This window comes from Halomonas sp. McD50-4 (assembly GCF_022348135.1).
Taxonomy (GTDB): Bacteria; Pseudomonadota; Gammaproteobacteria; order Pseudomonadales; family Halomonadaceae; genus Vreelandella; species Vreelandella piezotolerans.
The window spans coordinates 113,829-170,938 of sequence record NZ_JAKRFG010000008.1; the positions used below are offsets into that span (position 1 = coordinate 113,829).

The following is a 57,110-nucleotide window of genomic DNA, read 5'->3' on the forward strand; positions in this document are numbered from 1 at the left end:
CGAGGTGGCAGATGACATCTTTGGACCTCTCTCGCACTACCGTGCATAAAGGGCGCGGTGCTACCTACGACCCGCATAACCGTTTTGCCCCTACCCACAGCGTGGCGGAGGATGACGGCTGGTGGCAGGAAGAGGCCGCCACCTCGCTGGCAACGGAAGTGCGTGAAGAGCCCAGCAAAAGCGCGCTCTCTTGGAACCAGTCGCCCGACCTGCCCTTCGACCGCTCGCTCAACCCTTACCGTGGCTGTGAGCATGGCTGCGTGTACTGCTACGCCCGCCCTTCCCACGCTTATTGGGATTTATCGCCGGGGCTGGATTTCGAGACCAAGCTGATCGCCCGCAGCGGGTTGGTGGAGCATTTAAAAGAGGAGCTTTGCCACCCTCACTACGTTTGCCGTCCCATTAACCTTTCTGGCAATACCGACTGCTACCAGCCGCTGGAAGCCACTTACCAAACCACGCGCCGCCTGCTGGAGTTTCTGCTGGCGTGCCGACACCCGGTCACGCTAGTGACGAAAAGCACGCTGATTTTGCGGGATATCGATCTACTGGCAGAAATGGCGGAGCATCGCTTGGTGCGGGTGTTCGTGAGTTTGACCAGCCTGGACGCTAACCTCAAGCGCACGCTGGAACCCCGTGCGGCATCGCCCCAGGCGCGTTTTAAAGTGATTCGTGAGCTTAATACAGCGGGAATTCCGGTGGGCACGCTGGTATCCCCCATCATTCCTGGCCTGACCGACCATGAGATCGAACGCATTCTGGAAGCCGCGAGCCGTGCCGGAGCACGCACTGCCACTTGGATGCTGCTGCGGCTACCCCACGAGGTCGCGCCGCTATTCGAGGCGTGGCTAGAGGCCCACTACCCCGAGCGCGCCGCTAAGGTAATGAGTTTGATGCGCCAGTGTCGGGGCGGTAAAACCTACGAGGCGGCCTTTGGGAAGCGCTTTCGAGGCGAAGGGGTATTCGCCGATTTGATTGCCCAGCGGTTTCAGCGTGCTAGCCGCCAGTGGAACATGCAGGCCCGCACCGATCAGGGGTTGAATACCCGTAATTTTCGTCCGCCCCGGGCGCAGGGGAATTTATTTGATTAGACTGCTGGAATACCCATCACTAAGAAGACGTTATCTCCATGTCGCTTAGCAAAACGAAATCCAGTTTTTACCGCCGCCTTTACGTGGCTCATTTGATCGAGCAAGGCGTGGCCAGCGTGCCCGCCCTGATGGAAGCCACCGGCATGCCCAGACGCACCGCACAGGACACCATTACATCGCTAGGGGAACTGGATATCGAGTGCGTGTTCGAAAAAAGCGACGGCGAACGCCACAACATTGGCCACTACACCATTAAACAGTGGGGAGCGATTGACCCGCAGTGGGTGACGTCGAATGCGGAGCGTTTGGGTCAGGCGCTGGGATATCGCTAGTCTTGCTAGGCTCTGACCATGCAAGTCGCGCTGCATTTAACGTCACGCTGAACGAGCTTGCCGCCATCGCCAGCACGGCGGCTAAGGGCGGAACCGCCATGATGATCACCAGCCCCAGCGCCAGCGTGTTATAGAGTGCCGAAAATACTAGGTTCTGCATCATGACTCGGCGTGTGCGCTTAGCCAACGAGAGTAAACACACTACACCACTCACCCCTGGCCGAAGCAGCTGCGCGGCGGCACCTTCACGGGCGGCGTCGCTGGCTTGCATGGGGACGACGCCTACCCCGGCTTCGGCAAGGCTCAAGGTATCGTTCACCCCGTCGCCCACATAGAGCGTGGGCGATGGCAGCGCTTTGAGCAGTGCCGCTTTGGCTTCCGGCGAACGCTGGGCGTAGCACGCATTGTTTGCTAACCCTACCTGCTGGCCAAGCCAGCCCACCGGGCCCTGGCGGTCGCCGCTGATCAGCGCCACGATGTACCCTGAGCGCTTTAATTCGGCAAGGCTCGCTGTCGCATCGCTCACCGGCTGGTCGGCACAGTAGAGCGTGGCGAGCCAACCATGGCTATCCGCCACGACTACCTGCGATGCAAAGGCGTTGTCAGGTTGATGAGCGCTATCTGGCAAGGGCGCGCCAAGCTGCTGCTCTATCCATACGGCGCTACCTAACCACCACTGCTCTTCGTTTTGAAACGTGACTTGCTGGCCTTTGCCGGGATGCTCCTCAATATGCAGAACGTTATGAAACACGTTGGACGGCGCCGCTGTTTCAACCGTGCTGGCCCAATCCCGCAATCCGCTGGCTAACGGGTGCTCGCTTTGACTGACGGCGCTGCTTAGCATCGCCCGAAACTGCGTGAGGTCTTCGCTTTGGCGCAGCGCGGCATTCACTACCTGATGCTGTCCAAGGGTGAGCGTGCCGGTTTTATCGAAGGCAATGCCGCGTACGTTGGCCAGCGTTTCAAAAGCAGAAGGGTCGCGCAGAGCAATGCCCTGTTGTAACGCCTGGCTGCTACCGGCGAGGCTTGCCAGCGGGACCGCCAACCCCACCGCGCAGGGACACGCCACTACTAAAACAGACAGCGCACGCACGGCTGCGTCTTCCAAACCAAGGCCCATCAGCAGCCCGAGCGGAAGTGTCAGCACAGCCAGCAGCAGCGCCACGGGGCTTAGCCATGAGGCAAAGCGGTCGGCCAGCTTGTGCAATTCGCCCTTTTTTGCCTGGGCGCGGCGCATTTGCTCGCACAGTTTATCCATCCGCCGCTGGCCGACGGTAGCAGTCACAATCACCTTCAAAGGCGCAGCGTTTAGCCTCGCCGCATAGCGGCAGCCCGCATAGACGCGCTGCCCGGCATGCAGATAACGGGGCACGCTTTCCCCGGTTAGCGTGGCGGTATCCAGCCAGCCGGGCGTGTCCAGCAGGCCATCCAAGGGCACCTGCTCACCAGGGGGTACTTCAATCACGGCTCCTATGGCGACTTCCCCAACGGGCTGCGTGTCGCGCTGCCCGCCTTGGCAAACTACGACATCAGCCTCCGGCAGCCTTAGTGCATCAAAGGCTTTGAGCCCCCGCTGCCTGCACAGGGTTTCGACCAGCCGGCCCACCAGAAGTAGCACGATGAGCATCACTGCGGTATCGAAATAGACCTCGGAAGAGCCGCGTAGGAGCAGCCCTACCGAGACCACCATGGCACCAAGCACCCCCAGGCTTACCAATACATCCATGCCGGGGCGCTGGGCCAATAGCGTGCGCCACCCCGCTCGATAAAACGGCAGACCGGAATAGACCACTACTGGCAGCGAGAAGGCACCGGCCACCCACGCGACGACCAGCTCTATGGCGGCATTAGGCAGCGCGCCCGCATAAATCAATAGCGACGCTAGCATGGTCCACATGCCCAATACCGCGCCCACGATAAGTCGCAACGATAAATAGCGGCTCTCTTTGGCAAGGCGCTGTTGAGCATCGTGCACAGGCTCCAACTCGCTTAGCCGATAGCCTAGCCGCGTCACCACGGGAGCTAACGCCGCCAACTGCGTTGCAGCGGGAGTGCCGTTTACCCATACCGTTGCGGTCGGATAATGAACGCTGGCCTGCACGACGCCTGGAAGGCGAGCTAATGCGCCCTCCACCGCCAGCGCACAGCTGGTGCACCACATACCGTGAAGCGTATAGAGCGGCGCCTCTTGCTTGGTAGCAACGTGTTCGGCCTCGGTTACAGGCAAGGCGGCACACCTATGATCGGCAGCCCCGCAAACGCCACCCCAAAGGCCGAGAACAGGTAGAGCCAACCGGATACCACCGCATGGAAGCGCTGTCGCCCCTGGTGCTGTTTGGCCGTGCGACAGCTCCCCCAGCCCAAGAGCACAAGCCCGGCGGCACAGATTAGGGTAAAACCGCCCAAACCTACGTTGAGGAGCGTTAGCGCTCCCGCCTCGGGCGGAGGGGGGGTGACCGCGCACGCCACGGAAAGGCCGCTATACACGGCCACGAACCAAACGCTCCAAAGCGTTAGCCCCACCGCCAAATGGATAGGATGAGTAAAGTTGAGTCGTTCCATCGCCCTACCCTCCTAACACGCGGGGCAGCACCGCTAGCGCCGCTATTAATAGACCAAAGGTGACCACGTTATAGCGCCACAACAGTGTTACGACGCCAGGCTCAAAAGGCGCATGAGCGCCTACATAGCCATAGCCCACTCGCAGCCCTTGTAGCACGGTCAAGATGACGGCTAAACCGCCGTGGAACAGCGCATAGACAAGGCCGACCAGCATCACTGCGTCATGGGAGGTTTGCGTAGGAGCAAGCTCGGCTTGCCAAAGCGCCCAGCCCGTTAGTCCCACCTGAAGTCCGCCTAACGCAGCGGCTAGATAGAAGCCTGCGCCTAGACCAGCATCACGCTGCTGGCGCAGCCCACGCACGAGTTTTTCCATCACTGCGCTGCCGACTAAAACCGCCACGCCAGCCACCCCCATCAATAGAAGTGAGAGCGGCGGCGTCTCAGGCATGCGCCACTCGGGCGAAACGGTCCAGAGATAAAACCAACCAAACAGATAAGAGAGAAAGAACGAGCCATTGGCAATCAGGAAAATCCCCATCGCCCAGAGGCCGGGGCCATCCATGGTGCGCGAGTGAAGCGGTGGGTCGCCGGGTTTGACGCCTGCATCCGGTGCCGCCTTGGGGTGGGCACCGTTCTCCCAAGACCAGCGCAGCAAAAAGATACCGGCAATGATCACGAATACACCTGCCAGTAGGTACACACGGGTGAGAAGACTAAGGCATACCACCGCCAGGGCCGACGCGGCAAACAGCGGCCACCAGGAGTTGCCAGGCAGATGAATGATTTCCCGCACGCTGCCGGAAATCGGATCGGTGCCCCACATCTCCCGCCTGCCGTGTGAAGCAACCGCCAGCGAGTGCTTACCTTCGGCCATGGTATGCGGTAGGTTGGGGTCATCCCACAGCGGGTGTCGGGTTTCCACGCGGGGTAGACTGACGAAATTATAAGCGCTGGGCGGCATGGTATTCGCCCACTCCAGCGTGTCGGCATTCCAGGGATTATGCTGGGCGGGCTTACCAAACCGGAAGTGTAGCGCGATATCCAGAAGCACCATGGCAATCCCCGCTGAAAGCACGAAACTACTCACCGACGAGAGCAAATTGAAAATTTCCCACCCAGTCCCCGCTTCATAGGTGTAAATCCGTCGGGGCATACCGAGCAGCCCGGTCCAGTGCATGATCAAAAACGTGCCATTAAAGCCTAGGAAGGTCAGCCAGAAGCCCCAACGCCCCAGGTTCTCGGAAGGCATTCGCCCGGAGAAGAGCGGCAACCAGTAGTACAGCCCAGCAATCAGCGGGAAGAACATGCCGCCTACCAGCACGTAGTGCATATGGGCCACCACGAAGTGAGTGTCGTGCACCTGCCAATTGAACGGCACCAGCGCCAGCATGACACCGGTAAGCCCACCACACACGAAGATGACCAAAAAGCCCATCACCCATAGCATGGGCAGCTTCATTTTGGGTTTGCCGAGCCAGAGCGTAGCCAACCAGACAAAGACTTGAATCGCCGTGGGCACGGCCACTAGCATGCTGGCCGCCGAGAAAAACGCCTGGGCCAGTTGAGGTATGCCGATGGTGAACATGTGGTGAACCCACAGCCCAAAACTGATAAAGCCCATGATGGTAATTGCCGCCACTACCCAGCCGTACCCCACGATGGGCCGTCCGGCAAACACGGGAATCAGCGTCGAAATGATCCCGGCAGCAGGCAGAAAGATGATGTACACCTCTGGGTGGCCAAACAGCCAGAAAAGATGCTGCCATAACACTGGATCGCCGCCGCCCGCAATTTGGAAGAACGGCATGCCGACCGCGCGCTCGAGTTCTAACAACACGCTGCCCAAGATCAGCGGTGGGAAGCCCACCACGATCATTAGCGCCATGGCGAGGATGTACCACGCAAACAGCGGCATCTTATGCAGTGCCATGCCCTGGGTGCGGGTGCGTAAGATAGAGACGACCAGTTCCACCCCCGCCGAGAGCGCCGAGATCTCCACGAAGGTAATGCCTAGCAGCCAGAAGTCAGACCCAAGATCCGGTGCAAACTCCTTACTGCTCAGCGGCGTGTACATGAACCAGCCGCTGGACGGTGCCATCTCGATGATCAAACTCGACGTCAGAATGATCCCGCCAAACAGATAGCAGAAGTAACCCAGCGAAGTAAGGCGTGGGCATACGAGATCCCGGGCACCGATCATTTTCGGAATCAGATAAATCGCCAGCCCCTCCAGCATGGGGATCGCAAACAGGAACATCATCACCGTGCCATGCATGGTGGTCACCTGGTTGTAGATCTCCGGTGACATGAAGTTTTGGTCAGGCATCGCCAGCTGGGTGCGCACTAGCATGGCGAGAATGCCGCCAATCAGGAAAAATACCATTCCTGTAATCATAAAACGCAGGCCAAGCGTCGTATGGTTCACGATGGTGAGCGACTTCAAACCCTTTGGGTTGCCCCAAATATCGTGCAGGTCTTCGTGTAACTGCTGCGGGTCCTGCTCTATTGCTTCTTGATTCACGCTTTTCATGGGGTCAAGGTCTCCAGCCAAGCACCCAGGGCATCCAAGGTGTCCGTGTCGATGTCGTTATGGGTAGGCATTTTGTTACCTGGCTTCAACGCTTGGTGGCGTTGCAGCCACTGGCTCACCGCGCCCTCTTCCATAGCCATTGCGCCCGCACCGAGCGTTGTTCGGCTTCCCACATCCGAGAGGTTTGGCCCGACACCGCCTTCACTAACGCCCGCCACGCGATGGCAACTCGCGCAGTGGGTCATAAAGGCGTCTCTAGCATCGTCATGAGTTGAATCTCGCGTTGCCACTTCGCTTAGCGTGGCTTCCTGCCGAGCCGCCAGCCAAGCCTCGAAGTCGTCACGGGGTACGGCTTCAACGTATAAATGCATATGCGCATGGCCTACTCCACAGAGCTCGGCACACTGGGCACCAAACACGGCGGGCTCATCGGCTTCCAGGCGAATTTTATTCACTCTTCCCGGCAGCATGTCGATTTTGCCGCCCAGGCGCGGCACCCAAAATGCATGTATCACATCCGCGCCGCTTACATGAAAATCCACAGGCTCTCCGGCGGGCATGACGAGCTGGTTAGCAGTGACTACCTCGCCCCCTTCGGCACCGGGATAGCGCACCTCCCACCACCACTGATGGCCAATGACTTCGATCACTTCAGGCGGTTCATCGAGCGGCAGCGGCAGCATGCGCTGCCCAGCGGGCACGCCAAACGTCAGCAGCGCCGTAATGCTGGCAATGGGCAAGACGAGGCCACCCCCAATGATCCAACGCCGCGCGATACGGCGCTCTTGGGCGGGTGTGCGCTCGACGTTATGCGGTTTGAAAGCATATAGCCAAACCACGGTGACCCCGACCAATACAACGGTGGCAAACACCAGCATCACCCACCAAATTAACCGAACGTCTCTTGCGGCAGGCCCTGCAGGGTCTAAGATAGAGCTGTCGCCGCTGCAACCCGCAACGCCGAACAGCAAGCCAAGCCCTAGCCAACAGGCCGCTTGACGGGTTCGCGGCGCGGCGCGATACGACATGCTGGTGGACGTGGCGCTATTGCGTTCCCTCATGAGCGTTTTCCCTGACATGCAGTTGATCTATCAAACTGTTTTGATTTGTCTAACCACAGGAAGTGATCATGACACAGACGCCCCAACGCTCGATCAAAAGCCGCGCATCGCTGGCGGGCCATCCGCTTCATCCAGTGATGATTCACTTCCCAGTGGCGGCGCTGATGGCGTTGGTTGCCTGCGACTTGGCCTACTGGTACACCCAGGATACGTTCTGGCTGCGCGGCGGGCTTTGGCTGGCGGGCGTTGGCGCGTTTGGCGGCTGGGTTGCCTCGGTCGCGGGCATCATCGACTTGGTCACCGTCGCTCGCATCCGCCGACTGATTACCGGTTGGAGTCATGCCATCGTGGCCGTGGTGATGCTCTCTTTGGCATCCCTGAACTGGCTGCTGCGCTTCAACGAACCCAGCGCGGTGCTGCCCTGGGGCTTGGCGATATCGCTGGTCACGGCAAGCCTGATTGCACTGGCCGGATGGCTGGGCGGCCAACTGGTGTATGAACACGCGGTAGGCGTGGAAGTAGAATCGTAGCCGCTCGAAGCCAGCTATCATCTCTGGGGTTGCCATTGAGTTAGCTCCATTCCAGCGGTTTTGAGAGCACAAACCCAAGGACGCCAAAGATGCCCAACACCGCCAGCAACAGCGCGCAAAGACTGGCCATCTTGACGCCCTTGAAAATGCCCATTTCCAAACGCAAGATGAGCCAGCCAAAGCAACCATGGGCGACCACCATCACCACCACGGCGCCCAGCTTGAGAATCAACCAGCCGCCCAGCAAGCCGTGTAAAAGAAACAACAGCGTGCCAGAGGCGATGGCAGCGAGCGCAGCAGGCGTGGCAATGGAATTATAAAAAAACCGCGGCATAGGCGGCGTGCCTTGGGCAAACCCAGCATCTTTACGCAGCTGAAGCGCTTGTAATAACAGCGCTGGCAGATAGAGAAGTGAGCCGCACCAAATAACCAGCGCGGCAATGTGCAGCAGTTTTAGCCATGGCATCGGGGCTTCCTTGCGTGACGAGGGCAGTGTCTGTAGTGACTTACTAACCCTAGTCAACCGATGCCACTCTGGCTAGGCAAAATGCCTAATTTTCAGCCGACCGAAATTTCGTAACCCGTGAATTTACGTAGATTAATCACTCCCGTATCAAGCATGAGGTACTGCCCTTTGATGCCCTGGAGTATGCCTTCGACCAGGGGCCGTTTATCAAAGTTATGCGATACGACTTTGCGCGGAAACGTCGCAACGGGATACTCAAACTGCAAAGGCGCTTCATCTAAGGTACGGATGGCGTCCTCGCCGTGTACACGGCGTAGCTGGTCCAACCCATCACCCAGGGTGCCCAGCAAGCGGTCGCGTTCGGCGCGGAGATCGAGTGGTTCGACCTCACCTTTGAGCATCGCACGCCAGTTGGTGCGGTCGGCCACCTCCTCTTTGAATAGCATTTCGACAAACCCGGACTGCTGGCGGGTATTCACTTCGAGAATCGGCAGCGCCTGAATAGCGCCTTGATCCAACCAGCGGGTGGGCATTTGGGTTTTGCGGGTAATTCCCACCTTCAGTCCGGACGAGTTGGCAAGATAGACGATATGAGGCTGAAAACAGTGCGTCTCGCCCCACTCCGGCTCACGGCAGGTGCCTTGGTAATAGTGGCAGGTCTCTGGCTTCATGATGCAGGTATCGCACTGCGCCAGTCGCTTGAAACAAGGGTAGCAGAAACCTTGGGCAAAACTTTTCTTGGTTGCTCGCCCACAGTGAGTGCAGGCAATGGCACCACTCCAAGAGAGGCGCAGCGGCGTACCAATACGCTCGTTCAACGCCACCCGATGCTCACCTGCGCGCAGGTGGTAAACCACCGGTTCGTCTTGGCGGCTAGGCAGCGCCGCCGCCATTTTCTGCAGACATCCTTTAACCGGAGAAATATCTGGAATCAACAGATCAGTCACGCGTGGCATCCCGGCCCAGGCCCGCCATTTCGGGACTCACACCGGCACCCGTCGCACCTGCACCGCAGGTGCGCCGTTCCAAGTACCCTACGCGGCTCTCTTCCGGGACGTTGTTTTCGACTTCGTAACGCATGACGGCTTCCAGACACAGCTCGGTTTGCTCGGCCGTCAGGCGGCGCCCATCGGGCCATTTACGTAGCGAGACTGCCTGTTTCAGACTTTCATAAATCGCTGGCGTCATTTGGTTGATCATTTTATCGAAGGTCATATCGCTCACGGTCAGCACCTCACGTCTTGGCTGCGTTCAAATTGGTGGCATCAAGCTTTGCGTCGTTGAGAAGAATAATACCAGCCTGAGGCGAGCCCCACGAGCAGACCACCCAGGTGAGCTTCGTTGGCCACGTTGCCAAAGCCGACGGTACTGGCGATATCGGTCATGGTGAACACCATCCAACCCAGCATGAAGACCACCAGCATTTGCGGCACGAAAAAGCCACTGTTTGGGACACGGCGGGACATGAGCCACACATGGCCCAATAGCGCATAGACCACGCCGGACATACCGCCAAACAGCACCGTTCCGGTGACGTATTGCGCCAAGTTGGCACCGATACCGGCGACGAGAAGCAGGAGCAGCATCGTTTTACTGCCTTGCAGCAGCTCGATTTGCCGTCCGAAGTACCACACCCACATCAGATTGAATATCAGGTGCATCCAACCAAAATGCAGGAATGCGGGGGAGAGCAGACGCCATACCTGCCCTCCCAGCACGGTGTCCGCTAACGAACCGTACACCAACTGGCCACCGGAAATACCCACTGGCACGATGGTCAGGGCCACCACCAGTAGATCGCCCAGCACGCCACTCAAGGCGAATATCAGAAGGCTAACGCCGATCATGAGTGCCGTGATGGGTACTTGGCGCAGAACAACCGCCCAATGTTGGGTATTGCGGGGTCGACGGGGACGCTCCTGCTCCCGAATGAGCGGTTCGCCGCGCTCCCATCGCTCGACCACGGCCCGCAGCTCGTCATGCTGGCGAGGGTCGGCGACCCACAATAGCTGGCCCTCCGCTTCGTCGGTGATGCGATGACCAATGCGGTAGTGCCACAACGCTTTGCGCAGTGCTTGTGTATCTGCGCCCGAGGGTAAGAGCATGACGGGATGCATGGCATCTCCCTAGTATCCAAGTGGTCTTGCAGCTTGCGGCCCGTTGCCAACGGAGAAGCAAAAAAATCCGGCGGAGGGGGCCGCCGGATAAAAGCAAGGGATCATTCAAGGGAACACTTACTCTGATATCCGGCAAGAGGGTTAGTTCAGCCGTTTTGCAAAAATTATGTAACCTTATGTAACCATTCTGCTTGATACTCAATCAAAATCGATTTCCCAAGGCTTGGGAAGCGCCCGCTCCTCTCTAGGCACTTGAATCCAAACGAAATGGTCAGCATTCAACTGTGTTTCACCGCTCCAACGATACGCCACTAACCGGCCAAACTTGACGGCGCTATAATCCAAACAAGCGATATTGGAAGCAGGCAGTGCAGGAATACCCTCACACCAGTAATGACCGATGAAGAGCGGCGGCTGATCGGGGCCGTAATAACTAAGCCGCTGCCGTTCGCTTTCGCTGAGTGGCTGCGTCTCTAAATCACCGGGAAGGTTATCAGGCTGAAACACCACATCGCCCCACTGCTGTGGATTGGCTGACCAAAAATGCGCTCGAAAAGTTTGCCGGGTAAAGCCATCGCCTGAATGGATCGCCACCCCTTTCGGTAACCGTATATGGGGACCGCGGGTGAGTCGATCAAGGATGCGATATGCCTGAGAGGACGGGTCAGTGGACTCCACCAAAAACTGGCTATCCATACGCGCTGTAGGCGCGCGCTGCTTGAGCTCATGGATCAGCGCGTCGTCCCAGCAGGCGTGCACGACACGGATTCCATCCAATTCTAAAAAGAGCGGAATGGTTTTGAACCACGCCAGCGTATCCTCCCACTCGTTGGTGTGATCACGGTACTGATTCAGCGTATCTTGAATGATGCGGTTGTGGCGTGGCGTATGCTCGCGAAGCCAACGCTTGCCGCTCCCGGCAGGCGCTGGGTGGGTATAGGCCAACGCGTTGTACTCGTGATTGCCCATCACGATGTGCGCCTCGCCCGCCTCTACCATACGTCGTGCAATCGTGACGGCGAGCCGGATGCGCGGTCCGCGATCGATGAGATCGCCTAAAAAGATCACTTTGCGCCGAGGATGGCGGTAGACACCGCTACGCTGGTGATACCCCAACCTCTCGAGCAGCGTTGCTAGCGTTGCGCCGCAGCCATGGACATCGCCGATTAAATCATAGCCCTCCATATCAATCCCCTAGCCGATGGCTCCAGCCGAGTTTACTGCGCAGCACATCGTAAAAATTGTGCCCAATAGGGTGCACTAACTGAACGCGCTCTGGCTTACGGGTAATGACCAGCACATCGTCAGGTTTGGCCACCGCACGTGTTTGGCCATCGCAGCTAATATGCGGGTAGGTCTGGTTGGTTTCGCCGATGTGAATACGTATTTCGCTGGCCGCATCGATCACGATGGGACGACTGGAGAGGGTATGTGGAAACATGGGCACCAGCGTCACCACATCCAATTTTGGGTGCATGATAGGCCCGCCGCCTGACAGTGCATAAGCAGTTGAGCCGGTCGGCGTGGCGACAATTAGCCCATCGCTACGCTGGCTATAAACGAACTGTCCATCGATGAACAGCTCGAACTCGATCATGCGCACCGCTTTGCCAGGGTGTACGACGACCTCGTTCAAGGCGTCACCGTTGCCTACCGCTACTCCGTTGCGGTAGAGCACTGCATCCAGCAAAAAACGCTCTTCGACTTCGAATGCGCCTGCCAATACCTCGCCGACCCGGTTTTCGAGCTCATCCGGTGAGATGTCGGTGAGAAAACCCAACCGCCCACGATTGACCCCCAGGATCAGCGTCCCGCTGCGGCATAGGGTTCGTGCAGCACCGAGAAGGCTACCATCCCCACCCACGACGATCACTAGGTCACATAATTCCCCCAGCATTCGACGGCTCGCTTCAGGTACGCCGTGATGGGACAGCGCCGTAGCGGTACGGTCTTCGATGAGTACTTTATAGTCATGCTCGGTCAAGTAGCGGACCAAGCGTTGAAGGGAGTCAACGACTTTGTCGCTGCCCAGACGGCCAATCAATCCAATCGTCTTGAACGGCGTCGCTGGATGACGAGGGCTACCAGAGGGGGAGCCTTGCGATGGGGTGGTGGACATGGGCAACTCTCGCTAGCATCAGCCCACATTATGGAGAGGAAGACAGTCACGAGCAAATTACCCGGCGCGATGGCGGCTTGCACGGCGCCGGGAAAAATCAGCGATTTAGCTTAGCTCGCCGCCCACTGGCGGCGCTGCAGCCACCAGTGGTTCAGCCATAGCGAAGCGCCCATGATGGCAGCCCCCAGCAGTAACTTGCCAAGATCGGCATCGCGGTTCCAGATGACGAGATTGACGACCAGACCTGCAGGCACAAGCGCGTTGTTCATGATGGCCAGCGTACCCGCATCCACCTTAGTGGCACCCTGGTTCCAAGCGAAATATCCCACCCCCGACGCGACGAGGCCCAGCCACGCCAGAACGCCCCACTGAAGTGACGTCGAGGGTAGCGCCGCACCGTTGCCGAACAGCAAAAACGCAGGCAACGCCACCAGCATGGCGCCAATGAAGAACCAGCCAAACACGTTGTGCCACGCCAATGTCGGCGGAAGATCGGCTGCAAGACGACGGTAGCCGACTTGGCCAATGGCAAAACATAGGTTCGCGCCCTGCACGACCAAAAAACCTAACCAGAAACCGCTATCAACGCCATCGTAGCGAATGACCCCAGCCCCGATCACCGCGAGCACGGCGGTGACGAGATAGATGGGTGTAAAGCGCTTGAACATCAAATCGTCCAGCAGCGCGATGTAAACCGGCGTAAAAATAGTGAACAAGAGCACTTCTGGCACGGAGAGCAGTAAAAACGAGTGATAAAAGAAGGCATACATCACACCGAGCTGAATCGCGCCCAGTGCCATCAACGCCAGCCGCTGCTTACCGCGCAGCAGGCTTGGTCGTAAAAAAGGCAGAAATACCAGCATGGCCAACGTCACGCGCACCAGCACGGCAAAGTAGCTATCTACCTGCCCAGCGAGGTAAACCCCAATCAACGAGAACGAAAACGCCCACAACGCCGTAACGCCTACTAGGTAGCCCATCTGTAAACCCCAAAGAAGAAGATAGTTGACGACAATTATACGTCATTCACCTCTCCTGCCAATGCGCCAAGAGCGCAAAGCGGATTTATCGTTTACTCAACCAGACCAACGCGTAGATGATGCCTGGTATCCAACCCGCCAACGTCAGTAGAACACTAATGATCACGCGCCGCGCACCTCCGTCGGTCAGCCCGAGGGCCAAGGGTGGTAGCAGTACGGCCAGTGCTCTATAGGCCCACTCGAGCGCTGCCGGCTCGTCAGGCGTTACTTGGCTATGGGCGGCAGGGGCTGGCTGAGCGCTGGCGGTGGCCTTTTCGACCATTGGCGGAGGCGTAAAGTGCTCGACGGCAGCATTGGCCTGCTCAGAGGCCGCTTTCTCACGAGCGAGCGCCTTACGATGTGCCTCTTTGTCTATCTTTTGCTCTAGGGTGTCGGCACCTTCGGCAAGATCGTCATGGAAACGCTCCCAATCCTCCCAATCATGCGGAGTGCCTGATTTGGGGCGCTGCTGACCCGAACCTCGGGCACGCTCCCAGGCTTTCTCTTCCAGCGTATTGGGCTTGTCAGGATCTCGGTCCAAGCCCACGCCTTTGCGATTCAGGTATTCACGAGCGTCCATCACGACTCCTCACAGCATTCGAGGCTGATTTGAAAAAGCAAAGCGTTGAATAGAGACAGTATGGGGGCAGCGCAGAGTGAGTTAAATCACCTACAGTAAGAGAATCGGCCGGGCCTGTCGATCACGATGAGGAGTGCTCTCATGAACAAAAAAATTCCGGATACCGTTAGAGACATCATGTCTCGTGACTGCTACCGCGTCTCAGGAGAGACATCCATCACGACGCTTGCCCAAGGGCTTGCGTTACATCGCCTGCCGGGGGCACCGGTCGTCGATATGTCGGACCGTTTGATCGGCTTCATCTCCGAACAAGATGTCTTGGGCCGCGTACTCGACAGCATTTACCATGACCACGAAGCCCCTCTGGTGAGAGAGCTGATGCGTCAAGACGTGCTGACCACCACCCCCAACAAAAGCGTGACCGACCTCGCGCAAGAGATGCTCGGCGCCAAACCGAAGATTTACCCCGTCGTCGAGCAGCATCGCTTGGTAGGGATCGTCACACGTCGCGACATTCTCATGGCCTTACTCACGATTCGTCGTCATTGAGTGCGACAACACCAAAGCGTTAGAGTCAGCCCAACGTACCTACAAAAAAAACCGCTGCTTGGGATAAGCAGCGGAAGCAAGGGATCGAAAACAATAGCCAGAACAACACGATTAGCGACTGCCATCGCTATGTTGCCTGTACACACTCAGACACTGCTCAGGGAAAAAGTTCGCAAAAGGTTAAAATTTTCGTCTCGGCGGGCGCAGGCGTATACTGGGCAATGACTCTGATGCGGGCGCCACGAGTGACGTCCATTCTGATGCGGCCGGGAGCGTGAGATGGCACTTTATTTACTAGTGTTGGGCGTGTGTGTACTGGTCATAGGCGCCGTGCTGTTGGTGCTGATGAACGCCGGAACCCCCCGCTACCGCACTGAGCCAAAAGACCTGATTACCCTCTTTGACAAGGCGTTGGAAAGCAGCGTGAGTGAGACCGAGTGGAATGCATTGATCGGTTACCCCATTCGCCACGATGAGTATCTCGACAATATTCGTCGCCGCGCGTCCCATTTGATGGATACCCATGGCAGGCGCTGGCAGATTGCTCAAGGCAAACCGCTGCTCAACCAAGAGGGTTATGCAGAGCTGAAAGCACTGCGCGACCATTTGGCGGCACATACAGCGCTTCGTCAGCGCTAACCACGCTGTAGCGACGAGGAGAACCGTATGCCGAGCACCATCCGACAAATACCTCTGGAAACGGCGACGAAGCATCACTCCCACGACTTTCATCAGATCGTCATTACACTGTGTGGCTCGTCGGAGTTTGAGATCGAGGGCTTGGGTGGGCGTGTGAATGCGTTTTCCGGCTGCATAGTACCTGCCAACCATGAACACTACTATTCGGGCAATGGCCACAATCGCCAACTGATTTTGGACCTGCCCGAGGACGCCCCCGCCCTTACCGGCGAACATCGCGAGCTGGTGGCGCTTTTCGATGCGCCGCGTTTTTTCGCGCTGGATAGCCCACTGCGCCACTATCTAACCTTTGTGGAGAGCGAGCTGGCCCGAGGATTTGACAACTCGGCGACCTCGTTTCAACAAGACCGTCTAGCCGCCACGCTGCTGGGCTCGCTAAAAGCGCGATTGGGTGCGTCGGGCGCGACGAACCAGCGCCGGATCAACCTCGATCAAATCGATCGTTTTATCCGTCGTCATTTGGCTGACGAGCTGCGCGTGGCAGATCTAGCCAAGCTTGCCTGCCTGAGCGAAGCGCATTTCTCCGAGCGTTTTCGCGCCCAAACGGGTCTATCGCCTTGGCAGTATGTTCGCAGGCAACGGCTACACGCGGCGCGCCAGCTCATTATGCAGAGCCGCCTGCCGTTGACCGATATTGCCATCCAAACGGGGTTTGCCAATCAAAGCGCCCTCTCCCACGCGTTTCGGCGCAGCTATGGCGCTTCACCACGCCAGTTACGGCAAGGCTTCGCGAATCCGGCGCTCGATACCGTCCACAGCTCAACGAACCACTCAACGGCTCTTCCACCCTCCGGTCCATCGGTAAGTCCGGGCATATTCTCTTCGCGCCGATAGGCATTCGGTTAAACGAACACGACGCCGTTGAACTGAGCCCTCGCCAGTGCCTGCCAACTCTACTAAAGTCGTAAACAGGTACTGCTTGCCGAGAAATTGACACGTTTTGCCATGAAAACGACATACACCTAACGGCGGCTAGCTCTAAATTCGATCGTCAGACTGGGCACCAGCCCTGCCATCACTTTTTTAACGGTAGCCAACCCAGCTATCGTTAAAGTTGCTCGTTTCAGACCTGTCTTACGGGGGCTCCAATGCTCAATGCTAAGAAAATGCGTGACTCTGCCACCTGGCAAACCGACCTCGATACGCTCATGCAGCGTGTCAGCGAACACTACATCGTCGACGAAGATGCTTACGTGGGCGAGCTGATCAAGGTGCTCAACGCCGATCAGGACGATTTCGCGCGCATTGAAGCCAACACGGCAGCGCTGGTACGCGACGTTCGCAACATGGACACCGCTGTCGATACCATCGACGAGCTGTTGCAACAGTACAGCCTGGATACCCACGAAGGGCTCATGCTGATGTGTCTCGCCGAGGCGATGTTGCGTATTCCGGACAAAGCTACCGCCGATGCACTCATCGAAGATAAATTGGGGCCAGCCGATTGGCAGTCCCACGTCGGCAAGAGCGAGTCGTGGATGGTCAACGCCTCGACTTGGGGCCTGCTGATGACCGGCCGGGTATTGAAGCTGGATCATCCTAAAGAGGGCCAGCCCGCCCATTTCATCAATCGCATGGTGAACCGCATGGGCGAGCCGGTCATTCGTCGGGCAATGACCGAAGCCATGAAAATCATGGGTAAACAATTCGTATTGGGCCGCGACATTAATGAAGCGCTAAAGCGCTCTAAGCCGCTGTTCAATAAAGGTTACACCTACTCTTACGACATGCTGGGCGAAGCCGCCCGCACCCGCGCCGACGCCAAGCGCTATTTCGACGATTACGCCCGTGCCATCGAGCAAGTCGGTAAAGCGTGTAAGTCCCTGGGCGACAAGACGCCTGCCCCCTCGGTCTCCATCAAGCTTTCCGCTCTTCACCCGCGCTACGAATTCGGCCGCCGAGAGCAAGTGCTGGCCGAGTTGGTGGATACCGTCATCCAGCTGGTCACCAAAGCACGCGCGCTAGACGTGGCCGTTACCATTGATGCCGAAGAAGTCGATCGGCTGGAACTCTCACTAGAAGTGTTCCGTGCGATTTATCAAAGCGACGCCGTCAAAGGCTGGGGTCACTTTGGCCTAGTGGTACAGGCGTACTCGAAGCGCGCGCTACCGGTGCTGCACTACATCAACCGCTTGGCCGACGAACAGGGCGATGAAATTCCGCTGCGTTTGGTCAAAGGGGCGTACTGGGACAGCGAGATCAAAGAGTCGCAGCAGTTGGGTATCGATGGTTACCCGGTTTACACCCGCAAGGCGTGTACCGACGTAGCGTATTTGGCCTGTGCGCAGTTCTTGCTCTCTGACGACACCCGTGGCCGCATCTTCCCGCAGTTCGCGACGCATAACGCCCACACCGTCACCACCATTTTGGAACTCGCGAACCACGACAAGCGCCCGTTCGAATTCCAGCGTCTGCACGGTATGGGCGAAGCGCTTTATGATGCGGCCCTGGAGCGTGCGCCCAAAGGCACCTACTGCCGTATCTACGCGCCGGTCGGGGCTCATAAAGACCTGCTGCCTTACTTGGTTCGTCGCCTGCTGGAAAACGGTGCCAACTCATCGTTCGTTCACCAGATCGTCGATCCCGACGTGCCGGTAGAGTCGCTGTGCCAGCACCCCATTGACACCCTGCGTCAACAGAAAACGTTCTATAACAAGCGTATTCCGCTGCCGAAAGACATCTATGGACCCGAACGTCGCAACTCACGCGGGGTCAATCTCAATATCCGTAGCCACTACTACCCGCTGGTGGAGAAGATGGGCGGGTTCATGGACAAGCAGTACCCCACCAAGCCGCTGCTAGCCTTCGATGTGGCCGATGACAGCGCCAACACGCATCGCGTAACGTCGCCATTCGATCGTCGCCAAACCGTCGGTAGCGTGCAGTGGACCAGTAAAGAGCAAGCGGCGAAAGCCCTCGATGCCGCCTGGGAAGCCTTCCCACGCTGGGACGCGACGCCCGTCGCCGAGCGCGCGGCGATTGTGCGTCGGCTGGGCGATCTGATGGAAGAGCACATGGCGGAGCTGATGACGCTCTGCTCCCGCGAGGGCGGCAAGCTGCTCACCGATGGCGTCGATGAAATCAAGGAAGCGGTCGATTTCTGCCGCTACTATGCCATGCGTGCCGAGGCGTCGTTTGGCGAGCCGATCGAACTGCCTGGCCCGACCGGTGAGTCCAACCGGTTGACCATGGGTGGTAAAGGCGTGTTTGCAGCCATCAGCCCCTGGAACTTCCCGGTGGCGATCTTCTGCGGACAAATCGTTGCCGCCGCCATTGCAGGCAACACGGTGCTGGCAAAACCCGCCGAGCAAACCTCGATCGTTGCCCACCGCGTCATCGAGCTGTTGTACGAAGCCGGTATGCCCCGCGACGTGGTGCAGCTATTGCCGGGCGACGGCCCGACCGTGGGCAGCGTATTGACGTCTGACCCGCGCATTACCGGCGTGGTCTTCACCGGCGGCACCGACACGGCGCAAATCATCAACCGCGCATTGGCCGCCCGCGAAAATGCGCCGCTACCCACGCTGATCGCCGAAACCGGCGGTATGAACGCGATGATCGTCGACTCGACGGCCCTGCCGGAGCAGGTCGTCGTGGATGTGATTCAATCGGCGTTCCAGAGTGCCGGTCAGCGCTGCTCGGCCCTGCGAGTGCTCTACCTTCAGGAAGACGTCGCTGATCGCGTCATCGAAATTCTTAAGGGTGCGATGAGCGAACTGCGGATCGGCGACCCCCGCGACCTGGGCACCGATGTCGGCCCCGTCATCGATGAAGACGCGCGTAAAGGCTTAATGGCGCACATCGAAAAGCTCAAAGGCGAAAACCGCTTAGTCGCCGAAACGCCTATGGCCGCTGAACACACCCAGCACGGTACGTTCGTGCCGCCAGTGGCTTTTACCATCGATAGCATCGATGCCCTTACCCGCGAGCAGTTTGGCCCCATCCTACATATCGTGCGCTACAAAGCACGCGAGTTGGACAAGGTCATCAACGACATCAACGGCCGTGGATATGGCCTGACGTTTGGGGTACATAGCCGTAATGAATCCTTTGCCGCTGAAATAGCGCAGAAAATTCGAGTAGGCAATGTGTATATCAACCGTAATATCATCGGGGCTGTCGTGGGCGTTCAACCGTTCGGTGGACAGGGGCTATCCGGCACTGGCCCGAAAGCGGGCGGACCGCACTATTTGCAGCGCTTCGTGACCGAAAAAACGATTACTAACAACACCGCCGCCCTAGGTGGCAACGCGTCACTTCTGGCGCTAGGGGATGAGTAACGGCTCGTCCATACAACTAACCTGATCTCCTGAAAAGGAACCGTCTCATGGTTGACAATAATAGAGCAACTGCCTTGACGCGGGGGGCCTTCACGGGCCTCCCGCCGGGCACGGGGAACACGAGATACGCACGTACCCATCAACTCTCTCATGCTTCGACGAGCGAATGCGCGACGCTTGGCAGTAGAAGAGCGACTCAGGATTAACAACAACAAGGCTGCTGATGGCCGCCATGGCCTGGCCAACGCAGCCCCTGTCGACGCTCGCCGTGTACAAAAGGGTCAGCACCCGCAGTCGCTTTTGTACTTATCGTAGCGTCGTCCTCACAAATTGGAGAAGTTTCATGGCTACAGGTGTCTGGATTAGCTTATTTGGTTACTTTGCGCTGATGATCGCCATTGGCGTGTACGCAATGCGCAAATCCACGTCTTCTTCTGAAGACTATATGTTGGGGGGGCGAACTCTTAGCCCACAGGTCGCCGCACTTTCCGCGGGCGCTTCGGACATGAGCGGCTGGCTGCTGTTGGGGTTGCCCGGCGCCATGTTCGTATCGGGCCTCGGTTCCGCCTGGATCGGGATCGGCCTGCTGGTCGGGGCGTTCTTTAACTGGCTGCTGGTGGCGCCGCGCCTGCGTGAGCAGACCATTCACTACGGTAACGCCATCACCATCCCGGCCTTTTTGGCCAATCGCTTCCCGACCCGGGCGCTGTCACTGCGCACGGTATCGGCCATCGTCATCGTGATTTTCTTCGCCGTTTACACGGCGTCGGGCCTCGTCGCTGGCGGCAAGCTGTTCGAAAGCGCATTCACGGGGGTTTATAACTTCGGTGACATGAGCAATTACGCCATGGGCGTGGTCATCACCCTGGGCGTGGTATTGATCTATACCGTCGTGGGCGGCTTTTTGGCGGTGAGCATGACCGACTTCGTGCAGGGCTGCATCATGATGTTGGCGCTGATCATCATGCCAGCCGTAGTACTGTTCGGCGAAGGCGGCGGCGGTTTCTCCCAGGCCTCCGAAACGCTGAATAGCGTTGACCCCACCCTGCTCTCTTGGACGACCGGCTTGACCTTTATCGGCTGGCTGTCAGCGGTTACTTGGGGCCTTGGCTATTTTGGTCAGCCGCATATCATCGTGCGCTTCATGGCCATCCGCTCACAAAAGGATGTGCCCATTGCGCGCAACATTGGCATGGGATGGATGCTGGTATCGCTCATTGGAGCCGTTTCTCTGGGCTTGGCAGGTCGTGCGTTTGCCGTTCGTAATGGGCTGGACGTACAAGACCCAGAAACCATCTTCATTATTCTAGCCAACCTGCTGTTCCATCCGTTGATCACCGGCTTCCTGTATGCGGCGCTGCTGGCGGCCATCATGAGCACCATCTCTAGTCAGCTGCTCGTCTCCTCTTCCTCGCTGACCGAGGATTTCTATCGTCTCTTCCTGCACAAAAATGCCACTGAGCAGCAGTGTGTGGCAGTGGGGCGGGTCTGCGTCGTGCTGGTCGGTATTGTGGCAGCCTTTATTGCCTCTGACGAAAACTCCCAAGTGCTGGGTCTGGTCAGTAACGCCTGGGCGGGCTTTGGTGCAGCCTTTGGCCCGCTGATCATCTTGTCACTGATGTGGCCACGTACTAACGGTGCGGGCGCGGTAGCCGGTATGATCGTCGGCGCAGTAACCGTCATGGTATGGATTGCACTGGGCTGGAACGGCTCCTTCATGGGTGGTCCCGGCGTGTATGAAATCATTCCAGGCTTCATCGCCTCGTTCATCGCCATTCTGGTCGTCAGCAGCGTGACGGCAGACGCCGGTGAGTACAAGCATATCGACCGTCAAGAAGCGTAACCCAAGATAGGATGCAATAAGCTCAGCGGGGCAACCCGCTGAGCTTTTTTGTGCGCGGTACTTTGTGTCGAAAGTTTCGAGCCACAAGAGCACCGCGATTGCTCCAGGTCAAGAACGCCTTCGCCCTGACTCGATACACTGTCCGCATGATTGCTAAGCAACTCACTTCCCTAAAATGAACGGTCAGGAGCGACGCCATGCGCCTTTTATCACTTCCCACCTTACTCGCCACTGGGTTTGCCGCTGCCACCTTGGCCATCAGCAGCCAAGCCATTGCCTACGGTGCCGGCGACTTTTTCACCCGTGTAGGGGTCGCTAAAGTAGCCCCCAAGAGCGACAACGGCTCGCTGGCAGGCGGTGCCTTCGCAGTGGATGTTCAGGATAAAACCGACTTCGCGTTCACCTTGGGCTACCGCTTCCACGATAAGCTGGGCGTCGAGCTGCTGGCCGCACTCCCCTTTGAGCACGACATCCAACTCAACGGCGAGAACCTCGCCTCTACCAAGCACCTGCCGCCGACCTTAACCTTGCAGTACTATCCGTTGGGCGGAAGCGACGCTCGCGTACAACCCTACGTTGGCGCAGGCATCAATTACACACGCTTCTCCGATGAGCAGCTAGCGATTGGCGAACTCGATCTCGACGACTCCTGGGGCGCTGCCGCCCAAGTTGGTTTCGACCTGCTGATCGACGAACATTGGGCATTGAATGCTGCCGCCTGGTACTTGGACATCGATACCGATGCCACCGTCAATGGTGCCGCTGCAGGCACCGTTGCCATTGACCCCATGGTCGTCATGGCAGGATTGAGCTATCGTTTCTGAAGCGACGCAGTCTCCACAAAAAAATGCCCAGGGCGAGCGCCTTGGGCATTTTCGTTGATGAGACACGCTCTTAATTCTCGGTGACGATTTGGTCGACACGCTCCACTGCTTTGACGACGAGCACTTGGTCACTGGCCCTGAGCTTCTCCTGCATCATGTAAGCCGCCACCGCCGGGGCAACGTCGCACTTGGCAGGCATGGCGGCTTTGGCATCGATTAACGCGTTCAGTCGCGCAATGAACACATAACGCACCCATTGAGGCAACGACATGGTATCGATACAGAAAGGCTGCTGGCTGGCAAACGCCGACGCCTCGGGCGTAGGGGTGCGCCATAAATTCGCGGCCTTCATGGCGGCTTCAAGCTCGAGAAGCGCGGTTTGAAGCTGTTGATGGACGCTCATAAACACCTTGGGGTTGAACAATGTTGACATCCATTATCCCAACTCTGTGGGTAAGTTGCTACTCGTACGCCTCTCTCGAAGTCGTTATTCATAGATTCACAGAAAACCTGCAAGAGGCTGTGGATAAACTATGGAAAGGTGTCGCCACCGTTACTCTCACGCGGCTTACACAACGTTGTTCAATTTTTAACCACCTAGACAATAAAGCGCGGATTAATCAGCGCTTGCGGCTGACAGTGGCAAACCAGCAAGGTAGAGTTCAGGCTTGAAAAGCGGAAGGATGTCATGCAGCCAATTCACACCCTTGATGAGTTTTTTACGCGCAGCGGTGCGGAGGTATCGCTTTACCATATGGGGCGCCGGGTCACGTCGTGTCCACGAGACGTATTGCGCGCTTTCGAGAACGCCGAGCACGCATGGCCCGAGCCTTGGCAGGGTCAGGCACGGCTCGCCATCGTCTTCCGTTTGGGAGCCATGGAAGAGCCTGCCATTTGGTTCTTGGCACTGCCACTGGACGAGCAAGGCATGCTCTCGCCTGCCCAGCGTGACGGTTTCATCAACCGTCTGTTGGAAACGCTTGGGCGCAATGCCGCCGCCACCGACCTGGGCGCCGCCGACACGGCAGACGTCGATCATCTGATGAAAGATAATCCACTGGCGTTTACGCCGGACATTACTTTTCAGGCCATGCTCAATGCCCGGGCTACCCATACCCATGGCCTATCTGCCAGCCAGCACCTAGAGGCTGTGGAAGCGTATTTGAGCGGCCAACAGACGATCGACTGGCAAGCTTTGGGGCTACAAGGCATTGCCGATTACGTCGTTCGCTTGGATAACGAGACCGCAGAGGCGCTCGCCGGCCGCATTCCCGGCCTGCCGACAAGTGTGATCCACTCCCTCTGCTACTGCTTGGAGCACCAACCCTTGCCGGATGCGCTCGTCGAAGCTCTGTGCGCGCGTGGCGAGGTGGCAGCCAGCGAGGGAGATTTAGAAACGCTGTGCGCCTGCGTGCGGTCCGTTGGCAGCTCCCGTGCAGCTCTAGCAGGCGAATGGTACAGCCACCTGCTAAACGACCCGGCAGCCTGCGGCCCAGATTTGATGGCCGCCATAGCCGGACGCGGCTGGCCATGGCTAGAAGACGCCGAACGCCTTCCCAGGTTCCTACAGCGCTTGGCGGAAGACGAGCGCAGCCACTTTGCCTCCGTGGTACGCGACATTGCGTTGATTCCTCGTCTACGCTTACCCGTTATGCTTACCCTACGTGACGCGCCTGCGGGTTCCGCTATCCAGGCGCGTTTATCGGCCATGCAGTCTTCGCATAACGGCTAACAACAAACGTCATCACTATGTCTTGTTTTTCTTATATCGTCAGGAGTGCACTGTGAAGGAATTACCCTATCAGGCCAAAGCGGTCATCGGCCGCCGCGAAATGGTGACGTTACCTGAGTTAGGGCTTCACCTCTGCTGCAAAGCCGATACCGGTGCGCGCACGTCGGCACTGCACGCTGAAGAGATCGAAACCCACGAAGATGCCGACGGGCAGCTATGGGTGAGTTTTTTGACCCATAGCGGCGGACCAGAAACCCCAGCACACCGCTACCGTTTACACCTACACGACCGTCGACGCGTCACCAGCTCAAACGGCCATAGCGAGTGGCGCTATGTGATTAGAACCCCTATGCAACTGGGCGAACTGAACTTTCCGGTTGAACTCACCCTGACCGACCGTAGCAATATGCGCCACGCGATGTTGCTGGGCAGGCGTGCCATGCGCCGCCTGCTCGTCGCCCCCGGTGCCGCTTTTTTGCACGGCGAGCCTTGAACACTTTTAAACGGCAACTTTTTTAAACCGGAGCCTTGCATGCATATTGCCCTGCTTTCGCGTAATCGCAACCTCTACTCTACCCGCCGACTGGTGGAAGCCGCCGAACAGCGCGGCCACACTGCCCGGGTTGTGGATACCCTGCGCTGCTATATGAGCATCGCCTCGCACCACCCCTCTATTCACTATAAAGGCGCGGAAATCGAGCCGTTCGATGCGGTCATCCCTCGTATTGGCGCGTCGGTGACTTTTTACGGCTGTGCGGTGCTACGTCAGTTCGAAATGATGGGCACCTACGTCCTCAACGACTCGGTCGCGATTACTCGCTCCCGTGACAAGCTGCGTTCGCTACAGCTGCTCTCCCGTAAAGGCTTGGGCCTACCCATTACTGGTTTTGCTCACTCCCCTGACGACATTCCCGACCTGATCACCATGGTGAAGGGTGCCCCCCTGGTCATCAAGCTACTGGAAGGCACTCAAGGCATTGGTGTGGTATTGGCAGAAACCAACCAAGCCGCAGAGTCCGTGATTCAAGCCTTCATGGGCATGAAAGCCAATATCATGGTGCAGGAGTACATCAAGGAAGCACGCGGCGCCGATATTCGCTGTTTCGTCATTGGTGATAAGGTCGTCGCTTCGATGAAGCGACAAGCGGCAGAGGGCGAATTCCGCTCTAACCTACACCGCGGCGGCACCGCTAGCGTGATTCGCATTACCCCAGAAGAGCGTTCCACCGCAATTCGTGCAGCCAAGGCGATGGGACTGCGCGTCGCGGGCGTGGATTTGCTTCGCTCGAACCACGGCCCGGTGATCATGGAAGTCAACTCGTCTCCCGGACTACAGGGCATCGAGAGCGCCACCGGCAAGGATATTGCCGGCATGATCATCGAGCATATCGAAAAGAATGCAGTGCCTGCTCGCAAAGCACCACCCAAGCCTAAAGGCTAACGGTCAATTGTAAAAATAATCCCCATTAGGGGTGGCAAATCAACGCTGCCACCCCCACAATCTGCGTCACCGAAGGAGGTAGACGCTCATGTTTCTCGACAATCGCCAAGTGGCGATGGACAGCGTGCTGGAAGCGCTGGCCGATAGCATTGATTATTTCCAGGACAATATCGAACGCCTGCGCCCCTCGCTGCGCGATGCACTGAAGCCGCACTATACTGAGCGACTCCAACAAATGCGCACGTTGCAGGAGCTTGCCCGTGCTCACCTGAAAATGCTGCCACGGGATGCGGATGTCGAGCGGGACGATTTTCTGTGGCTGTGGAGCCGTTTGAAGAGTTTCGTGGGCAACGATAGCCAAGTATTGATCAATGAGCTGTTGGAACAAGAGCGTGTACTCATGCAGGCCCTTTCAACGCTATTCACTCACCCTCTGCCCGATCCCATCGAGCCGGTCGTGGACGAGTGCATGCAGGGTTGCCGAAAGCTTATCCGGGAGCTGTATAGCCTGCAAAAACGCAAAGCCCGGCGCTAGTATCGGGCATTAGGGGTTAAGTACTCCTCGGCACTCGGCTCTATCCCCCTTTCATCCTCCTGCGTCTGCAATAACAGTAGAGCAGCATCGCTATTAACGGTCGTTTCGAGTGCCGGTTTGCTGCTTTCAGTCGCACTACTGCTCTGCGGCTGTAGATCGATCGGCTCAGCGGGACCAAGAAAGTAAGGCTCCCTTCCCCAGAGGTATAGGTCTCCCAACGTGGCAATGCGTGCGACCCACTCGCGCATCCTCAGCCGCCACTCGTCTGCTGCGGGTTGCTCCTCTGCGATGCAGCCCGTCACGTCCATGCCTAGCGCTCGACCAATAAAGATGGCCCGAGGCAAATGCCAGCTCTGAGTGACCAATAGCGCCTCATCCAACTGAAACACATCTCGCGCACGCACCATCGTGTCGTAGGTGCTAAAGCCAGCGAAATCCATCGTCAGCTGCTCCGCGGACACCCCTCGGCGATACAGGTCTCGCCACATGGCGCGCGGCTCGTTATACGCCTGGGTGCGATTGTCCCCGGAGATCAGCAGATGCTTCACACGCTGGTCAGCCACAAGGCGCGCTGAGGTTCGCATGCGGGCATGAAAGTGAGGGTTGCGCAGGCCACTGCGCGTCCAGTGAGAGGTGCCAAACACAATCGCTACATCGGTCGGACGACACTGCGCCCAGTGGCCGTCGATATAGCGTGTGGTGCTCGCGAGCACCCACAAATTACCGGCTATAAACAGCAATGTCGCCAGCAGCAACAAGGCTCCTAGCGACATTAGCAAACGCTTCATCCAACGTAATAACAGGCTGTGCATCCAGCTCCCCAACAGGGGTTAGAACATGCCGAGCTCTAGCTTGGCTTCGTCGCTCATCATGTCACGACTCCAGGGCGGGCTGAAGACGATCTCGGTATGCACCTTGTTGATTTGCGGCGCTCCCAGGATTTTGTTGCGCGCATCGGCGGCAATCACGTCCCCCATCCCACAACCTGGCGCGGTCAACGTCATACGGATAGTCACCATACGCTCGCCGCTGATCAAGCGCTCGATTCGGCAGCCATATACCAACCCTAGATCAACGATGTTGACCGGTATTTCGGGATCGAAACAGGTGCGTAACTGATCCCACACGAACTGCTCGATCTCTTCATCGCTAGCGCTCTCAGGGAGCGTCGGCCGTGGGAGCGGCTCTAGCCCCAGCGCGTCCAAATGACGTCCTTCGATCAAGTATAAACGCCCTTCGAACCCGACACTGACCGAGCTGCCTTTGGCTTGCATGACGCTGACGACACTATCTTCCGCCAGCGTCTCCGTTTTGCCAAACGGAATGGCGATAGCGTCGACATCTCGTTGCAGCGGTAGTTGTTGGCCTCGTTCGAGGCTGGCCACTTGCTCGATATCCATAGCAGTCCTTAACGTACCATCCCAATCACGCGGTTGAGCGCTGCCACGAAGATATCCACTTCGTCGAGCGTATTATACGCCGCAAACGAGGCACGACAGGTTGCCTCGACACCAAAATGATGAAGCAGCGGCTGAGCACAGTGGTGTCCAGTGCGAATCGCGACGCCTAACTGGTCGATAAGCAGGCCAATGTCCTGGGCATGCGCACCCTCGACCACAAAGGAGAGAACACCCGCTTTATGGGGCGCGGTTCCCAGGATACGCAGGCCGTCGATCTGGTTGACGGCCTGAGTCGCATGGTCCAGCAATACCGTTTCCCAGGCACTAATCGCGTCGACACCGACGCCTTCCATCCACTCCAAGGCGCGCCCTAGTGCCACGACCTCGGCAATGGCGGGCGTGCCCGCTTCGAATTTATGAGGAATATCGGCAAACGTAGTGTCAACATCGAAAGAGACGGTGCTAATCATCTCACCACCACCCTGCCAAGGCGGCATGGCCTCTAGTAGCGCCTGCTTGCCGTAAAGCACGCCTACGCCCGTAGGGCCGTATACTTTATGACCTGAGAAAGCGTAGAAATCGGCGTCTATCTCCTGAACATCGACCTGCTGATGCGGCGTGGCCTGGGCGCCATCGACCAGGATCAATGCGCCGTGCTGATGCGCCAATGCCGCCATCTCTTTCACCGGGTTGATCGTGCCCAGTGCATTGGAGACATGATTCACGGCCACTAGCTTGGTGCGCTCGCTCAACAGCTCACGGTACGCCTGCATATCGAGCGAACCGCGGGCATCGACCGGAATCACCTTGATGGTGACCCCTCGCTCGGCTGCCAACAGCTGCCAAGGCACGATGTTAGAGTGGTGCTCCAGCATCGAGATCAATACCTCGTCACCCGCGCCGAGTGAGCTGCGCCCCCAGCTCTGCGCGACGAGATTGATGGCCTCGGTAGTACCCCGCGTGAAAATGATTTGGCGAGCATCTTCAGCATTGAGAAACGCTTTGACACGATGACGTGTGGTTTCAAAAGCGGCTGTCGCTTCATCGGCCAGCGTGTGCAGCCCACGGTGAATGTTGGCGTTATAGCGCGAATAGTAGTCGCTAAACACCTCGATCACCTGTTGTGGCGTTTGGCTGGTCGCCGCGTTATCCAAATAGACGAGTGGTTTACCGTGCACTTCACGATTTAAAATCGGAAAGTCGCCACGCAGTGCCTCAACGTCATACGCCTCAGTGCTGCCCGCCATGGGCTTCTCAATCACGCTATGGGGCATCGATGACTCCTTGATTAATCGTTGAGCGCAGCCGCCGCTTCGACCAGTCCGGCCAGGTTGAAACGCTCCGGCAATTTACCCGCCACCGCCAACTCGACGCGCTCAGCGACGGCATCCAGTGCCACTTGCTCCAGCACTTCCCCAGCAAACGCCAGTGTCAGAAGGCCACGGGCGGTGGCTTCGTCGATACCGCGGGTACGCAGTGCGTAGATCGCGTCCTCGTCCAACTGACCGGTAGTGGTACCGTGGGAGCACTTCACGTCGTCGGCATAGATTTCAAGCTCGGGTTTTGCGTCGATTTGCGCGCGATCCGATAGCAGCAGGTTCTGGTTGCTCTGGAAACCTTCGATCTTCTGGCTGTCGCGCTTCACGTAGACCTTACCGTTGAAGACGCCGTGAGCGCGGTCATCCAGAATGCCTTTGTAGTTCTCGTTCGAGAACGTCAGCGGGGCGTTGTGGTTGACCTTGGTGTGGTTGTCCACGTGCTGACGCCCCTGGCCAAAGAACAGGCCGTAGAAGTTCGTCTCAGCGCCCTGCCCATTCAAATCGCTGATCAGGTCGTTACGCACCAGCGCGCCACCCAGATTCAGGTTGTGCGAGGTGTAGCGGCTGTCACGATTCTGCTCTACGTGGATGCTCGCCACATGCAGATCGCCGAGCGGCGCCTCCTGCAGCTTGTAGTGGTTCAAAATCGCCCCACGATCCAGCATCAACTCAGCCACCACGTTGGTGAAGTTGGCGGCATCCGCCTCGCCTACGTAGTGCTCGATCAGTGTCGCTTCGCTACGCCCAGCGGCTTCCACCAGAATACGTGGATGGCTCATCACCGGCGTGCCCGCGCGGGAAAGGAACTGCAGCAAAATGGGCTTTTCGACTACGGTGCCGGGGGCGATACGCACCACGGCGCCCTCTTCCATAAAGGCCGTGTTCAGCGCAGCAAAACTCGAGAAGTCGACACCGGTCAAACGACCCAACGGCCCTCCAACGGCTTCATGGTTATCCGTCAGCGCTTTGGAGAGCGGCATGACCTGAACGCTGTCGGGAAGCGCATCGAGGTCCGATAGCGCTGCCGAAAACACACCGTCCACGAACGTCAGCCGGTAAGCATCCAGTGGCAGCGTGAGGGCAGCCGCCTGGGCCTGAGAGAACTCGGCGTTCTCTGCCAAGGCAAAGTTGCCCTGGGCGATGGCGCGAACATCGGTATATTTCCACTCTTCATCGCGGCGGGTCGGGAAGCCCATTGCTTCGAAGCGAGCCGCGCCCGCCTGACGGCGAGCAGCGATCCAGGTAGGCTCTCCAGCGCGCTGCTGACTGCGCGCCGCTAGCGTGTCCAGAAAGGTTTGGGTATCGCTCATGCCACGGACTCCTCAATGCCTTCGTAACCGTTGGCCTCTAGCTCTTTGGCAAGCTCGGCATCGCCGGTTTTGACGATGCGGCCGTCGACCAGAACGTGGACTTTGTCCGGTACGATATAGTCCAGCAGGCGCTGATAGTGGGTGACCAATAGAATGGCACGCTCTTCGGCACGCAGGCTGTTCACGCCGTCAGCGACGACTTTCATGGCGTCGATGTCGAGGCCAGAGTCGATTTCGTCGAGCATGGCCAGCTTTGGCTGCAGCACCAGCATCTGCAGGATTTCATTGCGCTTTTTCTCACCGCCGGAAAAGCCTTCGTTCACCGCACGCTGCAGAAAGCTGGCGTCCATTTTCATGAAGCCAAGCTTCTCTTTCACCAGCTTCATGAATTCGGGGGCAGGCATTTCACCTTCACCGCGCGCAGCCCGCTGAGCGTTCAGCGCGGACTTCAGCAGGTAGATGTTCTTCACGCCCGGAATTTCGACCGGGTATTGGAAACCCAGCAGCAGACCCGCTTGGGCGCGCTCTTCGATTTCCATCTCCAGTACGTCCTGACCTTCGAACGTAATGCTGCCTTGGGTCACCTCGTAGCCATCTTTACCAGCAATAACTGCTGACAACGTGGATTTACCCGCGCCGTTAGGGCCCATGATGGCGTGAACTTCACCGGCATTGATGGTGAGCGTCAAGCCTTTCAGAATCTCTTTACCTTCGACGGTGACGTGTAAATCATTAACTTGCAACATAGTGATCGCCTTTTAAATGCTTGCGGGTCGCGAGCGCGACGCCCTTAAAATGAGTTGGGTGCCGGTGCGGTCAGCCCACCGCGCCTTCCAGAGTGACATTTAGCAGTGCTTCCGCCTCAACTGCGAATTCCATCGGCAGTTCCTGGAAAACGTCTTTACAGAAACCGTTAACGATCATGCTGACCGCGTCCTCTTCGGAGATACCACGGCTCTGGCAGTAGAAGAGCTGATCTTCACCGATCTTGGAGGTCGTTGCTTCGTGCTCGATGGTCGCCGTGCTGTTACCGATTTCTTGATACGGAAAGGTGTGTGCCCCGCACTTGTCGCCGATCAGCAGTGAATCGCACTGGGTAAAGTTACGCGCACCCTTGGCACGCGGCCCGATCTTGACGAGACCACGGTAGGACTGGTCGCTCTTACCCGCCGAAATGCCTTTGGCGACGATGTAGGAGCGAGTACCCTCACCAATGTGAATCATCTTGGTGCCGGTATCCGCCTGCTGGCGGCCATTGGTAACGGCAACGGAGTAGAACTCGCCGATGCTGTCTTTGCCACGCAGTACGCAAGAAGGATACTTCCAGGTGATCGCCGAGCCGGTTTCGACCTGTGTCCAGCTGATGCGGGAACGCTCACCACGGCAGTCTCCGCGCTTGGTCACGAAGTTATAGATGCCGCCCTTACCCTCTTCGTCACCGGGATACCAGTTCTGTACGGTGGAGTACTTGATGTAGGCATCGTCCAATGCAACCAGTTCGACCACGGCAGCGTGCAACTGGTTTTCATCGCGCATGGGTGCGGTGCAGCCTTCCAGGTAGGAGACCTCGGCACGATCCTCGCAGATGATCAGCGTGCGCTCGAACTGGCCCGTATTGGCCGCGTTGATACGGAAGTAGGTAGACAGCTCCATCGGGCACTTCACGCCTTTTGGCACGAACACGAACGAGCCATCAGTGAACACGGCGGAGTTTAGCGCAGCAAAATAGTTATCAGCCACGGGCACTACCGTACCCAGGTACTGCTTGATCAAATCCGGGTAGTCACGAATCGCTTCGGAAATGGAGCAGAAAATCACGCCCGCTTCCGCCAGCTCTTTTTTGAAGGTCGTCGCAACCGAGACGGAGTCGAAGACCGCATCGACGGCAACCCCTGCCAGGGCGGCACGCTCGTGCAGCGGAATACCCAGTTTCTCGTAGGTTTCCAGCAGTTTAGGGTCTACCTCGTCGAGGCTTTGGGGACGATCTTCTGGGCGCTTGGGCGCACTGAAATAGGAGATCTCTTGATAATCGATGGGCGGATAGTCGAGGTGCGCCCAGGATGGCTCTTCCATCTTCAACCACTGACGATACGCATCCAGACGCCACTCCAACATCCACTCGGGCTCGCCTTTCTTCTTGGAAATGAAGGCAATGGTGTTTTCATCAAGGCCAGGTGGCAGTGTGTCGCTTTCGATATCGGTTACAAAACCATCTTTGTACTCGCGACGAACCAACTGTTCCATTTCTTCGCTTGCCATGGTGATACCCTCCGGGCAGTTGGGTGGCGAGGTCAGCTCGCCGTCAATAGGGTGATAGACCTAGCGGCTTATGCGGATGCCGCCGATAGGCTAATGCTTTGGATCGGTAACTGTACGGGCAGTTTGATAGGTGTCGTGTCGGCCAAGTGCGCCAACGTCACACTTTCGAGTAACGTGCGAATGGCCAGCGATACTCGCTGCCAGTTGTCGGCCACACCGCAGGTGGCCACCAAGTCGCACTCACCTTCGGCTTGGCTGCACTCGGTCATCGCGACGGGGCCTTCAATGGCACTGATAATGTCAGCCGCCGTGATGTGCGACGCTGGCCGCGCTAGGCGATAACCACCTTGAACCCCACGCTGCGACTCCAAGAGTCCTGCTTTCACCAGCATTTTAAGGGTTTTACTCACGGTGGGATGGGGTAGCTGTACCGCGTCTGCTAAGTCAGCCGCCGCATGCGACGCCTGGGGATGACGGGCAATTTGTGCCATCACCACAGCGGCATAATCTGTCAGCCGAGAAAGCTTGAGCATAGTCACTCCGTTTGCCATCGCGTTGGGCCGAACCGTTGGCCTACCCGCTAATTGGGTACCATTTTAGTCCTGTATAAATTTGATGTGAAGCCCTTCTGCAAAATCCTTATCAAATAGCGCGACTTCTTAGCACGTTCGCGGCTGATAACATCAAAAAAGCCAATCATTATCATTTAGGAAAACTATGACATGGACATAAAAAAGCCTGCTCGCAAGCGGCAGGCTGTCAGAAGGCGGGATTAAGAGGTGACTTTCTTGACGAACATGGACTTCAATTTCATAGGACCAATACCGTCGACTTTACAGTCGATGTCGTGATCGCCGTCCACCAATCGAATGTTTTTGACTTTGGTGCCTACTTTGACGACCGAGGAGCTGCCTTTGACCTTGAGATCTTTGATCACGGTCACCGAGTCACCATCGACGAGCAGGTTGCCGTTTGCATCACGAATGCCATCATCCAAGTCCGCTTCGCTGGCGCTTGGCGCTTTCGACCACTCGTGACCACACTCGGGGCAAACATACTGAAGGCCATCATCGTAGGTAAACTCAGAGGCACAGGTAGGGCAGTTAGGCAGGTCACTCATTAAAGACTCCATCGCAGCAGACAGTCACGCAAACAGTAGCAAGCGACGGAGCCTACACGGCTTGAGCGCAATGCTCCAGCCTAATGCCGGTTTAGCCTCGCTGGTAAGTACCTACCAAGCGATTCATTCCCAGCAGATGGGGTTCCACGGCCTGGAGTAGCTCAGGCAACGTCAGCCCTTCGGGCAGTGACGTCTGCTTGTCCAGCGCCAGTACCCAGAAGTAGTAAAGGTGGCTGCCATGTCCTTCCGGCGGCATAGGCCCGCCATATCCCAATTTACCGAAATCGGTGATACCGGACGTGCCCAGCGCAGTACTTTCTTCCAGCGAAGTGGTCTCACCAGGCAGGTTGTACAGCACCCAGTGAACGAAACCATAACTGCCCTCTTTCACCAGTGGCGCATCTGGGTCATGACAAATCACCGCAAACCCCTTAGTACCTTCCGGCGCCCCCTCCCACGCAAGCGCTGGGGAAACGTCTTCAGCCTCGCCCGTGTGCTTGGCAGGAATCGCTTGGTGATTCGCAAACGCCGAGCTAGTGACGCTCATTGAGGATAGTGCAAAAGCCATCATGCTCTCCTATTCTACGGATGTAATAGCAAGCCATAATGTAGCGAATGATTTAGCGAAACTCTAATCGCGACGAATGGCGTTCCCACCACTGCTGCGCAATTCGCCGATTTGCCGCATTTGCGTTAGGGTCTAATACGGAGGGCAATTGAATGTAGTCACCGTCCGTTTGAAACGTCACAAGCGGATCCTGTGTGGCGAGCTGAAGCGCGTATAGCACCAGCATCAACTCATAAGCGTCATCGGTGTGTAATCTTGAGAACAACAGCGGCACTGCCGGCAGGCCGATGTCGCCTAGTCGCTCGGCGGCGATGTACCAAGGCCTTGAGTTATCGGGGCCTCCATACTGGCTGACGAACCGGCGATCCGCCAAGCGGCTGACGTAATAAGCGGCCTCTTCTTCTGGACTCACCTGCAGTGGCGGCGCCCAATCATCGGCGCGCACCACGGAAGATGGCTGCGCTATCTGCGCGCTAGGCACTGTCGCTACTTGATTGACGGCAGGAGCCGCCGAGCGCTCGTTATCGGCAGGCGGGCGTGATGGGCCGGCACACCCTGCCAATAAGAGTGCCAATGTGCAAAAAGTGGTGATCCCTATCGCTTTGGTCTGCTGGCGCATGACGCAATTCCCTGGTTGATCGTTCAACGCTTGATACCCTATCCAAGATGCCGTGTGAGAGCGTTTGATTGGTTTACCCAAAGGCGACTAGGCTGTGCCATGGAGTGCTTACAGTGTGGCACCTCTTGAACTTACCGCCAATTGCCTGAAGAACGCCGAATGAAACGTCTATTAATCGTGGCCCACTCCCCCTCCATCAATACCCGCGCCTTGAGCGAGGCCGTACAGCGAGGTGCAGAACATGAGGATATCGAGTCAGTGACGTGCATCGTCAAAACGCCTTTCGACGCAGGACCGACGGACATCCTCGATTGTGACGGTATCGTATTGGGCACTACCGAAAACCTAGGCACCATGAGCGGCGCGCTAAAGGACTTTTTCGACCGCAGCTACTACGGCGTACTGGAAGAGAAGCAGGGCCTGCCCTGCGCGCTCTACATCCGCGCGGGCCATGATGGAACGGGTACTCGTCGGGCAGTGGAAAGTATCGTTACGGGACTACGCTGGCGTTGGGTGCAGGACCCTCTGATTTTTCGCGGCGAGTGGCAAGAGGCGTTTATCAGCCAAGCCGAAGAGCTGGGCATGACCCTTGCTGCTGGGTTGGATAACGGATTGTTTTAACATCTTGAAACGAAAAACGGCACCGCTCAGGGTGCCGTTTTCATTACGGGGAAGAGCGCATATTACTTCAAACGCTCGAACACCGTGGCAACCCCTTGTCCCATGCCAATACACATGGTGGCTAGGCCCAGGGTGGTATCGCGCTGCTGCATGACGTTCAGCAGTGTCGTGCAAATGCGCGACCCGGAGCAGCCTAACGGGTGACCCAAGGCGATGGCACCGCCGTGCAGGTTCACTTTTTCGTCCATGACATCCAGGAAGCCTAGGTCTTTCAACACCGGCAGCCCCTGGGCGGCAAATGCCTCGTTCAGCTCGACGGTTTGAATATCCGCTGCAGACAAGCCAGCCGCTTTCAAGGCTTTTTTAGATGCAGGTACCGGACCATACCCCATAATAGATGCATCGCAGCCTGCGACACCGGTTGAGAGTACTTTGGCAATCGGCTCCAGCCCCAGCGCCTGGGCACGCTCGTAGCTCATCACGGCCATGGCGGAAGCGCCCACTGAAAGCGCTGACGAAGTGCCCGCCGTCACGGTACCGTTACGCGGATCGAAGACCGGCTTCAGGTTCGCCATGGATTCCAGGCTGGCATCGGCGCGAATCACCTCATCGTTTTTCACAAGCACTTTGAAGCCACGCTGGTCGTGACCTTCGACGCCGATGATCTCATTGTCGAAGTAGCCCTTCTCCATCGCCGCTTGTGCACGTTGATGCGAACGGACACCGAACTTGTCCTGATCTTCGCGGGAAATACCGTGCATTTTACCCAGCAGTTCCGCCGTGAGCCCCATCATCATGGCGGCTTTGGCCGCGTATTTACTCGCCGCCGGATTCACGTCGACGCCGTGAGCCATCGGTACGTGCTCCATGTGCTCAACACCGCCGATCACGTAAAAATCACCCATGCCCGCCTTAATGTTTGCAGCAGCAATATGCAGTGCGGTCATCGAAGAGCCGCAGAGGCGGTTCACCGTTTGGGCAGGCACCGTACGAGGAATACCGGTCATGATCGCCGCGTTGCGAGCGATGTTCATGGACTGCTCTAGTGTCTGATTGACGCAGCCCCAGATCACGTCGTCTACTTCCGACGGATCCAGATTAGGGTTTCGGGTAAACAGCGCCTGCATCACGGCAGCGGAGAGGTTTTCGGCACGCACGTTGCGGAAGGCGCCGTTTTTCGCTTTCGCCATGGCGGTACGAACACCGTCCACCACCACGATATCTCTCGGATTCAAACTCATCTTATTTCTCCTGTGGGTGGTGACTTAGGCCTGAGCGCTTGCCGTGGCGCCCGCATAGAACTGCTCGTTGCTCTTGGCCATGGCGCGGAGCTTCTCGGTAGGCGCGTACAGCGGCCCTAGTTCTTCTGCCAAACGATCCGCCATCGCGACGAACTCAGCCACGCCCAGCGCGTCGATGTAGCGCAGCGCACCGCCACGGAAGGGAGGGAAGCCAATGCCGTAAATCAGCGCCATGTCGGCTTCTGCGGGCGTATCGACGATGCCATCTTCCAAGCAACGCACGGTCTCAAGGCACAGCGGCACCATCATGCGAGCAATGATGTCCTCATCCGAAAACTCTTTTTGCTCTTTCACCACTTCTTTTACTAGTGCGTAAGCCTGCTCGTCGCTCACTTTCTTCGGCTTACCCTTCTTATCTTCTTCGTAGGCGTAGAAGCCTTTGTCGTTCTTCTGGCCCAAGCGCTTGTTATCGTACATGACCTGAATAGCCGTTTTACCCTCACGTGCCATACGATCTGGGAAGCCCTCAGCCATCACATCATTGGCGTGCACGGCGGTATCCATGCCGACGACGTCCAGCAGGTACGCCGGGCCCATTGGCCAGCCAAACTTCTCCATGACTTTATCGACGCGCTGGAAGTCGGCACCTTGCTCGACCAGGAAGCTAAAGCCACCGAAGTAAGGGAAAAGCACACGGTTGACCAGGAACCCAGGGCAGTCATTCACCACGATGGGGGTTTTACCCATGGCCCGAGCATAAGCCACGGTTGCGGCAACGGCGGCGTCCGAGGTTTTCTCACCACGAATGACTTCCACCAGCGGCATGCGGTGCACGGGGTTGAAGAAGTGCATGCCACAGAAGTTTTCCGGGCGCTTCAGATTCTTGGCCAGACGGTTAATCGAAATGGTCGACGTGTTGGAAGTCAGAATCGTGTTCTCACTTACCTTGTCCTCTACTTCGGTCAACACGGCGTCTTTGACGTTGGGGTTCTCGACCACCGCTTCTACGACCAAATCGACATTACTAAAATCGCCGTAAGAGAGGGTTGGACGGATATTGGAGAGTTTTTCGGCCATCTGCTCGGTGGTGAGCTTCTTACGCTCTACCTGTTTAGCGAACAGTTTGCGGGCTTCTTTGAGGCCAAGCTCGATGGCATCGTCCTTGATGTCTTTCATCAGGATCGGTGTGCCCTTGCTGGCACTCTGGTAGGCGATACCCCCACCCATGATGCCAGCACCCAACACGGCGGTTTGCTTGACTGGCTGCGCCTGTTTCTCGTACTTGCTGCCTTTCTTCTTGACCACTTGGTCGTTCAGGAACAGGCCCACCAAGTTGAAGGCAACGCTGCTTAGCGCCAGTTTGGCGAACGACTTGGCTTCGATGGCTTGAGCGCGGGCGCGGGTCTCACCGGCGCCTTTTTGGATCACTTTGATCGCTTCAACCGGGGCGGGATAGTGCGGGCCCGCTTTGCCAGCGACGTATCCTTTAGCGGTTTCGAACGCCATCATTTGTTCGATGGCGTTGAGTTTGAGCGGTGATTTTTTCTCTTCGCGACGAGCGTGATAATCCAATTCGCCTGCATTGGCGCGGTCGAGGATATCCAGTGCCGCCTCTTCCAACTGCTCGTGGGCAACAGCGGCATCCACGGCGCCTACTTTCAAGGCAGCATCGGCACGGTTTTCGGTACCACCAGCAATCCACTCGACGGCATTATCGGCACCGATCAGGCGCGGCAGACGCACGCAACCGCCCCACCCCGGCAGAATACCCAGCTTGGTTTCCGGCAAGCCAATTTTGGCTTTCTCACTCATCACGCGGAAGTCGGTGGTTAGCAGGACTTCGCAGCCGCCGCCCAGCGCCAACCCGTTGATTGCCGTCACCGTAGGGAAAGGCAGGTCTTCAATGGCGTTGAAGATGTCGTGAACCTTGAGGTTCATCTCCACCAAGTACTCTTCGCCCTTGTGGAACAGGCTGTGGAATTCTGTGATGTCGGCGCCGACGATAAAGGCGTCTTTGGCGCTGCGAATCATCAACCCTTCCAAACCACTTTCGGCCTGAATCGCTTTGACAGCGTCGCCTAGCTCGGCCACGACGGCGCTAGATAGCTTGTTGACGGACTCATCTTTCAAATCGAAAGTGAGCATTGCGATGTCATTGCCACCCTGGGTGTCACGACGCTCCACCGTGATGGCATTGCCTTGATAGATCATTCGCGCTCTCTCCACAAGTTCGGGCTGGCACGTCGGTAACGTGCCCGCCACGCATTTCATACGGTCGTTTGATTGCTTTAGCTTGGTTGAGTTACATCAGTACGTCAAGCCCTGACTTTTGGCTAATTCGCTTGCCCCCCAGTTCACATGGCCATGAGCACATTTCTTGCGCTTTTTTCTTCCACACTTCGTCGTCACATCGACTTTAATCACGATCCCAACGATCATATACGTTTCATTGATGAGTTTTTGACGCTATGGGGACACTCCTCACACCCGCGCGACTAGAAGCACTGCAAGGATGCATAGAACGAATCGTCGAGCGCTTGAAGCCCTGGAGCTGGCTTTGGCCACCGATGGCGTTTGCGGCCGGGCTCGGCAGCTTTTTTTTGGTGGATCGGCAGCAGTGGCTAGGCGCAGCTTTGGCACTCGGCCTGCTGTTCGCTTGGCTACTACTGCTATCTGAAAGTGTGATTGGCCGCTGGCTCTCCCATCGTGGTCACCCGACGCTGCCGAAAGGCGTAACGGCCTTTATTGCGCAAATGATCCACCAAGAGACGCTTTTTTTCACCCTGCCCTTTATTCTAGTCACTACGGTGTGGAACAGTGGACAAGCACTCTTCGCGCTCTTGGTCATAGGCATGGCCGTGTGGTCGATCATTGACCCGCTCTACTACAAACTCGCTGGCCGCTGGCGCAGCCTCTATTTCATGTTTCATGCTCAGTGCGTCTTTCTTGTTCTGCTGGTGATACTCCCCATCATGGTTCACCTGACCACCGGCCAGAGCATGCTACTTGCCTTAGTCTTGACGGTACTCGTGGCGCTGCCCAGCTTCTGGCATCTACTCAAAAAACGCTCTCTCGCGCGCTGGTTGGGATTTTTTGCGCTTACCGTGCTACTGGCCTACGGGGCATGGCTTGGCCGCGTATGGGTACCGCCCGCCAGCCTGTGGATGACCAGCACGGCGCTCTCCCCCGCTTTCGATACGCAGCAGCGCGCCCCGCAAGGGTCGCTGACCCTGACGCCCGAGGCCATTCGCAGCAACGGCCTGTACGTCTATACGGCCATTCGCGCCCCGCGAGGGCTGAGCGAAACGATTTACCATGCGTGGCATCATAATGGAAAAGCGCTGGATACCGTTGCACTGGCGATCAACGGTGGCCGCGAACAGGGATACCGCGCCTGGAGCCATAAACAGAATTTCCCTCAAGACCCCTCTGGCGAGTGGCGTGTCGATATCATGACCGACGGTGGCCAGCGGCTTGGATTGATTCGGTTTACTGTCTCGGAAGATGTTAACGCCGCTACCGTGGCCGATGGCACGGTCCGTGCGAGCGGTTTGAGCGCTCTGAATTTACGTCGTTTCATTCCGGGTAATGGCGCCACCCAAAATGACGCTAATCAGACCGAGTGACAGAACGCCTTGCATTCAGCGGCGCAGCTTATGACAATTCGTTCACTTACACTTTTGGCAGTTAGTTACCTATGGCATCAACAATTGGTTTTCGTATTGCTCGTTTGCCCCATCTGTGGCGCTCGATCCTCGATCGCAGGCTGGCACCATTAGGGCTGACCCAAACCCGGTGGGTGACGCTGTACCATCTTTGGAAACTGGGGGAAGGCAATCCTCAGTGTGATTTGGCGCGCGCGATCGGTGTCGAGGCGCCGTCGTTGGTGCGTACTTTAGGACAGTTGGAGGCGCAAGGTCTGGTCGAGCGTCGCGCCTGCGATAACGATCGACGCAGCAAACGGCTCTATCTTACCCCAGCCGCCATGCCGCTCCTGGAGCAGATCGATAGTGTGGTACTGGCTGCGCGTCAGGAGATGCTAGCGGGCTTGAGCGAACAGGACCTGGACCAGTTGGATAAGTGGCTTGCGCTGATCGAATCCAACGGTCTGGCGATTCAGGCAAGGGATCAAGATAGCCCCACAGCCTAATCATTAGACGTTTCCTTGTTCCACGCCATCTGGCGCTAGCGGTTTGGCGGGTGGGTGGTCTGAAAGGCCGCTCAACGCCTTCTTGAGAGGTTCGATATCCGCCAAATAGCGCGTAAACCGCTCGGCGGTTTGTGATTCCCACCACCATAGCGTCAGCGAATGGGCGTTAGATTCCAATACCAACGCATCCTGAGGCAGACGCTCTAACAGAGTTCGTAAGTGTGTGCTGGCCACATCGGGCAAGGGACGCAGCGGCGCAATGCGCCAGCGCCAGCCTGCATGAAAGGGCTCTAATGCCTCACTGGCATTGGAGTTTCTCACCAATAAAAAATCTGGCCCAGGCGCGGACTGCGCGTAGTGCCAGCGATAAGCCGGCATGGTGCCTCTAAAGTGATGGAGCGGCGGTTTGGCCATTTTGACCATCACCCCCTGACGCGCTGCGCAGGAGCGCAGCGCCATCTGGCGCTTTTGGCGCGGGCTTGGTTTTAACCACATGACTGGCGCAATCACAAACATCAGAATAAAAACGATGATCAACCATTCCATTGCAACGCTTACCCTCTTTTCGTCAAACTCAACTCGCAATATTTAAAAACCATGACCTAGGTCGTTGTTAAGATTCATTTTCAGACCTAAAGTAAAGGTATCGAACAGAGCCTTTCTGTGTGGCACATCACCAAGGAGATACGCCATGAGCTATCGCCATATCCTGGTCGCCGTCGACTTAACCAAAGACTCTCACAAAATCCTTGAGCGTGCGGTGGCGATTGCCGAGCGCAACAACGGCGCGAAAATTTCGATCATGCACACTCTGGAACCCTTGGGATTCGCCTACGGCGGCGACATACCCATGGACCTCACCAGCATACAAGACCAGCTCGATGATCATGCCAAAAAACGCTTGGCTGACATTGCTGCTCCCCACGTCGACGCCGCCGATCAACACGTAGTCGTGGGTATGCCTGACACCGAGATCCACCGTTTCGCCGATGAGCATAACGTCGACTTGATCGTGGTCGGCTCCCATGGTCGCCACGGTTTCGCGCTGTTACTGGGCTCTACGTCGACCGGTGTTCTTCACGGCGCACAGTGCGATGTGCTCGCCGTGCGTGTGGGTAAAAAAGGTGAAAAAAGCGACGAGTGACTTGTCAATCTCAAAGGCCCCTCACGGGGCCTTTGGCATTTCACTACGCGTTCTATTCTCCGTTCGCCATGGCTTCTAACTCCATCCAGCGCTCCATGGCACTATCCAACGCTTGCTGGGCCTTCTCGAGTGACTGTAGCTTGGCAGTGACCGCCGTGGCTTCCTGCTGATAAAAAGCGGGGTCGCCAATCTCTTTCTCAAGTGCTTCCACGTCACTCTCTAGCCGTTCGATATCAGCAGGCAGCGCATCCAATTCACGTTGAAGCTTGTAAGAGAGCTTGACGGTTTTTTTCGCAGGCTCCGCCGCCATTGCCGGTGGCGTTTTTTCTTCCGCTGCGCGAGTAGGCTCCGTTTGTTGACGCGCTGCCCCCTCCCAGGGAGCGGGCGGCAGCTGCCCTCCTTGACGAATCCAGTCGGTGTAGCCCCCCACGTATTCGCGCACACGCCCTTCACCTTCGAAGGCCAGCATGCTGGTCACCACGTTATCCATGAAGGTTCGGTCGTGGGAAACCAGAAGCAGCGTGCCATCAAAATCGAGCAGTAGCTCTTCGAGTAGCTCCAGGGTTTCCATGTCCAGGTCGTTGGTGGGCTCATCCAGCACCAACACGTTAGCAGGCTGCGTGAACAACTTGGCTAAGAGCAGGCGATTGGACTCACCACCGGAAAGCGCTTTCACTGGCTGACGAACGCGGTCTGGGGTGAACAGAAAATCTTGCAGGTAGCTCATGACATGGCGGTCTTTACCGCCCACGCTAACGCGATCACTCCCCTGGGCTACGTTGTCATACACCGTTTTTTCCAACTCGAGGCCGGCCCGTAGCTGATCAAAATAGGCCACTTTGAGATTAGTGCCCAACTGTACGCTGCCTTCGGTAGGGGCCAGCTCGCCAAGCAATATTTTCAACAGCGTGGTTTTACCGGCACCGTTACGCCCCAAGAAGCCGATGCGGTCGCCACGCATCACTTCCAGGTTCACGTTGCGCAGGATCACCTCATCACCAAAGCGCTGAGTAACGCCTTTGAGCTCGACCACCCGCTTACCGGTGCGTTCGCCACTATCCACCGTGAGATTGGCGGTGCCTTGACGCTCGCGGCGTTGGCTGCGCTCATTGCGCATGGCTTCTAGCGCGCGGACGCGCCCTTCGTTACGGGTACGGCGCGCTTTGATCCCCTGGCGAATCCAGGCCTCTTCCTGAGCGAGCTTTTTATCGAACAATGCATTTTCGCGCGATTCGACCTCCAGCTCGTGCTGTTTGCGCTCTTGATACTCGCTGTAGACACCGGGATAACGCCCGAGCTTCCCGCGATCCAGTTCTAAAATATTCGTGGCGAGTTTCGACAGAAACGCACGGTCGTGGGTGATCAGCAGCACAGCGCCGTTGAAAGCGAGCAGCTGCTCTTCCAGCCACGCGATGGTATCGAGGTCCAAATGGTTGGTCGGCTCATCCAGCAGCAGTAGGTCCGGCTCGGAAACCAGCGCACGGGCCAGCGCCACCCGACGACGCCAGCCGCCGGAAAGTGCGCTCATCTCCGCTTCGGGTGGCAAACCCAGTCGTGTGAGCACGACATCGATACGCTGATGAAACGACCAGCCGTCAATGGCCTCGAGCCGCGTCTGAAGCGTCGCCATGCGATTCATGTCCGGGTCAGGATCGTTGATCAGGTGTTGATATTCCGACAGCAGCTCACCTGCTTCGGGCAGGCCTTGGGCCACCATATCGAAGATGGTCATCCCCGAGGATTCGGGAAGCTCCTGAGCCAGCACGCCGATTTTCAAACCGGGGGCGCGCCAAATGGTGCCATCATCCGGCTGAATATCGCCCGCTACGAGCTTGAGTAGCGTGGATTTACCGGTGCCGTTGCGTCCGACCAGCGCCAGCCGCTCGCCTCTTTCAACCGTCAGGTCGGCGCGATCGAGCAGTACTTGGGTGCCGTAAGCGAGTTGCAGCTGTTCGAGTCGTAACAGGGTCACGCAGTGTCCTCCTTCATCGTGAGGCGCACAGTGTAACGCATGCTTCCGAATTACGATGCACCCTTGTAGAGCCAAGCGAGACAACGTGCTAACGTCACGGAAGGATCACGACTATAAAGCGGTGTTTAAAGATGCGGGCAAGGTGAAATCACCGTGACAGTTACGGTCTCCATGCATTTCGTCAACGAACTCTTTCGTGGCCTTACATTTGCGGGGCAGCCCCCCACGCATTATCTAGTACAGGCGGGCATTTCCCCCTTTTTACTCAGCGCCCCTCACGGGCGTGTTACCGTCGAGCAGTTCGCGGAGTTATATCGTCGGCTGGCCGTCGAGTTAGACGATGAAACGCCGCGCTTTTTCTCCCGCCCGTTACGCTGCGGAACGCTCAAGCTGCTTTGCTTGAGTATGTTGGACGCGCCAACGCTCCAGGTAGCCCTCCATCGCTACACCCAGTTTTTTCGCATCATGCTGGATGACTTTGGCTACACCTTTACCATCGACAACGACCTAGCGAGGATGGCGCTCGAGGAGCATGCGCCGCTGCCGGGCAGCCGTATTTTCGTGCACGAATTAATGCTCAAGCTTTTTCATGGCATCGCTTCATGGTTGATCGCTCGCAAGATACCGCCCGTGTTGATGGAGTGCAGCTATCCGCAACCCACACACAGTGCCGACTACCTCTACTTCTACCCTGGCAAAGTAAAATTCGATCAGCCACAAACGGCCGTTTACTTCGATAAGTCGCTATTGGAGCAGCCTATCCGGCAAACGAAGCGGCACCTAGGGGCTTTTTTACAGCGCGCCCCCGCGGATTGGTTCTATGTCTCGTTTGAAGATCGTTTAGCGACTCACCGGGTGAGAGAGCATCTCAGCCGTCACCTGCCGGATGCATGTACCGTGCAAGAGGTCGCCGAGGCGCTGCATGTCTCCGTTCGAACACTATCGAGGCATTTACGACTGGAGGGGACGCACTTCCAAGCCGTGAAAGATGAGTACCGCCGTGACTATGCGATTCAAGCGCTCACCCGAAGCCAGCGGACGCTCGCTTCCATCGCAGAAACGCTGGGCTTCGAGGACTTGGCCTGCTTTAGCCGCGCCTTCAAGCAGTGGACGGGAAACTCCCCTGCCGCCTACCGTAAGGCACAGGCGACAGGGTGAGGTGGTAGCGTCTATACCTCCGTGCGGATGCGCTTTTTATCTAGCTTGCCGACACTGGTTTTGGGAATTTCATCGACGATACGGATCAGCGAGGGAACGCCCCAACGGTTCAGCTTTCCTTGCGCAACAAACTGCTCCATAAAGCCCTGAATCGCTTCAACGGTAGGCGGTTGCTCGATATCACTGGGCACCACCAGCGCAGCCGGTCGCTCCCCCCATTTATCATCTGCCACGCCAATCACTGCTACTTCAGCAACCCCGGGGCACTGGCTGATATAGCTTTCCAACTCCAACGATGACAGCCATTCGCCGCCCGTTTTGATGACGTCTTTAATGCGGTCGCTAATCGATAGGAAGCCGTGCTCGTCCAGCGATCCCACATCCCCGGTATGCAGCCAGCCATCCTGCCACAGCTCTTCACTGCGCTGCTCTTCTTTATAGTAAGCCTGGGTGAGCCAAGGCGCTTGAACACGCACTTCGCCCACGCTTTTACCATCGTGGGGGAGCGGTTGGCCGTCGAGATCGACCACCTGCAGCCTGACAAACGGCACCGGAAGCCCCGCTTTGCAGCGCCACGGAAGCTGATGCTCGAAGTCAGCCTCAGTGACTTCTTTCGGTAATATATCGGCCGTGAGCAGCGGGCAGGTTTCCGACATCCCGTAGGCGCTACGGGTATCGATCCCCAACGCCCAGGCACGACTTGCCAATGCCTGAGTCAGTGCGCTGCCGCCTACCAGAACCTTCCAGCCAGTTAGATCGACCTTCTTCGACGCAATCGCCTCGGCACTGACCACCATGTTGAGCAGCGTCGGTACACAGTGCGAAAAATCGACCTTTTCACTGACCAGCAGCTTCACCAGCATCTCGGGCTCGTATTTGCCCGGATACACCTGTGTCGCCCCTAACAGCGTGGCGGTGTAAGGGACGCCCCAGGCATGCACGTGAAACATCGGCGTAATCGGCATATACACCTTATCTCGGTTCAGCAGCTCGAAGCCGGGCGCTTGGAACGTGCTGGCTTCACCTAGCGTGTGCAACACAAGCTGACGGTGGGTGAAAAACACCCCTTTCGGATTGCCCGTGGTACCGGTGGTGTAGAACAGGGTGGCCACGCCATTTTCATCGAACGTGGGAAACTCATAGTGGCTGGGTTGCTCAGCCAGCAGCGTTTCAAACTCTCCCACCAGGGGGAGCGGAGTGGTCACTTCCTGGGTGGTTTCCTGGCAGAGTAGATAACCGCGAATATTGGGCAACTGATGGGCCAGCGGTTCCAACAGGGGCACAAAGTCTTCATGCACCAGCACAAAGACATCTTCCGCGTGTTCCATGGTGTATAGGATCTGCTCAGGCGCTAAGCGGACATTCACTGTGTGTAGCACCGCACCGATCATGGGAATGGCGAAAAAACACTCTAGATAGCGGTGGCTGTCCCAATCGAGCACGGCCACCACGTCACCGGCCTGAACGCCTTGTGAGGTTAAAAGGTGGGCCAACTGTTGAACACGCTCTTGAAACCGACGGTAGTCGTGACGGGTTTGATCACGATACACAATCTGATTGTTGCCCGCCATGCGCACACCGGACTCCAGCAGATCCTTGATCAGCATGGGAGGGTTGGTGGCAGAGGACGTCGAAGGAAGCAGTTTTGGCGTTATCGTCGACATAAGACCTACCTTTGATTGTTATTGGATACCGGGGCGGCTTAGCGCTCGATCAACAGCGCGATGCCTTGCCCACCGCCAATGCAGAGCGTAATCAATCCAAAGCGCCCCTGAATACGCTCCAGCTCATGCAGCGCCTTCAAGATTAAGATGGCGCCCGTCGCCCCCACGGGGTGGCCAAGCGCCACCGCTCCACCATTGGGATTGAGCTTTTCGAGCGGAAAGCCGAGCGTCGCGGCCACTGCCATCGCTTGGGCCGCGAACGCTTCATTGGATTCAATCACATCGATATCGTTGATCGTTAGCCCTGCCTGCGTTAGGCAGCGCTTGACCGCAGGAATCGGCCCTAACCCCATCAGCGATGGCTCCACACCCGCGGTGGTGGCGACTCGAAGCCGCGCACGCACAGTGAGCCCCCGAGTCTGCGCCTCTTCGGCATGAGCCAAGACCAGCGTTGCCGCGCCATCATTAATACCCGAGGCGTTGCCAGCCGTGACCACGCCGCCGCGTTTGAACGCAGGTTTTAGACGTGCTAAATCACTGAGCTCAACACCCTCGCGGACATGCTCATCACGGGCAAAGGCCAGCGTTTGCTTACCTTTCGTCACCTCAACTGGCACGATTTGAGTATCAAAACGCCCTTCTGATATCGCCCGCGCTGCTTTTTGATGGCTATCGAGGGCGAACTGATCCAACTGCTCACGACTCAATCCATACTGCTGAGCGATATTTTCAGCGGTGAGCCCCATGTGACCACTGCCAAATGGGTCGCTGAGCACTCCCAGGGTCAAGTCTTGAAGGGAAGTGTCACCCATCCGGATGCCATGACGCGCCTGGGGAGCCAATACGTAGGCACCACGGGACATGGTTTCGGCACCGCCTGCTAAGGCAAGACGGCTATCACCCATGGCAATTTGCTGCGCCGCTGACACCACCGCTTGGACTCCGGAGCCGCACAGCCGATTAACATTAAAGGCGCCGGCTTCTTTAGGGACGCCTGCATCGAGCGCAACATGGCGAGCCAAGTAGGCATCTTGTGGGCCGGTGGTAATAATATGACCGTACACTGAGTGATCAATATCGGCGCCGTCTACCCCAGCTCGGCGTAGCGCCTCTATGGCCGTGATGGTACCTAACTCGTGCGGGGCAAACGATGACAGCGCCCCGCCAAACCCACCGATGGCCGTACGTGCACCGCCCACGATGACTACGCTATCCAGCTGCATATCTTCTCCTTGTTGAAAATGACACGCTCACGCTTGCCGCCTATTCAGAAGCTTTGCCCAGCAGCGAGCGCGCGATCACTTCTTTCATGATTTCAGAACTACCGGCATAAATCGTTTGTACCCGTGCATCCAGATAAAAGCGTGAAATGGGGTACTCCTGGGTGTAGCCGTAGCCACCAAATAGCTGCAAGCAGCGATCGATCGCCTGGCACTGCAGCTCGCTCAGCTGTAACTTGAGAATAGCGGCATCGGTACTGCTCATGGTGCCTTGTCGATACCGTTCGACACACTGCTCAAAATAGGCCCTTGCCATCTCCAGTTGGGCTTTAATCTGCGCCAGCGTAAAACGAGTATTTTGAAAATCGCCGATTCGCTGGCCGAAGGCTTTCCGCTGGGTGACGTACTCAAGCGTTAGCGCCAGCGCCCCTTCTATCGCCCCCAACGCTTGAGCGCTTACCCCCAAGCGCTCCCGGGGCAGCTCTTGCATGAGGTAGCGAAATCCTTCGCCCTCTTCACCTAGTAGCGCGTTGGCAGGCAGCTGTAATTGATCGAAGGCTAGCTCCGCCGTATCACTGGCATGCTGACCTATTTTTTTGATCGGCTTACCCCGGGAAAAACCAGGCAACGTGGTGTCCACCAAAAATAGCGAGACCCCTTTTGCGCCAGCAGTAGGATCCGTTTTTGCGCAGACAATCACCAGGTCAGCTAATTGACCGTTGGTGATAAACAGTTTGCTGCCATCGAGCTGCCAACCCTGATCTGTTGGGGTGGCACGCGTTCTCATTGCGGCCAAGTCACTGCCTGCATGAGGTTCGCTCATGGCAATCGCTCCTAAGCACTCACCTTGAGCCATTCGCGGCAGCCATGTCTCTTTTTGTTCAGGCGACCCCAGATTCAGTACATAGGGCATCACGATATTGGCGTGAATGTTGTAGGCACTGGCAAGGCCACCAAAGCCATGGCGAGACATCTCTTCAAGCGCCAACTGTGTGAGGGCAATATCCGCTCCAGAGCCGCCGTACGTCTCCTCTAGATCTATCCCAAGCAATCCAGCGGCTCCTAGTGCCTGCCATAACGAACGTGGAATCTCGCCAGCCTCTTCCCACTGTGGGTAATACGGCGCGACTTCCTGTGCTAAGCAGCGGGTTATCATGGTGTGAAAAAGCGCGTGCGTCTGCTCGTCCATCATGACTCCTTGAGATCATGACGCAGATGGCGCTTTAAAATTTTTCCCGCCGTGCTTTTGGGGAGTGCGTCGGTGAAGACGATCCGTTTAGGGACTTTGTAAGGCGCCATGATGCCTTTGACGTGGTGAATCAGCGTTTTTTCACTGACTGCCTGGCCCTCTTTTAATACCACCACTGCCGTAATCGCTTCGATCCACTTTTCATCCGGCAGACCTATCACCGCCACCTCAGAAATCGCCTCGTGCTTGAACAGCGCCTCTTCCACTTCGCGGCTGGCCACCAACACACCGCCGGTGTTAATCACGTCTTTAATGCGATCAACAATGTATAGATATCCCGCCTCGTCGACATAACCGACATCCCCTGAGTGAAACCAACCGCCTTGAAACGCTTCAGCGGTCATCTCGGGCTTATCCCAGTAACCCACCATGAGCTGCGGCGAGCGATGCACGATTTCACCGTGCTCCCCTGGGGCGACATCGTTTCCCTCTAAATCGACGATACGCGTTTCTACCGTGAGAATCGGACGACCCGCCGATGCCGGGCGCTCGGCATGCTCTTCGGGTCGTAAAACAGTCGCCAAGGGCGCTATTTCGCTTTGGCCGTAACAGTTGTATAACCCCACACCGCTAAAGCGCTGCTGCATCTCTTCGAGTACGGGCACCGGCATAATGGAGGCACCGTAGTAGGCTTTTTTCAGGCAAGAGAGGTCGTGCTGGCCGAACTGCGGATGGCGTAAGAGGCTTATCCACACCGTAGGCGGCGCAAAAAAAGAGCTAATCTGGTGTTGAGCCATGGCCGCTAAGCAGCTTTCGGGCAGCGGCGCCTCCAAAAGAGTGACCGGGGCACCGAGCAGTAATGCAGGCATTAAAAACACGTGCATTTGCGCTGAGTGGTAAAGCGGCAATGCGGCCAACATCGCCTCATTGCCTTTGATATCCAGCTCCACCATACACGCCATGTATTCAGCCATTAGCGCCTGATGGCTCATCATCGCGGCCTTGGGCGCGGCGGTCGTGCCCGAGGTGTAGAGCAGCTGGGCAAGGCTACTCCCTTCTAGCGCGACGTCAGGTTCTTTACTTGAGTGGGACGAACCGACGCTGGCTAATACATCGAAGCCGCTAGGCTCTACAGCATGCAAGGTGCCATTCACCGTCAGCGTGATGGATTGAGTGGCCTCACACACTTTGTCAGCCAGCGACGCATCACTCAGCACTCCCTTAGCGCCTGACTGCTGCAAAATGTAGCCAAGCTCCTCACTACTCAGGGCAAAATTGACCGGAACATGCACCAGCCCAGCCTTAACCGCTGCCAGCCAAGCAATCACGTAGGCGTCGGAGTTTTTGCCATAAACGGCTAGGCGGTCTCCTGGCACCAGCCCTGCCTCCAAAAGGGCGTTAGCCACTTGGTTAGCGGCAGCATTGAGGGTGTGATAGCTCCAAGAGCGCTCAGCGAAGCGAAGAGCCAGCTGCTGAGGATATTTACCTGCGCTGCGGTTAAGCGCAGCGCCAATGGTATTACGATGGATTGAGTCGGCAAGCGTCATGCTAAGTCCTTGTTGTTATGGTCTAAAAGGCTTCAGCGATGGATTAACTCGTTACCAATGGGCAGACGCTTTCAGACAGCGGCCTGAACGCTTCCTCTGCGGGGATAGTCCGCACGATGCGGAACAAGTCATCTTCATTGGCCGACTCTTCCGGTGTTTTCACTTCGACAAGATACATATCGTGCACCATGCGACCGTCTTCTCGGATATAGCCATTCGTGGCAAAGATATCGTTAATCGGCGTATCGGCCATCTGCTGGCGAACCGTTTGTGTATCATCGGTGCCTACCGCGGCAATGGCTTCTAGGTAGTGGCGCGTACTGGAATAAATTCCGGCGTGCACCATGGTCGGCATGCTGCCCGTGCGCTCACGAAAACGTTCCGCCCAGTCACGCGTCTCTTCATTGAGGTCGTAATACCACGCCTTGGTAAACTGCAGACCCTGCGCATTCTCAAGTCCAATACTGCGAATATCAGTACTAAACAGCACCATCCCTGCCAACACCTGGCCTGCTTGGGTAACCCCAAACTCCCCTGCTGTTTGCACTGCGTTGATAGTGTCCCCACCGGCATTGTTCAGGGCGATGACATCCGCCCCAGACGCTTGCGCCTGCAGCATAAACGATGAGAAATCGTTGTTGGGGAAGGGGTGGCGGGCGCGCCCTACGATGGTCCCGCCATTTTCAGTGACGACACGCTCGACGTCCGCTTCAAGTGCGTGACCAAACGAGTAGTCAGCGCTCAATAAGTACCAGTTTTTGTAGCCCTCTTGCGTAATCGCTTTAGCAGTACCATTAGACATTGCCCAGGTGTCATAAACCCAATGAATATGATTGGGAGAACAGTGCTCATTGGTCACTCCAGATGAAACCGCGCCGTTCACTAACCCCAGCTTATCGGCCTCTTGCAACAAGCTCACCGCCGCCAATGTGACCGATGACGCCACCAAGCCTGTGACCATATCCACGTTACGCTCGTCGATCCATTCACGCACGACGCTGGAGCCCACGTCGGGACTATTTCGGTCGTCGGCACTAAACACAACGATATTGGCACCCTGCACGCTACCCCCCACATCTTCTATGGCCATATGAATGGCATCCTCACCAAGGGGGCCGATGGGGTCACGGTAAACCCCCGACATATCAGCTAGATAACCAATACGAATTTCGTTATCCGAGATCCCTTCATTGGCCATTACCTGGGGCGCACAGGCGGCCGTAAGCACCGCAGCGGATAGCGCTGTCATTGCGAAGTGACGTGATAATTGCATGATTTATACCTGTCTATTGTTGTTATTGAAGGAGTATTTACTGTGCATTTATTCGATGGACCCCTTGCATAGTAAAAGTAAACACCCGGCTACTGTTTACCTAACAAGCCAGTTTTTTTGCAATTCGTGCCATTCGTACCGCGTGCAGATTGTAGGCGCATTAGTGGTTGTGAGCCGCCAGCGTTACAATAGCGTTAATGACCCATGGCGGAGGAATACAGTTTGGCAAGCATTGAGGCCGATACGTTTTTACCCGAAGCACTGCAATTTCGCCCCGAGACACCCTTGGTGGACATTGGCGCGAACTTGACCCACGAAAGCTTCCAGCACGACCTGGATGACGTGCTAGCGCGGGCCAAGGCGGCCAATGTTACGACGCTGATCGTGACCGGCACCGATATCGCCCACGCTAAGCAGGCTGTGCACATGGCGCAGCAGTACCCGGGGGTTCACGCAACGGCGGGCGTTCACCCTCATGATGCCAGTGGATGGACCGACACGGTCGCCCAAGAGATGCGACAGCTCTATGGCATGCCGGAAGTGGTGGCGGTTGGAGAGTGCGGGTTGGATTTTAATCGCAATTTTTCCACCCCAGCGCAGCAGGAGCATGCCTTCGAGGCCCAACTGGCACTGGCGGCAGAAAGCGGCCTGCCACTGTTTCTACATGAGCGGGATGCAGGAGCGCGCATGCGGGATATCCTCCGCCACTGGCGAGATGACATTAGTGAGGCAGTGATACACTGCTTTACGGCGGATCGAGCGACCCTGCATGGCTATCTGGACCTAGACCTACACATCGGCCTCACCGGCTGGATTTGCGACGAGCGCCGAGGGCATCATCTACGCGAAGTGGTGCGCGACATTCCGTTGGACCGACTGATGGTGGAAACCGACTGCCCTTACCTACTGCCCCGGAATTTGCCTGCTAAATTGAAGGGACGCCGACACGAACCGGCTTTGCTGCCATGGATCGTGCAAGAGATCGCCCGTTGGCATGAGGTAAGCGACACCGAGCTGGGGGCTGCTTCGACGCAGACCGCCCGACGTTTTTTCCGTATTGAATGCTGATGCTTAAAAGGAGCAACTGCGTGGCTGACTATCCTGGCTTCATTGCCATCGAAACAGGCGAAGACCATGGCCTGCCGCTCTCCATTGCCTGGTCGCTGCCCGATGGACGTATCAAACAAACGCTGATTCAGCCTGACGATAGCTGGATCGACGAAGACAGCAACGTCATGGGCGCGTACAGTATCGAAGAGTTGGAGAGTTTAGGGGTCAGCCCGCTGGACGTGATTCGCGAGCTGGAGAACGACCACTTCTCAGCGACTCTCTATACCAGCGATAACGGCGAAGACGAAGCCGCGCTCGCCAGGCTTTTCGATACTTATGGTCTGGATCCTTTCGTTGAACTTGCACCGGCCAAGGTGCTCTACGACCGGTTGGATGCCGGAGAGTGGCATCGCCTACGTAGCGAAGCCTTCAACGATCTTGGCCTGGAACCGATGCGCCCTGAGCACGAAATAGAAGTGATGCTGACCCTCCACCGCCAGTTAAACATACAGGATTAAACCGCGGCACATGCCGCTAGCTGCGCTCTTCCCTTGTCAATGGCGTCATCGAGAGAGGCGTGTTTCTGGTAATAGTGCTCCAACGCTGTATGAAAAGCGTTGGCGCGCAGCGGTAACCCCTCATATAAATAGGTCTGCGCTCTTGCAGCAACCTTTGCGGCGAAGGCGTCTCGGTCTACCTCGACCTCCCCCCCTAAGTTGTCAACGCTGACGTGGAACGTGCGCCCACAGGCATGAGCGAACAGTCGTTCGAGGGCCTGTGGCGCAATTTCTGCTCGCTCGAAGGCCTGCTGCTGTTCGGCATTCCGACCATCCGGTAGATACCAGTAGCCATAGTCTTCGAGCTGCCGCCGCTTTTCCCCTGCGATACACCAATGGCTAATTTCATGAAGCGCGCTGGCAAAATAACCACGAGCAAAAATAACTTGATGATACGGAAATTCGGCACTTGCGGGACGATAAAGCGGCTCATCGCCCCCTTTGACGAGACGCGTTTGAAACTGCTCTAAAAACACACCATCGAACAGCGCCCTGATATCGTCGAGCGTCCAACGCTCTTTTTCGTGTGTGACCATGTTGATACTTTCGTGATGCATTTCGCGCAGTATACCCCTGCCCCTCCACAAGGCTAAAGAGGAGACGGCAAAGCACAGCGACTCCTGCTACTCTATCGACTTTTCTTAGGTCTCTTTGCTAAACAGGAGCCATACTTTGGGCGGCTTTACTAGCGATATCAAATCCATCTACTGGCCAGAAACATGCACGCTGGTCACATTGGCACTGCCGATTTGTGGTGCACAGCTGGCTCAAGCGGGCATGAGCGTAGTGGATGTCATGATGACGGGCAGGCACAACGCCACCGACTTGGCGGCGGTCTCTGTCGGGTCGAGCTTATGGATGCCGCTGATGCTCTTCATGACCGGCACCCTCATGGGCTTGACGCCCATCGTGGCACACTTGCTGGGTGGCCAGCGCCACGACGCCATTCGCCCAGCCGTGCATCAAGCTTTGTGGGTAGCGTTGGCATTGGGCCTACTCTCCGCAATCTTGCTATGGGTCGCCGTGGCGCCTATTTTCGAACGCATGGACGTGCCGTCGAGCGTTGCAAAGGAGTCCGCTGCCTACCTTAGCGCTGTGGCGTTTGGCATGCCGGGCATTGCTCTCTTCCAAGCACTACGCGCCTTTTCGGATGGCATGAACCACACCCGCCCCGCCCTGTGGATCAGCTTGATCGGTTTGGCCGTCAATGTCCCCTGTAACTATTTACTCATCTACGGCGGCGAGGGTTTGTCGATTCTGTTTGGCGATCTCGCACCCGTCAGTTGGCAGCAGCTCCCGGCACTGGGTGCTTTTGGCTGTGGCATTGCCACCGCCATATCCATGTGGACCATGGCCATCGCTATGGCGCTTTACACTCGCCGCGGCAACACCTATCGCAGCGTGTCATTATGGCAGCAGCTGACGCCACCTCGTTTAGCGGGCATTCGCGAGCTCGTCGTCGTAGGGGTGCCGATCGGGGTGGCTATTTTCGTCGAAGTCACGCTGTTCACGCTGATCGCGTTATTCATTGCCAGCTTCGGTGAAGTGACCGTTGGCGCGCACCAAATCGCGCTCAGCTATACGACCATTCTGTTCATGTTACCGATGTCGTTGAGCATGGCACTGACCGTTCGCGTAGGTAACACGCTTGGCCAACAGCGCTTGACTATGGCGCGCCAAGTGGCTTGGAATGGTATCGTCATCAGCGTCATTGTTGCTGCCATCAATAGCACGCTATTGTGGTTCACTGCGCCCTGGGTGATATCGCTTTATACCTCGAATGCAGATATTCAAGCGTTAGCGCTTACCATCATTTCACTGGCGGTGATTTTTCAGCTTTCTGACTCCTTACAAGTCAACTTGGCTGGCGCACTCAGAGGCTACAAAGATACGCGGATCGTGATGGTAATTACCGTGCTCTCTTACTGGATCGTTGGTTTGGGAGGCGGGCACTGGCTAGGAACCTACGGCCTGGGGAGTGTGTCTGACCCGTTGGGTGTACACGGCTACTGGATTGGGTTGATTGCGGGCCTCAGCACAGCTGCCTGTTTATTGGCTTGGCGTTTAAAAAGGATCAGTCGACAGGAGTGATGTATGCCCAAACCATTCCGCACCCTCTGGAGGCCGGTCGCTACGGTTTTTTTACTTGTTGGGTGTAGTGACGACAGCGCTGAGCACGCCTGGGAGCAATACCACCAGCAGTTGGCAGCGGCGCTCGATACACCACTGCCAACGCGATCAGAGCCGCGTAACATAGGTGCTTTCCCTGAGCGTCAGCAGCGCTTGATCGACGTGCCAGAAACCCGCGACGGCATGCTCAACATCTACGCGCTGCGTGAGTGCCAAATTACGTCCTTGATTGCTGCCCGCAATAATCAGTTGGGCCGTGTCGCCCCTCCCAGCCAGCACTGGCTTTATGAACGCTCTCTATGGCAACGCTTGGACGCTTGCTGGAATAGCGATATCCCCAACACTCTAGGCGATGACGACAAAGCACGCTTGGCGCAGCTAACCGATCTAAAAACCGAGCAGCTACCCGCTGTGAGCTGGAACGCCATCTTCGATTCCGACGAGTGGGAAAAAAGCTTTTCCAGGGCTAGCAGCCCACTACCCCCAGGGGGGACGGACGACATTAGCGAGCAGCTAGCTGCCCTCACTTATCTTCGTCAAATGGTCAATGAGCAGTTCAGCCATCGATGGGAGCAAGACTCTTCACGACTTGAGAATCACCTTAAGACATTACAGGAACGACCGCTTACGGCAGAGGTTCTGCGCGCGCTCCTCCTCGCGGAACAGCGACTCCGTGAAGCTAATCAACTGCTCACGCAGACCTCTGACGAAGAAGCCTGTCTCACCGTGGACACACCCGTTTGGATCGAGACGATGGCCACTCACTCACAGCAATGGCTCGTTAGCGTCAATCAATTGATCGATGCCCACCCAATCACACCTCCCGATGCTGTTGCTACTTACCAACGCGACTGGCTCTCACTGGATAATCCAGAGGCACCGTGGTCGCAATTTCAATCGACCTGGAAAGAACATACCGCGTTAAAGAGCGCACACACTACTTGTACACCTGATTAAAAATCATGTTTACGCTTAACCTGACGGTCAAGCTGTGCTATTGGTGAAGGTAGCGGCAGGCGGTGATCGCTGCTTGCCAACGTCGTGGCCACGCAGTACAAGGAGGGACACCATGGGCGCACCCCTGTCAACTCGCTCTGCCCAGGTCATCGACCTGGAAACCGTGCGTCAGCGTCATCAGGCGCGAAAGTATTTAGTGCGTTTAGCCCCAGAGCTAGATGGATTAGAGATGGTCTACCAGCTCGCTGCGAGTCCCGACACCTACTACGGCCTGCCGATTCTTGCTTGGGGGCTGAGAGAAGATGGTAGTGTCGTTGGCCTCGTTCCTTGGA

Annotated in this window: 56 protein-coding genes (1 of these 56 only partly in view); 23 read left to right on the plus strand and 33 right to left on the minus strand. The window is 57.1% G+C overall.

Annotation, left to right across the window (positions count from 1 at the left end; translation table 11 throughout):
• Positions 1–11 precede the first annotated feature (11 nt).
• Complete coding sequence (locus MHM85_RS11420) at positions 12–1,091, plus strand: PA0069 family radical SAM protein (RefSeq protein WP_239286056.1); 1,080 nt, start codon at positions 12–14, stop codon at positions 1,089–1,091.
• Between the two features lie 38 nt (positions 1,092–1,129).
• Entirely contained in the window at positions 1,130–1,423 is a 294-nt protein-coding gene (locus tag MHM85_RS11425; RefSeq protein WP_139528467.1) for a winged helix-turn-helix domain-containing protein, read from the plus strand.
• On the opposite strand, the gene MHM85_RS11430 is transcribed toward MHM85_RS11425, so the two are convergent.
• From MHM85_RS11430 to coxB, 4 genes are read right to left on the minus strand one after another with little or no spacing between them, the layout of a single operon-like run.
• A complete protein-coding gene (locus tag MHM85_RS11430; RefSeq protein WP_343218333.1) occupies positions 1,344–3,650 on the minus strand; it encodes a cation-translocating P-type ATPase in 2,307 nt (768 codons plus the stop codon). The two genes, MHM85_RS11425 and MHM85_RS11430, sit on opposite strands and share 80 nt — an antisense overlap.
• The gene (locus MHM85_RS11435) at positions 3,641–3,985 is read right to left on the minus strand and encodes a hypothetical protein (protein ID WP_139528466.1); all 345 of its coding nucleotides are present in this window, start codon (positions 3,983–3,985) and stop codon (positions 3,641–3,643) included. Before MHM85_RS11435 ends, MHM85_RS11430 begins: the two co-directional genes overlap by 10 nt.
• A 4-nt stretch (positions 3,986–3,989) precedes the next feature.
• Positions 3,990–6,515 (minus strand): cytochrome c oxidase subunit I, encoded by a 2,526-nt coding sequence (ctaD, locus tag MHM85_RS11440; protein ID WP_139528465.1) that lies wholly within the window; start codon positions 6,513–6,515, stop codon positions 3,990–3,992.
• A complete protein-coding gene (gene coxB / locus MHM85_RS11445) occupies positions 6,512–7,576 on the minus strand; it encodes a cytochrome c oxidase subunit II (protein WP_239286058.1) in 1,065 nt (354 codons plus the stop codon). The genes ctaD and coxB overlap by 4 nt, the downstream gene beginning before the upstream one ends.
• 68 nt (positions 7,577–7,644) lie before the next feature.
• On the opposite strand from coxB, the gene MHM85_RS11450 reads away from it, so the two are divergent.
• On the plus strand, positions 7,645–8,106 hold the full coding sequence (locus MHM85_RS11450; protein ID WP_139528463.1) for a DUF2231 domain-containing protein: 462 nt from the start codon (positions 7,645–7,647) through the stop codon (positions 8,104–8,106).
• A 40-nt stretch (positions 8,107–8,146) separates the two neighbouring features.
• Here MHM85_RS11450 and MHM85_RS11455 read toward each other — a convergent pair whose 3' ends face one another.
• The 8 genes from MHM85_RS11455 to MHM85_RS11490 all read right to left on the minus strand — a co-directional run bounded on the left by MHM85_RS11455 (position 8,147) and on the right by MHM85_RS11490 (position 14,407).
• Positions 8,147–8,572 (minus strand): CopD family protein, encoded by a 426-nt coding sequence (locus MHM85_RS11455; protein WP_139528462.1) that lies wholly within the window; start codon positions 8,570–8,572, stop codon positions 8,147–8,149.
• A 92-nt stretch (positions 8,573–8,664) separates the two neighbouring features.
• Positions 8,665–9,465: a DUF2797 domain-containing protein gene (locus MHM85_RS11460; RefSeq protein ID WP_239286080.1), complete on the minus strand. Its 801-nt coding sequence runs from the start codon at positions 9,463–9,465 to the stop codon at positions 8,665–8,667.
• A 46-nt stretch (positions 9,466–9,511) separates the two neighbouring features.
• Positions 9,512–9,796 carry a DUF1315 family protein gene (locus tag MHM85_RS11465; RefSeq protein ID WP_153843947.1) on the minus strand — a complete coding sequence of 95 codons (285 nt, stop codon included), beginning with the start codon at positions 9,794–9,796 and terminating at the stop codon, positions 9,512–9,514.
• A gap of 41 nt (positions 9,797–9,837) precedes the next feature.
• Entirely contained in the window at positions 9,838–10,689 is an 852-nt protein-coding gene (locus tag MHM85_RS11470) for a rhomboid family intramembrane serine protease (RefSeq protein ID WP_239286060.1), read from the minus strand.
• Between the two features lie 198 nt (positions 10,690–10,887).
• Positions 10,888–11,874, minus strand: a complete 987-nt coding sequence (locus MHM85_RS11475; RefSeq protein WP_139528459.1) for a metallophosphoesterase — start codon at positions 11,872–11,874, stop codon at positions 10,888–10,890.
• Between the two features lies 1 nt (position 11,875).
• On the minus strand, positions 11,876–12,808 hold the full coding sequence (locus tag MHM85_RS11480; RefSeq protein ID WP_139528458.1) for an NAD(+) kinase: 933 nt from the start codon (positions 12,806–12,808) through the stop codon (positions 11,876–11,878).
• 110 nt (positions 12,809–12,918) lie between these two features.
• A complete protein-coding gene (locus MHM85_RS11485) occupies positions 12,919–13,788 on the minus strand; it encodes a carboxylate/amino acid/amine transporter (protein WP_139528457.1) in 870 nt (289 codons plus the stop codon).
• An 85-nt stretch (positions 13,789–13,873) separates the two neighbouring features.
• Complete coding sequence (locus MHM85_RS11490; RefSeq protein ID WP_239286062.1) at positions 13,874–14,407, minus strand: YqaE/Pmp3 family membrane protein; 534 nt, start codon at positions 14,405–14,407, stop codon at positions 13,874–13,876.
• Between the two features lie 141 nt (positions 14,408–14,548).
• Between MHM85_RS11490 and MHM85_RS11495 the strand changes: the two genes are divergently transcribed.
• The 6 genes from MHM85_RS11495 (at position 14,549) to MHM85_RS11520 (ending at position 22,602) form a co-directional block, all read left to right on the plus strand.
• Positions 14,549–14,956, plus strand: coding sequence for a CBS domain-containing protein (locus tag MHM85_RS11495; RefSeq protein ID WP_139528455.1), 408 nt, complete (start codon positions 14,549–14,551; stop codon positions 14,954–14,956).
• A 279-nt stretch (positions 14,957–15,235) separates the two neighbouring features.
• Positions 15,236–15,595 (plus strand): hypothetical protein, encoded by a 360-nt coding sequence (locus MHM85_RS11500; RefSeq protein ID WP_139528454.1) that lies wholly within the window; start codon positions 15,236–15,238, stop codon positions 15,593–15,595.
• A 27-nt stretch (positions 15,596–15,622) separates the two neighbouring features.
• The gene (locus MHM85_RS11505; RefSeq protein ID WP_153843942.1) at positions 15,623–16,489 is read left to right on the plus strand and encodes an AraC family transcriptional regulator; all 867 of its coding nucleotides are present in this window, start codon (positions 15,623–15,625) and stop codon (positions 16,487–16,489) included.
• A gap of 254 nt (positions 16,490–16,743) precedes the next feature.
• On the plus strand, positions 16,744–19,935 hold the full coding sequence (gene putA / locus MHM85_RS11510) for a bifunctional proline dehydrogenase/L-glutamate gamma-semialdehyde dehydrogenase PutA (protein ID WP_239286064.1): 3,192 nt from the start codon (positions 16,744–16,746) through the stop codon (positions 19,933–19,935).
• A gap of 343 nt (positions 19,936–20,278) precedes the next feature.
• The gene (putP, locus tag MHM85_RS11515) at positions 20,279–21,778 is read left to right on the plus strand and encodes a sodium/proline symporter PutP (protein WP_139528451.1); all 1,500 of its coding nucleotides are present in this window, start codon (positions 20,279–20,281) and stop codon (positions 21,776–21,778) included.
• A 197-nt stretch (positions 21,779–21,975) separates the two neighbouring features.
• A complete protein-coding gene (locus MHM85_RS11520) occupies positions 21,976–22,602 on the plus strand; it encodes an OmpW family outer membrane protein (RefSeq protein ID WP_239286066.1) in 627 nt (208 codons plus the stop codon).
• Between the two features lie 70 nt (positions 22,603–22,672).
• Here the strand turns inward: MHM85_RS11520 and MHM85_RS11525 are convergent, their stop codons facing one another.
• Positions 22,673–23,005 (minus strand): YqcC family protein, encoded by a 333-nt coding sequence (locus tag MHM85_RS11525; protein WP_153843965.1) that lies wholly within the window; start codon positions 23,003–23,005, stop codon positions 22,673–22,675.
• Between the two features lie 285 nt (positions 23,006–23,290).
• Between MHM85_RS11525 and MHM85_RS11530 the strand changes: the two genes are divergently transcribed.
• The 4 genes from MHM85_RS11530 (at position 23,291) to MHM85_RS11545 (ending at position 26,310) form a co-directional block, all read left to right on the plus strand.
• A complete protein-coding gene (locus MHM85_RS11530; RefSeq protein WP_239286068.1) occupies positions 23,291–24,334 on the plus strand; it encodes a DUF3549 family protein in 1,044 nt (347 codons plus the stop codon).
• A 52-nt stretch (positions 24,335–24,386) separates the two neighbouring features.
• Positions 24,387–24,827, plus strand: a complete 441-nt coding sequence (locus tag MHM85_RS11535; protein ID WP_153843938.1) for a RimK/LysX family protein — start codon at positions 24,387–24,389, stop codon at positions 24,825–24,827.
• Positions 24,828–24,866: 39 nt separating this feature from the next.
• Positions 24,867–25,775 carry a 30S ribosomal protein S6--L-glutamate ligase gene (rimK, locus tag MHM85_RS11540; RefSeq protein WP_139528447.1) on the plus strand — a complete coding sequence of 303 codons (909 nt, stop codon included), beginning with the start codon at positions 24,867–24,869 and terminating at the stop codon, positions 25,773–25,775.
• Between the two features lie 88 nt (positions 25,776–25,863).
• Complete coding sequence (locus MHM85_RS11545; RefSeq protein WP_139528446.1) at positions 25,864–26,310, plus strand: hypothetical protein; 447 nt, start codon at positions 25,864–25,866, stop codon at positions 26,308–26,310.
• On the opposite strand, the gene MHM85_RS11550 is transcribed toward MHM85_RS11545, so the two are convergent.
• The 10 genes from MHM85_RS11550 to MHM85_RS11595 all read right to left on the minus strand — a co-directional run bounded on the left by MHM85_RS11550 (position 26,307) and on the right by MHM85_RS11595 (position 34,905).
• Positions 26,307–27,122 (minus strand): ElyC/SanA/YdcF family protein, encoded by an 816-nt coding sequence (locus MHM85_RS11550; RefSeq protein ID WP_139528445.1) that lies wholly within the window; start codon positions 27,120–27,122, stop codon positions 26,307–26,309. The genes MHM85_RS11545 and MHM85_RS11550 overlap by 4 nt on opposite strands.
• An 18-nt stretch (positions 27,123–27,140) precedes the next feature.
• Positions 27,141–27,710 (minus strand): putative Fe-S cluster assembly protein SufT, encoded by a 570-nt coding sequence (sufT, locus tag MHM85_RS11555; protein WP_139528444.1) that lies wholly within the window; start codon positions 27,708–27,710, stop codon positions 27,141–27,143.
• 8 nt (positions 27,711–27,718) lie between these two features.
• On the minus strand, positions 27,719–28,984 hold the full coding sequence (locus MHM85_RS11560; protein WP_239286070.1) for a cysteine desulfurase: 1,266 nt from the start codon (positions 28,982–28,984) through the stop codon (positions 27,719–27,721).
• Between the two features lie 14 nt (positions 28,985–28,998).
• Positions 28,999–30,339, minus strand: a complete 1,341-nt coding sequence (gene sufD, locus MHM85_RS11565) for a Fe-S cluster assembly protein SufD (protein ID WP_139528442.1) — start codon at positions 30,337–30,339, stop codon at positions 28,999–29,001.
• A complete protein-coding gene (gene sufC, locus MHM85_RS11570) occupies positions 30,336–31,085 on the minus strand; it encodes a Fe-S cluster assembly ATPase SufC (protein WP_139528441.1) in 750 nt (249 codons plus the stop codon). The genes sufD and sufC overlap by 4 nt, the downstream gene beginning before the upstream one ends.
• 70 nt (positions 31,086–31,155) lie before the next feature.
• Positions 31,156–32,598 (minus strand): Fe-S cluster assembly protein SufB, encoded by a 1,443-nt coding sequence (sufB, locus tag MHM85_RS11575; RefSeq protein WP_139528440.1) that lies wholly within the window; start codon positions 32,596–32,598, stop codon positions 31,156–31,158.
• A 68-nt stretch (positions 32,599–32,666) separates the two neighbouring features.
• Positions 32,667–33,131, minus strand: coding sequence for an SUF system Fe-S cluster assembly regulator (locus MHM85_RS11580; protein WP_139528439.1), 465 nt, complete (start codon positions 33,129–33,131; stop codon positions 32,667–32,669).
• Positions 33,132–33,370: 239 nt separating this feature from the next.
• On the minus strand, positions 33,371–33,718 hold the full coding sequence (locus MHM85_RS11585; RefSeq protein WP_139528438.1) for a zinc ribbon domain-containing protein YjdM: 348 nt from the start codon (positions 33,716–33,718) through the stop codon (positions 33,371–33,373).
• Between the two features lie 91 nt (positions 33,719–33,809).
• Positions 33,810–34,286 (minus strand): YbhB/YbcL family Raf kinase inhibitor-like protein, encoded by a 477-nt coding sequence (locus tag MHM85_RS11590; protein WP_139528437.1) that lies wholly within the window; start codon positions 34,284–34,286, stop codon positions 33,810–33,812.
• 52 nt (positions 34,287–34,338) lie between these two features.
• Entirely contained in the window at positions 34,339–34,905 is a 567-nt protein-coding gene (locus tag MHM85_RS11595; RefSeq protein WP_218013992.1) for a hypothetical protein, read from the minus strand.
• A gap of 159 nt (positions 34,906–35,064) precedes the next feature.
• Between MHM85_RS11595 and MHM85_RS11600 the strand changes: the two genes are divergently transcribed.
• The gene (locus MHM85_RS11600; protein ID WP_139528436.1) at positions 35,065–35,526 is read left to right on the plus strand and encodes an NAD(P)H-dependent oxidoreductase; all 462 of its coding nucleotides are present in this window, start codon (positions 35,065–35,067) and stop codon (positions 35,524–35,526) included.
• A gap of 62 nt (positions 35,527–35,588) precedes the next feature.
• Here MHM85_RS11600 and fadA read toward each other — a convergent pair whose 3' ends face one another.
• Positions 35,589–36,767, minus strand: a complete 1,179-nt coding sequence (gene fadA / locus MHM85_RS11605) for an acetyl-CoA C-acyltransferase FadA (RefSeq protein ID WP_139528435.1) — start codon at positions 36,765–36,767, stop codon at positions 35,589–35,591.
• A gap of 24 nt (positions 36,768–36,791) precedes the next feature.
• Positions 36,792–38,978 (minus strand): fatty acid oxidation complex subunit alpha FadB, encoded by a 2,187-nt coding sequence (gene fadB, locus MHM85_RS11610; protein ID WP_139528434.1) that lies wholly within the window; start codon positions 38,976–38,978, stop codon positions 36,792–36,794.
• Between the two features lie 257 nt (positions 38,979–39,235).
• Here fadB and MHM85_RS11615 point away from each other — a divergent pair, with 257 nt between their 5' ends.
• Both MHM85_RS11615 and slyA read left to right on the plus strand, forming a co-directional pair.
• Positions 39,236–40,393, plus strand: coding sequence for a DUF5924 family protein (locus MHM85_RS11615; RefSeq protein ID WP_139528433.1), 1,158 nt, complete (start codon positions 39,236–39,238; stop codon positions 40,391–40,393).
• Between the two features lie 71 nt (positions 40,394–40,464).
• Positions 40,465–40,917 carry a transcriptional regulator SlyA gene (gene slyA / locus MHM85_RS11620; protein ID WP_139528432.1) on the plus strand — a complete coding sequence of 151 codons (453 nt, stop codon included), beginning with the start codon at positions 40,465–40,467 and terminating at the stop codon, positions 40,915–40,917.
• Between the two features lie 3 nt (positions 40,918–40,920).
• Here the strand turns inward: slyA and MHM85_RS11625 are convergent, their stop codons facing one another.
• A complete protein-coding gene (locus MHM85_RS11625; protein WP_139528431.1) occupies positions 40,921–41,463 on the minus strand; it encodes a preprotein translocase subunit YajC in 543 nt (180 codons plus the stop codon).
• Positions 41,464–41,608: 145 nt separating this feature from the next.
• Between MHM85_RS11625 and MHM85_RS11630 the strand changes: the two genes are divergently transcribed.
• Positions 41,609–42,061, plus strand: coding sequence for a universal stress protein (locus tag MHM85_RS11630; RefSeq protein ID WP_139528430.1), 453 nt, complete (start codon positions 41,609–41,611; stop codon positions 42,059–42,061).
• Between the two features lie 52 nt (positions 42,062–42,113).
• On the opposite strand, the gene MHM85_RS11635 is transcribed toward MHM85_RS11630, so the two are convergent.
• Complete coding sequence (locus tag MHM85_RS11635; protein WP_139528429.1) at positions 42,114–44,033, minus strand: ATP-binding cassette domain-containing protein; 1,920 nt, start codon at positions 44,031–44,033, stop codon at positions 42,114–42,116.
• A gap of 153 nt (positions 44,034–44,186) precedes the next feature.
• Between MHM85_RS11635 and MHM85_RS11640 the strand changes: the two genes are divergently transcribed.
• A complete protein-coding gene (locus tag MHM85_RS11640; protein WP_139528428.1) occupies positions 44,187–45,191 on the plus strand; it encodes an AraC family transcriptional regulator in 1,005 nt (334 codons plus the stop codon).
• A gap of 11 nt (positions 45,192–45,202) precedes the next feature.
• Here the strand turns inward: MHM85_RS11640 and MHM85_RS11645 are convergent, their stop codons facing one another.
• The 5 genes from MHM85_RS11645 to MHM85_RS11665 are packed head-to-tail and all read right to left on the minus strand — an operon-like array spanning position 45,203 to position 52,084.
• Positions 45,203–46,855 (minus strand): fatty acid--CoA ligase, encoded by a 1,653-nt coding sequence (locus MHM85_RS11645; protein WP_139528427.1) that lies wholly within the window; start codon positions 46,853–46,855, stop codon positions 45,203–45,205.
• A 38-nt stretch (positions 46,856–46,893) separates the two neighbouring features.
• Entirely contained in the window at positions 46,894–48,078 is a 1,185-nt protein-coding gene (gene bktB / locus MHM85_RS11650) for a beta-ketothiolase BktB (protein ID WP_139528426.1), read from the minus strand.
• A 40-nt stretch (positions 48,079–48,118) separates the two neighbouring features.
• Positions 48,119–49,264 carry an acyl-CoA dehydrogenase family protein gene (locus MHM85_RS11655; protein ID WP_139528425.1) on the minus strand — a complete coding sequence of 382 codons (1,146 nt, stop codon included), beginning with the start codon at positions 49,262–49,264 and terminating at the stop codon, positions 48,119–48,121.
• Positions 49,264–50,811, minus strand: a complete 1,548-nt coding sequence (locus MHM85_RS11660) for a fatty acyl-CoA synthetase (RefSeq protein WP_139528424.1) — start codon at positions 50,809–50,811, stop codon at positions 49,264–49,266. The genes MHM85_RS11655 and MHM85_RS11660 overlap by 1 nt, the downstream gene beginning before the upstream one ends.
• 43 nt (positions 50,812–50,854) lie before the next feature.
• Entirely contained in the window at positions 50,855–52,084 is a 1,230-nt protein-coding gene (locus MHM85_RS11665) for an ABC transporter substrate-binding protein (protein ID WP_218013991.1), read from the minus strand.
• 222 nt (positions 52,085–52,306) lie between these two features.
• Between MHM85_RS11665 and MHM85_RS11670 the strand changes: the two genes are divergently transcribed.
• Positions 52,307–53,152, plus strand: coding sequence for a TatD family hydrolase (locus MHM85_RS11670; protein ID WP_239286072.1), 846 nt, complete (start codon positions 52,307–52,309; stop codon positions 53,150–53,152).
• A gap of 20 nt (positions 53,153–53,172) precedes the next feature.
• Complete coding sequence (locus tag MHM85_RS11675) at positions 53,173–53,652, plus strand: hypothetical protein (protein ID WP_139528422.1); 480 nt, start codon at positions 53,173–53,175, stop codon at positions 53,650–53,652.
• Here the strand turns inward: MHM85_RS11675 and MHM85_RS11680 are convergent.
• Positions 53,649–54,227 carry an elongation factor P hydroxylase gene (locus MHM85_RS11680; protein WP_139528421.1) on the minus strand — a complete coding sequence of 193 codons (579 nt, stop codon included), beginning with the start codon at positions 54,225–54,227 and terminating at the stop codon, positions 53,649–53,651. The two genes, MHM85_RS11675 and MHM85_RS11680, sit on opposite strands and share 4 nt — an antisense overlap.
• Before the next feature lie 136 nt (positions 54,228–54,363).
• Between MHM85_RS11680 and MHM85_RS11685 the strand changes: the two genes are divergently transcribed.
• The 3 genes from MHM85_RS11685 to MHM85_RS11695 form a co-directional block, all read left to right on the plus strand.
• Positions 54,364–55,782 (plus strand): MATE family efflux transporter, encoded by a 1,419-nt coding sequence (locus tag MHM85_RS11685; RefSeq protein WP_139528420.1) that lies wholly within the window; start codon positions 54,364–54,366, stop codon positions 55,780–55,782.
• A gap of 3 nt (positions 55,783–55,785) precedes the next feature.
• Positions 55,786–56,778 carry a DUF3080 family protein gene (locus MHM85_RS11690; protein WP_139528419.1) on the plus strand — a complete coding sequence of 331 codons (993 nt, stop codon included), beginning with the start codon at positions 55,786–55,788 and terminating at the stop codon, positions 56,776–56,778.
• Positions 56,779–56,890: 112 nt separating this feature from the next.
• A protein-coding gene (locus tag MHM85_RS11695) for a hypothetical protein (protein WP_139528418.1) crosses the window boundary here: on the plus strand, positions 56,891–57,110 show its 5' portion. Its footprint extends 485 nt past the window's final position; 220 of the gene's 705 nt are visible here — the first part of the coding sequence; it begins with the start codon at positions 56,891–56,893; its stop codon lies beyond the right edge, outside the window.

Bases quoted from the DNA above. Each gene is read 5' to 3' on its own strand.
- MHM85_RS11420 (WP_239286056.1), top strand. From the start codon at position 12: ATGACATCTTTGGACCTCTCTCGCACTACCGTGCATAAAGGGCGCGGT.
- MHM85_RS11425 (WP_139528467.1), top strand. From the start codon at position 1,130: ATGTCGCTTAGCAAAACGAAATCCAGTTTTTACCGCCGCCTTTACGTG.
- MHM85_RS11435 (WP_139528466.1), bottom strand. From the start codon at position 3,985: ATGGAACGACTCAACTTTACTCATCCTATCCATTTGGCGGTGGGGCTA.
- ctaD (WP_139528465.1), bottom strand. From the start codon at position 6,515: ATGAAAAGCGTGAATCAAGAAGCAATAGAGCAGGACCCGCAGCAGTTA.
- coxB (WP_239286058.1), bottom strand. From the start codon at position 7,576: ATGAGGGAACGCAATAGCGCCACGTCCACCAGCATGTCGTATCGCGCC.
- MHM85_RS11450 (WP_139528463.1), top strand. From the start codon at position 7,645: ATGACACAGACGCCCCAACGCTCGATCAAAAGCCGCGCATCGCTGGCG.
- MHM85_RS11455 (WP_139528462.1), bottom strand. From the start codon at position 8,572: ATGCCATGGCTAAAACTGCTGCACATTGCCGCGCTGGTTATTTGGTGC.
- MHM85_RS11460 (WP_239286080.1), bottom strand. From the start codon at position 9,465: ATGGCGGCGGCGCTGCCTAGCCGCCAAGACGAACCGGTGGTTTACCAC.
- MHM85_RS11470 (WP_239286060.1), bottom strand. From the start codon at position 10,689: ATGCATCCCGTCATGCTCTTACCCTCGGGCGCAGATACACAAGCACTG.
- MHM85_RS11475 (WP_139528459.1), bottom strand. From the start codon at position 11,874: ATGGAGGGCTATGATTTAATCGGCGATGTCCATGGCTGCGGCGCAACG.
- MHM85_RS11480 (WP_139528458.1), bottom strand. From the start codon at position 12,808: ATGTCCACCACCCCATCGCAAGGCTCCCCCTCTGGTAGCCCTCGTCAT.
- MHM85_RS11485 (WP_139528457.1), bottom strand. From the start codon at position 13,788: ATGGGCTACCTAGTAGGCGTTACGGCGTTGTGGGCGTTTTCGTTCTCG.
- MHM85_RS11490 (WP_239286062.1), bottom strand. From the start codon at position 14,407: ATGGACGCTCGTGAATACCTGAATCGCAAAGGCGTGGGCTTGGACCGA.
- MHM85_RS11495 (WP_139528455.1), top strand. From the start codon at position 14,549: ATGAACAAAAAAATTCCGGATACCGTTAGAGACATCATGTCTCGTGAC.
- MHM85_RS11500 (WP_139528454.1), top strand. From the start codon at position 15,236: ATGGCACTTTATTTACTAGTGTTGGGCGTGTGTGTACTGGTCATAGGC.
- MHM85_RS11505 (WP_153843942.1), top strand. From the start codon at position 15,623: ATGCCGAGCACCATCCGACAAATACCTCTGGAAACGGCGACGAAGCAT.
- putA (WP_239286064.1), top strand. From the start codon at position 16,744: ATGCTCAATGCTAAGAAAATGCGTGACTCTGCCACCTGGCAAACCGAC.
- putP (WP_139528451.1), top strand. From the start codon at position 20,279: ATGGCTACAGGTGTCTGGATTAGCTTATTTGGTTACTTTGCGCTGATG.
- MHM85_RS11520 (WP_239286066.1), top strand. From the start codon at position 21,976: ATGCGCCTTTTATCACTTCCCACCTTACTCGCCACTGGGTTTGCCGCT.
- MHM85_RS11525 (WP_153843965.1), bottom strand. From the start codon at position 23,005: ATGAGCGTCCATCAACAGCTTCAAACCGCGCTTCTCGAGCTTGAAGCC.
- MHM85_RS11530 (WP_239286068.1), top strand. From the start codon at position 23,291: ATGCAGCCAATTCACACCCTTGATGAGTTTTTTACGCGCAGCGGTGCG.
- rimK (WP_139528447.1), top strand. From the start codon at position 24,867: ATGCATATTGCCCTGCTTTCGCGTAATCGCAACCTCTACTCTACCCGC.
- MHM85_RS11545 (WP_139528446.1), top strand. From the start codon at position 25,864: ATGTTTCTCGACAATCGCCAAGTGGCGATGGACAGCGTGCTGGAAGCG.
- MHM85_RS11550 (WP_139528445.1), bottom strand. From the start codon at position 27,122: ATGCACAGCCTGTTATTACGTTGGATGAAGCGTTTGCTAATGTCGCTA.
- sufT (WP_139528444.1), bottom strand. From the start codon at position 27,710: ATGGATATCGAGCAAGTGGCCAGCCTCGAACGAGGCCAACAACTACCG.
- MHM85_RS11560 (WP_239286070.1), bottom strand. From the start codon at position 28,984: ATGCCCCATAGCGTGATTGAGAAGCCCATGGCGGGCAGCACTGAGGCG.
- sufD (WP_139528442.1), bottom strand. From the start codon at position 30,339: ATGAGCGATACCCAAACCTTTCTGGACACGCTAGCGGCGCGCAGTCAG.
- sufC (WP_139528441.1), bottom strand. From the start codon at position 31,085: ATGTTGCAAGTTAATGATTTACACGTCACCGTCGAAGGTAAAGAGATT.
- sufB (WP_139528440.1), bottom strand. From the start codon at position 32,598: ATGGCAAGCGAAGAAATGGAACAGTTGGTTCGTCGCGAGTACAAAGAT.
- MHM85_RS11580 (WP_139528439.1), bottom strand. From the start codon at position 33,131: ATGCTCAAGCTTTCTCGGCTGACAGATTATGCCGCTGTGGTGATGGCA.
- MHM85_RS11585 (WP_139528438.1), bottom strand. From the start codon at position 33,718: ATGAGTGACCTGCCTAACTGCCCTACCTGTGCCTCTGAGTTTACCTAC.
- MHM85_RS11590 (WP_139528437.1), bottom strand. From the start codon at position 34,286: ATGGCTTTTGCACTATCCTCAATGAGCGTCACTAGCTCGGCGTTTGCG.
- MHM85_RS11595 (WP_218013992.1), bottom strand. From the start codon at position 34,905: ATGCGCCAGCAGACCAAAGCGATAGGGATCACCACTTTTTGCACATTG.
- MHM85_RS11600 (WP_139528436.1), top strand. From the start codon at position 35,065: ATGAAACGTCTATTAATCGTGGCCCACTCCCCCTCCATCAATACCCGC.
- fadA (WP_139528435.1), bottom strand. From the start codon at position 36,767: ATGAGTTTGAATCCGAGAGATATCGTGGTGGTGGACGGTGTTCGTACC.
- fadB (WP_139528434.1), bottom strand. From the start codon at position 38,978: ATGATCTATCAAGGCAATGCCATCACGGTGGAGCGTCGTGACACCCAG.
- MHM85_RS11615 (WP_139528433.1), top strand. From the start codon at position 39,236: ATGGGGACACTCCTCACACCCGCGCGACTAGAAGCACTGCAAGGATGC.
- slyA (WP_139528432.1), top strand. From the start codon at position 40,465: ATGGCATCAACAATTGGTTTTCGTATTGCTCGTTTGCCCCATCTGTGG.
- MHM85_RS11625 (WP_139528431.1), bottom strand. From the start codon at position 41,463: ATGGAATGGTTGATCATCGTTTTTATTCTGATGTTTGTGATTGCGCCA.
- MHM85_RS11630 (WP_139528430.1), top strand. From the start codon at position 41,609: ATGAGCTATCGCCATATCCTGGTCGCCGTCGACTTAACCAAAGACTCT.
- MHM85_RS11645 (WP_139528427.1), bottom strand. From the start codon at position 46,855: ATGTCGACGATAACGCCAAAACTGCTTCCTTCGACGTCCTCTGCCACC.
- bktB (WP_139528426.1), bottom strand. From the start codon at position 48,078: ATGCAGCTGGATAGCGTAGTCATCGTGGGCGGTGCACGTACGGCCATC.
- MHM85_RS11655 (WP_139528425.1), bottom strand. From the start codon at position 49,264: ATGGACGAGCAGACGCACGCGCTTTTTCACACCATGATAACCCGCTGC.
- MHM85_RS11660 (WP_139528424.1), bottom strand. From the start codon at position 50,811: ATGACGCTTGCCGACTCAATCCATCGTAATACCATTGGCGCTGCGCTT.
- MHM85_RS11665 (WP_218013991.1), bottom strand. From the start codon at position 52,084: ATGCAATTATCACGTCACTTCGCAATGACAGCGCTATCCGCTGCGGTG.
- MHM85_RS11680 (WP_139528421.1), bottom strand. From the start codon at position 54,227: ATGGTCACACACGAAAAAGAGCGTTGGACGCTCGACGATATCAGGGCG.
- MHM85_RS11690 (WP_139528419.1), top strand. From the start codon at position 55,786: ATGCCCAAACCATTCCGCACCCTCTGGAGGCCGGTCGCTACGGTTTTT.